Consider the following 52478-nt stretch of genomic DNA (forward strand, 5'->3'; position numbering starts at 1 on the left):
CAGCGTAGAAGCGCCGAAGACCAAGCAGGTCGCTGCCAAGCTGAAAGAGCTCAACCTTGAGAAAGTGTTGATCGTCACTGAAGAAGTCGACGAAACGCTCTATCTGGCCGCACGCAACCTTCCCCACGTTGACGTGGTGGATGTCGCTGCAGCTGATCCGGTGAGCCTGGTTGCCTTTGATAAGGTCCTGGTCACCGTCTCCGCCCTGCGTAAATTCGAGGAGAAGCTGGCATGAACCAGGAACGCGTATTCAAGGTTCTGCTTGGACCGCACGTGACCGAAAAGGCCGCGATGGCAGCCGAGCGCAACCAGTACGTTTTCAAGGTGGCAAGCGATGCTACCAAGCCCGAGATCAAGAAAGCCGTTGAAGCACTGTTCGGCAAGAAGGTCGGCAGCGTTCAGGTGCTGAACGTCAAGGGTAAAACTAAGCGTACTGCTCACGGCGTTGGCCTGCGTAAGGGTTACCGCAAAGCGTATGTGACCCTGGCTGCGGGTGAAACGCTCGAAGACTTCTCTGGCGCCGAATAAGGGCAGGAGTACGGATAATGGCAATCGTCAAGACCAAACCCACATCCGCCGGTCGTCGCCACGTCGTCAAGATCGTTGGTGAGGAACTGTACAAAGGCCGTGCTTATGCGCCGCTTTTGGAAAAACAGTCCAAGTCCGGTGGCCGTAACAACTACGGTCGCATCACCACCCGCCACGTGGGCGGTGGTCACCGTCATCACTATCGGTTGATCGACTTCAAACGCACCAAAGATGGCATCCCGGCCACCGTTGAGCGTCTGGAGCACGACCCGAACCGCAGTGCGCACATTGCACTGCTGAAGTATGCCGATGGCGAGCGTCGTTACATCATTGCACCGAAAGGTGTCAGCGCGGGTGACGTGCTGGAATCTGGTGTTAACGCGCCCATCAAGAAAGGCAATGCCTTGCCGCTGCGCAACATCCCGCTGGGTTCTACCGTTCACGGTATCGAGCTGAAGCCGGGTAAAGGCGCGCAGATTGCTCGCAGTGCCGGTACTAGCGCTCAGCTGGTTGCTCGTGAAGGTAACTACGCCACGCTACGTCTTCGCTCTGGCGAAATGCGCAAAGTGTTGGCAGAGTGCCGCGCAACGTTGGGTGAAGTGAGCAACTCCGAGCACAGCCTGCGTCAACTTGGCAAGGCCGGTGCGAAGCGCTGGAGAGGTGTGCGTCCGACTGTTCGTGGTGTCGCGATGAACCCGGTGGATCACCCGCACGGTGGTGGTGAAGGCCGCACCAGTGGTGGTCGTCACCCGGTATCCCCGTGGGGCGTACCGACTAAGGGTCACAAGACGCGTAAGAACAAGCGCACCGACAAGCTGATCGTTCGTCGTCGTAATAAGACACGTTGATCTAAATTGCCAAGACATTAAGAGGTAACGGCTGTGCCACGTTCACTAAAGAAAGGTCCCTTCATTGACCTTCATCTTTTGAAGAAGGTAGAGGCTGCAGTGGAGAAGAACGACCGTAAACCGATCAAGACTTGGTCGCGTCGTTCGATGATCCTGCCAAACATGGTAGGCCTCACAATCGCTGTCCATAACGGTCGCCAACACGTCCCGGTGCATGTTTCCGAGGAAATGGTTGGCCACAAGCTGGGCGAATTCGCTGCCACTCGCACGTATCGCGGGCATGCGGCGGACAAGAAAGCCAAACGGTAAGCCAGAGAGGATTAAGAGATGGAAGTCACAGCTAAGCTGAGTGGCGCTGCTTTATCCGCACAGAAGGCCCGTTTGGTGGCTGACCAGGTGCGCGGTAAACCGGTCGCCGAAGCGCTTGACCTGCTGACCTTCTCCCCGAAGAAGGCTGCCAAACTGGTCAAGAAAGTGCTTCAGTCCGCCATCGCGAATGCGGAAGAAAACAACGGCATGGACATCGACGAGCTGCGTGTCTCGACCATCTGCGTCGATGAGGGCATGACGCTCAAGCGTATCAAGCCGCGCGCCAAAGGCCGTGCGGATCGTATCTTGAAGCGCACCTGCCACATCACCGTCAAGGTAGCCGAGAAGTAGGAGTCGACCAGATGGGTCAGAAAGTCAATCCAACAGGCATTCGACTGGGCATCGTCAAAGACCATGCTTCTGTCTGGTATGCCGAGCGCGGCGCCTATGCCGATAAGCTCAACAACGATCTCGAAGTGCGCAGCTTCCTGGAAGAGCGTCTTAAAAACGCTTCCGTAAGCCGCATCCACATCGAGCGTCCGGCTAACAATGCCCGCATCACCATCCACACTGCCCGTCCGGGTATCGTGATTGGTAAAAAAGGTGAAGATGTCGACCGTCTGCGTCGTGATCTGACCGAGATGATGGGCGTACCGGTTCATGTGAACATCGAAGAAGTTCGCAAACCGGAGCTGGATGCCAAGCTGGTCGCTGCTAACGTAGCCGGTCAGCTTGAGCGTCGCGTGATGTTCCGTCGTGCCATGAAGCGCGCGGTACAGAACGCAATGCGTCTTGGCGCTGGCGGCATCAAGATTCAGCTGTCAGGTCGTCTGGGTGGTGCCGAAATCGCACGTACCGAATGGTACCGCGAAGGTCGCGTTCCGCTGCACACTCTGCGTGCGGACATTGACTACGCCACTTACGAAGCTCACACCACCTACGGCGTCATCGGCGTCAAAGTGTGGATCTTCAAGGGCGAAATCCTCGGCGGTATCGAGGAAGTACGTGCCAAGGCTAAGCAACAGCAGCCTGCCGGCAACGCGCCCAAGAAGAAAGGTTCCAGGTAAGGGGAGAGCGAGTCGATGTTACAGCCCAAGCGTATGAAATTCCGCAAGATGATGAAAGGCCGCAACCGTGGCCTGGCGCATCGCGGAAGCAAGATCAGCTTCGGGGAGTACGGTCTCAAAGCAACCGGTCGTGGCCGCATCACTGCGCGTCAGATCGAAGCCGGCCGTCGTGCGATCACACGTCACGTCAAACGTGGCGGTAAGATTTGGATCCGCGTATTCCCTGACAAGCCGATCTCCAAGAAGCCGCTCGAAGTTCGTATGGGTAAGGGTAAAGGTTCAGTTGAGTACTGGGTAGCCCAGATCCAGCCGGGTCGGGTCCTGTACGAAATTGAAGGTGTATCCGAAGAGCTGGCCCGTGAAGCATTTGAACTGGCCGCCCAGAAGATGCCCCTGTCCACCACCTTTGCGAAACGGACGGTGATGTGATGAAAGCCCAGGAAATTCGTGAAAAGTCCGCAGGAGAGCTCAAAGAGCAGCTCCTCGAGCTCCTCCGCGAGCAGTTTAACCTGCGCATGCAGAAGGCCACTGGCCAACTGAGCCAGACTCATCTGCTCAAGCAGGTCCGTCGGGATATCGCCCGCGTTAAGACTGTGCTCAACGAGAAGGCAGGTGATTGAGATGGCCGAAGAGAAGAAAACACGTACGCTGACCGGCAAGGTGGTCAGCGACAAGATGGATAAGTCCATCGTCGTTATGATCGAGCGTCGTGAGCGTCACCCGATCTACGGAAAATACGTTAAGCGCTCCACCAAGCTGCACGCCCATGATGAGGCGAACCAGGCAAAGGCAGGCGATACGGTTTCCATTCAGGAGTGCCGTCCGCTTTCCAAGAAGAAAGCCTGGACGCTGGTCGAGGTGGTCGAGCAGGCCAAAGGTTAACCCCTGCGTCTGTCCAACCAGTGCAGTCAGATTAGGTTTGGAGAAAACCGATGATTCAGACTCAGACAATGCTGGATGTCGCCGACAACAGCGGAGCGCGCCGGGTGCAATGCATCAAGGTGCTAGGCGGTTCACACCGTCGTTACGCCCGCGTTGGTGACGTCATTAAAGTAACGGTGAAAGAAGCGATTCCGCGCGGTAAGGTCAAAAAAGGCCAAGTGCTGAAAGCGGTAGTCGTTCGTACCCGTAGTGGCGTCCGTCGTAGTGACGGTTCGCTGATCCGTTTCGATGGAAATGCGGCAGTTTTGTTGAACAACACCAACGAACAGCCGATCGGCACGCGTATCTTCGGGCCGGTAACTCGTGAACTTCGTACTGAGAAGTTCATGAAGATCATTTCCCTAGCGCCTGAAGTGCTGTAAGGAGCGAGGCGGATATGCAAAAGATCAAACGTGACGATGAAGTCATCGTCATCGCCGGGAAGGATAAGGGCAAGCGCGGCACCGTTAAGCGGGTGTTAGACAACCGCTTCGTGGTGTCCGGTGTGAACATGATTAAACGTCACACCAAGCCCAATCCCATGGCGGGAAATCAGGGCGGTATCGTCGAGCGTGAGGCTCCGATTCACGCGTCCAACGTAGCCATCTTCAATTCGGAGACCGGTAAGGCGGATCGCGTCGGCTTCCAAGTTAAGGAAGACGGTACCAAGGTACGTATCTACAAGTCGACGCAGACGCAGATCGACGCCTAACGCGAGTCGGGTAGCAAAATGGCGAACTTGAAAGAACGTTATCAAAACGAGGTGGTGGCTCAACTCAAAGAGCAGTTCAGCTACGCCAACGTAATGCAGGTACCCCGGATCACGAAAGTGACTCTGAACATGGGTATCGGCGAAGCGGTCAGCGATAAAAAGTTGATCGACAACGCCATCGGCGACCTGGAGAAGCTCTCTGGTCAAAAGCCGCTGGTGACCAAGGCACGCAAGTCCATCGCGGGCTTCAAGGTGCGCGAAGGTTGGCCGATCGGTATCAAAGTGACACTGCGCTCTGAGCGTATGTGGGACTTCCTGGACCGCCTGGTAAACATTGCGATTCCCCGCGTGCGTGACTTCCGTGGTCTTAACCCGAAGTCTTTTGACGGTCGCGGCAATTACTCTATGGGTGTGCGTGAGCAGATCATCTTCCCGGAGATCGAGTATGATAAAATCGATCGCGTTCGGGGGCTGGACGTCACTATCACTACTACCGCCAACACCGACGAGGAAGGTCGTGCGCTGCTAGCTGCACTGAACTTCCCGTTCAAGAAATAAGGGTTGGATCATGGCTAAGAAAAGTATGGTAGAGCGTGAGCTCAAGCGTACTCAGCTAGTCGAGAAGTATGCGGCTAAGCGCGCAGAGCTCAAGAAAATCATCTCGGACGTGAACGCTTCTGAAGAAGATCGTTTCGAGGCGACGCTGAAGCTGCAGCAACTGCCGCGCGACTCAAGCCCGGTGCGTCAGCGTAACCGCTGCCGCGTGACTGGCCGTCCGCACGGTTTTTACAACAAGTTCGGTCTCGGCCGTAACAAGCTGCGTGAAGCCGCCATGCGTGGCGACGTCCCTGGTCTGAAGAAGTCCAGCTGGTAACGCCACGTAGAATCATCAGGAGCGCACATTAAATGAGCATGCAAGACACTCTGGCGGATATGTTCACCCGTATCCGCAATGCGCAGATGGCCACCAAGGAGACGGCTACCATGCCGTCCTCCAAGCTGAAAGTCGAAGTGGCCCGCGTGCTAAAGGAAGAAGGCTACATTACCGACTTTACGGTGGCTGAAGGCGTTAAACCCGAGCTGACCGTTACTCTCAAGTACTTTGAGGGTAAGCCGGTTATTGAGCACATTCAGCGGGTTTCCAAGCCGTCTCTGCGCCAGTACAAGGGCAAGGACAACCTGCCTAAGGTCGCCGATGGTCTGGGTATCGCGATTGTCACCACCTCTAATGGTGTCATGACCGATCGTGCCGCGCGCCAAGCAGGCGTCGGTGGCGAAGTCATCTGCACCGTATTCTAGGAGGCTGGAATGTCCCGCATAGCGAAATATCCGGTTAAAGTGCCTGCTGGTGTCGATATCAAAATCGACGCTGGCCAGCTGACCGCCAAAGGCGGCCAGGGCACGCTGTCTATGACCATTCACCAGGACGTGGTGATCGGTCAAGAAGATGGCCAGCTGACCTTCGCCCCGAGTGAGTCTGCCAAGAGCTGGGCAATGGCCGGTACTACCCGCGCCTTGGTTCAGAACCTGGTAACGGGCGTATCTGAGGGTTTCACAAAAACTCTCGAAATTGTTGGCGTCGGTTATCGTGCCCAAGCTAAGGGCCAGACGCTCAATCTTTCACTGGGCTTCTCGCACCCGGTCGACTACGAACTGCCTAAGGGTGTTACAGCGGAAACGCCGAAAAACACCGTGATCGTGCTGAAAAGCGCGGACAAGCAGATGCTCGGTCAGTGCGCCGCGGAAATCCGCGCCTTCCGTCCGCCTGAGCCGTACAAAGGCAAGGGTGTTCGGTACGCCGACGAGCAGGTGCGTCGCAAAGAAGCCAAGAAGAAGTAAGGCAGGGTTATGAACGCGAAGAAAGAATCTCGTCTCCGTCGTGCCCGCCGCGCTCGCGCCAAGATCCGCGAGCTGGGCGTGTATCGCCTGTGCGTCAACCGTACCCCGCGTCACATCTACGCGCAGATTATCTCGCCGGATGGTGGCAAAGTGCTAGCCAGTGCTTCTACGCTGGACAAAGCACTGCGCGAGGGTGCGACCGGCAACACAGACGCGGCCTCTAAGGTCGGTGCTCTGATTGCCGAGCGCGCTAAAGAAGCAGGCATCACCCAGGTGGCCTTCGACCGTGCTGGCTTTAAGTATCACGGTCGCGTCAAGGCTCTGGCCGACGCCGCTCGTGAAGGCGGCCTGGAATTCTAAAGGGTTTTACGATGGCGAAGAACGAACAGCAAAGCGGCGATCTGCAAGAGAAGTTAGTGCAGGTCAACCGCGTCGCCAAGGTGGTCAAAGGTGGTCGTATTTTCGGCTTCACCGCACTGACCGTCGTTGGTGATGGTAAAGGTCGTGTCGGTTTCGGTCGTGGCAAGGCGCGTGAAGTGCCGGTCGCAATCCAGAAAGCGATGGACCAAGCTCGTCGCAACATGGTCAAGGTCAACCTTGCAGGCAACACGCTGCAGTACCCGGTAAAAGCCCGTCACGGTGCTTCCAAGGTGTACATGCAGCCGGCCTCTGAAGGTACCGGTATCATCGCCGGTGGCGCCATGCGCTCTGTACTAGAGCTGGCCGGTGTCCACGATGTACTGGCCAAGTGCTACGGTTCCACCAACCCGGTTAACGTGGTACGGGCGACTGTCAAAGGTCTCTCCTCCATGCAAGCACCGGAAGACGTGGCCGCCAAGCGCGGTCTGTCTGTCGAAGCGATCACGGGGTAAGGCACCATGGCAGCAACGATCAAGGTTACCCAGATCCGCAGCACCATCGGCGTTTTGCCCAAGCACAAGGCTACTATGAAAGGCCTGGGCCTGCGTCGCATCGGTCATACGGTTGAGCTGGAAGACACCCCTGCCGTACGCGGCATGATCCACAAGGTTAACTACCTTGTGCGCGTTGAGGGAGAGTAATCCATGAAACTCAATACCCTGAGCCCGGCACCGGGCTCCAAACACGCTGAAAAGCGCGTTGGTCGTGGTATCGGTTCCGGTCTTGGTAAGACCGGTGGCCGTGGCCACAAAGGTCAGAAATCTCGCAGTGGCGGTAGCGTCAAGCCTGGTTTCGAAGGCGGTCAGATGCCGCTGCAGCGTCGTCTGCCGAAGTTCGGCTTCACATCTGCCAAGTCGCTGGTATCTGAAGAAGTCCGTCTGGCCGAGCTTGCCAAGGTAGCCGGTGACGAAGTCACCATGGAAACCCTTAAGCAAGCCAACGTGCTGAAGGATGCAACGCAACACGCGAAGATCATCCTTTCTGGCGAACTGAACAAGGCGGTTACCGTTCGTGGTATCAAGGTCACCAAAGGTGCCCGTGAAGCGATCGAAGCCGCTGGCGGCAAGGTAGAGGACTAAATGGCCAAGTCAGGAAATATGCCGGCGATGGGCAGCGGTCTGAGTGAACTGTGGGCGCGTTTGCGCTTCGTGCTCCTCGCCATCGTGGTGTACCGTATCGGTGCCCACATTCCCGTTCCCGGTATCAATCCTGACCAGCTTGCTGCCTTGTTTAGGGAGCAACAGGGCACCATCCTAGGCATGTTCAACATGTTCTCGGGTGGCGCCCTGGAGCGCATGAGCGTCCTCGCCCTGGGTATTATGCCCTATATCTCGGCGTCGATTATCATGCAGCTTATGACTGCGGTCTCCCCTCATCTTGAGCAGCTCAAGAAAGAGGGCGAGGCTGGCCGCCGCAAGATCAGCCAGTACACCCGCTACGGCACGGTGATACTGGCACTTGTCCAGGCTACCGGCATGTCCGTGGGTCTGGCTAGCCAAGGCATCGCTTACAGCGCTGACTTCAGCTTCTATTTCACTGCAATCATCACGTTTGTGTCGGGCGCGGTGTTTATGATGTGGCTAGGTGAGCAGATCACCGAGAAGGGCATTGGCAACGGTATTTCGCTGCTGATCTTCGCGGGGATCGTCGCTGGGCTGCCCAGTGCCGTGGGGCAAGCGTTCGAGCTTGCTCGCAATGAAGGGGCCTGGAATGTTCTTCCGCTGTTAGCGCTGTCAGTGCTAGGTATTGCCACCGTTGCGTTTGTGGTGTTCATCGAGCGCGGCCAACGCCGCCTCAAAGTGAACTATCCGCGACGCCAGGTCGGCAATAAGATGTATGCAGGCCAAAGCAGCTACTTGCCTTTGAAGGTGAACATGGCCGGTGTTATTCCAGCCATCTTTGCTTCCAGCATCCTCCTCTTTCCGGCTTCGATCGGTCAGTGGGTAGGAGCTGGCGAAGGAATGGAGTGGTTGCAGCGTGCATCGCAAGCGTTAGGCCCTGGCCAACCGCTTTACATCTTGCTTTTCGCGGCGGCAGTGGTATTCTTCTGCTTCTTTTACACAGCGCTGGTCTTCAACCCCAAGGATGTGGCTGACAATTTGAAAAAGTCAGGCGCCTTCCTGCCGGGCATTCGCCCCGGCGAGCAGACCGCTCGCTATATCGACAAAGTGATGACTCGTCTCACTCTGTTCGGTGCCTTGTATATCACTGCGGTTTCCCTGATGCCCCAGTTCTTGATCGTAGCGTGGAACGTTCCGTTCTTCTTTGGCGGTACGTCGCTTCTGATCGTGGTGGTGGTCATCATGGACTTCATGGCCCAGGTGCAGTCGCATCTCATGTCGCATCAATATGACTCAGTGATGAAGAAGTCCAACCTGAAAGGCTACGGTAGCGGCGGCATCACGCGCTGAGGCGCGCCGTTGCGAATTGGAGAGAACGATGAAAGTTCGAGCTTCCGTAAAGAAGATGTGCCGTAACTGCAAGATCATTCGTCGCAATGGCGCTGTTCGCGTCATTTGCATCGAACCGCGGCACAAACAGCGCCAGGGCTAAACCTGGGCTGTATTAAGCGGGTGCCGGCATACCCCTTGCCTTAGGGCTTATAAAGGGGTATGCTGTTGCGCCTTTTGTAGATGAATAAACGAGCAAGCCGCTCAAATTTCGGAGTAAGCTGATGGCCCGTATTGCAGGCGTCAATATCCCGGACAACAAGCATGCGGCGATCTCGCTGACCTATATCTTCGGGATTGGCCGTACTCGCGCTCAGCACATCTGTGCTGCTGCCGGTATCGCGCCGACTGCCAAGATCCAGGACCTGTCTAGCGACGAGCTGGATACCCTGCGTTCTGAAGTTGGTAAGTTCACCGTAGAAGGCGACCTTCGTCGTGATGTCACGCTTAACATCAAGCGTCTCATGGACTTAGGCTGCTACCGTGGTCTGCGTCATCGTCGTAGTCTTCCGCTGCGTGGTCAGCGGACCAAGACTAACGCGCGTACCCGTAAGGGCCCGCGTAAGCCGATCCGCAAATAACACGCACGTTCTGGCGTAAAGACAGGAATAGACATCAACATGGCTAACCCGCGTAGTAACCGTAAAAAGGTTAAAAAGCAGGTAGTGGACGCCGTTGCGCATATCCACGCCTCTTTTAACAACACGATCGTGACGATCACAGACCGCCAGGGCAATGCTCTCTCTTGGGCAACTGCCGGTGGTTCGGGTTTTCGTGGTTCTCGTAAGAGCACCCCGTTCGCTGCGCAAGTTGCAAGCGAACGTGCAGCGACTGCTGCAGCCGAGTATGGTGTGAAAAACGTAGACGTGCTGGTCAAAGGCCCCGGTCCCGGCCGTGAATCCGCCGTGCGCGCACTGAATGCCGCCGGCTTCCGCGTGCAAAGCATCGTAGACGCGACGCCCATTCCCCATAATGGCTGCCGTCCGCCTAAGAAACGCCGCGTTTAAGGAGACAGATTCATGGCTCGTTATATTGGACCTAAGTGCAAATTGTCTCGTCGTGAAGGCACCGACCTCTTCCTGAAGAGTGGCGTGACTCCCTTCGAGAAAAAGTGTAAATCCGAGCAAATCCCGGGTGTACACGGCCAGCGTCGTCAGCGTCTTTCCGACTACGGCTTGCAGCTTCGTGAGAAGCAGAAAGTACGCCGTATGTATGGCGTACTCGAAAAGCAGTTCCGCAACTACTACAAAGAAGCCGCTCGCCTGAAAGGTGCGACCGGTGAAGTGTTGTTGCAGCTGCTCGAATCCCGACTGGACAACGTCGTCTACCGCATGGGCTTCGGCTCGACTCGCTCTGAAGCGCGTCAGCTGGTCAGCCACAAGGCGATTTCCGTGAATGGCCGTACCGTTAACGTTGCTTCCTACCAAGTGAAGCCCGGTGACGTAGTGGCTATCCGTGAAAAGGCGAAGAACCAAGCCCGTATTCAAAACGCGTTGACCATTGCGGCCAACCGTGGCGACATCGCTTGGATCGAAATCGACGCCAAGAAGATGGAAGGCACTTTCAAGGCTCTGCCTGAACGCGGTGACCTGACTGCCGACATCAACGAAAACCTGATCGTCGAGCTGTACTCCAAGTAAGCAGTTTGATTTACGTTTCTGCTTCTTGAGGCCTGGGCGGGATAGCAAAGCTAACCGCCCAGATGCTCTTGAGTATTGTGCTTTAGAGTACTCAGTATCCGTTTGGCAGCCTGAAAGGTGTTCATATGCAGCGTTCAGTGACAGAGTTTCTTCGTCCTCGCGACATCAAGGTCGAAGAAATCAGCGCACATCATGCCAAAATCGTCCTCGAACCGTTCGAGCGCGGCTTTGGTCACACCCTGGGGAATGCACTTCGTCGCATTCTGCTTTCATCCATGCCCGGCGCAGCCGTGGTAGAGGCTGAAATTGCCGGTGTAGAGCACGAATACAGTGCGCTCGAAGGGGTGCAGGAAGATGTCATCGAAATCCTCCTGAACTTGAAAGATGTTGCGATCAAGATGCACAGCCGCGATGAGGCGGTGCTCTCGCTGAACAAGCAGGGCCCAGCCGTCGTCACCGCTGGCGACATTGCGCTTGATCATAGCGTCGAAATCGTCAACCCGGACCACGTCATTGCACACGTCAATGAAGGTGCCGAGCTGAAAATTCAGCTTAAGGTCGCGCTGGGTCGTGGTTACGAACCGGCTGACGCTCGTGGCTCTGATGAAGAGACCCGTGCTATTGGCCGCCTGCAGCTGGATGCCACCTTCAGCCCTGTTCGCCGCGTTTCCTACTCGGTCGAAGCCGCTCGTGTCGAGCAGCGTACCGACCTCGATAAGCTGATTATCGATCTGGAAACTGACGGTACCCTGGATCCGGAAGAGGCTATCCGTCGCAGTGCGACCATTCTGCAAGAGCAGCTGGCCGCCTTCGTCGACCTGGAAGCTGACAAAGAGCAGGAAGTCGAAGAGGAAGAGGATCACGTTGATCCGATCCTATTGCGCCCCGTAGACGATCTTGAGTTGACCGTACGCAGCGCGAACTGCCTAAAAGCCGAGAATATTTACTACATCGGTGATCTGATTCAGCGCACAGAAGTGGAGCTGTTGAAGACCCCGAACCTCGGTAAGAAGTCTTTGAATGAAATCAAAGACGTATTGGCAGCGCGTGGCTTGTCTCTCGGTATGCGGTTGGAAAATTGGCCACCCGCTAGCCTGAAGGACGACAAGGCCTCCGCGTGAGTGTCGACTCGAGTCCCAGTTTGGTAAGGAATCACAACCATGCGTCATCGTAAGAGTGGTCGTCATCTGAATCGTACCAGCTCGCACCGTCAGGCCATGTTCAAGAACATGTCTGTCTCGCTGGTCGAACATGAAGTCATCAAGACAACCCTGCCTAAGGCCAAGGAACTGCGTCGCGTCATCGAGCCGCTGATCACCCTGGCCAAGCAGGACAGCGTTGCAAACCGCCGTTTGGCGTTTGCCCGCACGCGCTCCAAAGAAGCCGTCGGCAAACTGTTCAACGAGCTGGGTCCGCGTTACGCAGAGCGTCCGGGTGGTTACATCCGTATTCTCAAGTGCGGTTACCGCACAGGCGACAACGCGCCCATGGCATACGTTGAGCTCGTAGACCGTCCGGTTGCCGAAGAAGAAGCCGTCGCTGAGTAAGCGCTGCTCCTTCTGATAGGCACAATGAAAACCGACCTCAAGGGGTCGGTTTTTTTATGCGCGTATGGTGCTGCGCTGGATTATCGTATGAATACACCGAGGGAAGATCAATTTATCGACAAGGCATGCTAGGCTAATGCAGCGGTCGTGAGAGCGGCCGAGCGTCGGTGCGTGATCAATCAGCGAGAGGTCGGTATGGCAACAACTCGGGGAGTAGGCTCTGCGGTGTGGGTGGCGAATTGGCTGTGGGTGGCACTGCTCTTGATGCTGCTCGGCAGTGCCGCTGCCCAGGCGAACCCTCGCTATGCAGGCATCGTGGTGGACCTGGAAAACGGTGAAGTACTGTATGCCGAGAATGCCGATGAACCTCGCTATCCAGCCTCGCTGACCAAGATGATGACGCTCTATCTCACATTCGAAGCGCTGGAAAACGGCACGTTGAGCCTCGATCAGCCGCTGCCCGTGTCTGCGCAGGCAGCGGCCATGCCGGCGACCAAGCTGTGGCTCTCGGCGGGAAGTTCTATTCCGGTGGATACGGCGATTCGCGCCCTGGCCGTCCGCTCGGCCAACGATGTTGCCGTCGTCGTCGCCGAAGCCTTGGGAGGGAGCGAGCAGCGCTTTGCCAATCTAATGACCGTGAAAGCTCGCGAGCTGGGCATGAACGCCACCACCTTTCGAAACGCCTCTGGTTTGCCCGATGACCAGCAGATGACGACCGCGCGCGACATGCTGACGCTTTCGGTACGGGTGATGCAGGATTTTCCGCAGTACTACCACTATTTTGGACTGCAGGAGTTTACCTATCGCGGCACACGGCACACCAGCCATAATCGTCTCGTGCGCGACTACCCCGGTGCCGATGGGTTGAAAACCGGGTTTATCCGAGCCTCGGGATTCAACGTGGCGACGACCGCCGTGCACGACGGTCGACGCATGGTCGCCGTCGTCATGGGGGGATTTAGCTCCTCCTCCCGCGATACGCACATGGCCGATCTGTTGGATCGCAGCTTTATGCGGGCATCGCTCAGGGATCAGCGCACGTGGTTGGCCAGTACTCGCTTTTCCAGTGAATTCATGGGTTTCACCGGATCCGCTCAGCCGTTGAGACAGCCAGCGCCGACGCGTCCCATGACGCAGCCGATGGTGGCCAGCGTCTCGGCGACGTCACTATCCCCCACGCCGCCCGCTGCGCGCAGCACGCCTGCACAAACGGTCGAGGCCCAGCTCGTCGAAGCAGAGGCGGCCCGTGGGGATGCTCCTGCCTCTCCAGATCCGCTACAGGCATTCATCGAGCGAGAGCGGGTCTTGGCTGACGCCTCGCCGGGCGCGCAATCAGCCTCGGCGGGATGGGGCATTCAGGTGGGCGCGTTCAGCCAAGCCGCGCAGGCAGAGCAGCTGGCCCGCCAGGCCGTGCAGCGCCTGCCGAACAGCGTGGGGGGGCGTGTCGCCATTGACCCGCTTCAGGGGGCAACCACGGTATTTCGAGCACGTGTCGTTTCGTTGAACGAGTCCCAGGCACGACAAGCGTGTCAAACGCTCCAGGCGCAGGGGATGGACTGCATGGTGGTCAACGCGAGTCTTTGAAAGCATGACATAGCTGCCCCGCCAATCGCAGGTTGGCGGGGCTTTTTTATGCAGTGCTACCGGTGCTGTGAAGACAATAATAATCGTCGTAGGAGGTGACGGATGACACCCTCGCTAAAAGGCATTTTATGCATGTGTTTAGGCGTGCTGTTTTTGGCCCTGGGTGATGCAGTGTCCAAATGGTTGGGCGTCGTGCACTCCCCGCTACAGATCATCTTTTTCCGCACCTTGGTATCGCTGCCGTTGATTGCTCTACTGGCTCATTTTAGTGGCGGATTGCGCAAGCTGCGTACCCGGCGTCCAGGCGTGCATCTGCTGCGGGGGGTGATTTACACCGCCACGATGGTCTGTTTCGTATGGGGCCTGACCCTGCTGCCGTTGGCCGAGGCCACGGCGATTGCCTTCGTAGCGCCGCTGTTCGTGACGCTACTCTCCGTACCGCTGCTGGGTGAGCGTATCGACCCGCCGGTGCTGGTGGCGTCGCTTTTAGGCTTTGTGGGGGTGCTGATCGTCGTGCGTCCCGGCGGCGATGCGTTTCAACTGGGCGCGATGATCGTTCTCGCAGCGGCGGTGTTCTATGCTCTGATGATGGTGACGGCGCGACGTTATGGTGCCAACGAGCATCTGTGGGCGATGGTGTTCTATATGACCATGGTGCCGCTGGCAGTCACCGCGGTGAGCCTGCCGTGGGTATGGCAAACGCCACAGCCATGGCATTGGCTCGGATTTTTGGTATCGGGCGTGTTGGGAGTGGGGGCGACGGCGTTTATTACCTTGGCTTTTCGCTATGCGCCTGCCGCCATTGCCGCGCCCTTTGATTACACCGCCATGCTGTGGGCGGTGCTGTTGGGCTGGTGGTTCTGGGGAGAATTGCCGGACCTTTGGGTCTGGGTAGGCAGTGCGCTGATTATGCTAAGCGGTTTGGCCATTGCTTATCATGACCGACGCACCACCTTGAAACGCCGCCCCACGGCGTAGACGTTAGGCAAACTGATAGGCATCCATCGCTAGCACGCCGTGCTCGACGCTATGGTGTCGTTGTGTTGCGCGGCCGCCCGCCCCCATCGCCACCAACAGCGGCTGAAAGTGCTCCGGTGTGGGGTGATTGCGCTGGGCATCGGGCGCGTTTTGCCAGTGGACGAGCGCGTCGCGATCATCCTCTCGCAGCCGTGCATGCACCCACTCGGCGAAACGGTCGACCCAGGTCGGCACCTGTCTACCTTGAGGCTGTAGCTCGTAGAGGTTATGGGTCAAGCTGCCCGAACCGATCACCAGTATCCCTTCTTGGCGCAGCGGCGCTAGCTGTTCACCTAACGTTAGCAACGCCTCAGCTCCCCAGCGGCTGGGTAGTGAGAGCGATACCACTGGTACGTCGGCGTCAGGATACATCAGTGACAGCGGCACCCAGGCCCCATGATCCAGACCGCGCTCCACCTCTGTGGCCCCTAGTTGCTCGGCCAGTCGGCTTGCCAAGGCGGGGTCACCGGGCGCTGGGTACTGCACGGCAAACAGCGCGTCGGGAAAACCGCCAAAATCATGGAGGGTCGCAGGCGCGGCGCTGCGGCTGACCTGTAGGTGGTCCGTCTCCCAATGTGCAGAGACCACCAAAACGGCTTTGGGGCGAAGGTGGCGGCCCAGTGCCCGTAAGAAGTGATGGGCAGGGGTGGGGGTGAGGGCCAGCATGGGAGAGCCGTGGGAGATGAAGAGACTCGGTAACATGGAACGCACTCCAGTCGATTGGCCTGCCGAGACGAGGGGCTCGGCAGGCCATTGGATCATGCCAGTCGGCGGCTGATGACGAGGCTACCGCTGCCTAGGCCTGCCTGTACCAGGAGAGCCACGGCCCAGAACACTGGGAACTCCCAGCCGCCGCCGGGGTTGGAGAATACCCAGCCGTTACCCAGGTGTACCCAGGCGGCGCCGAGCAGCACCGGCACTAGCGCAAGGCTCACCCAGCGGGTGTATAGGCCCAGTACCAAAGCCAGGCCGCCGCCGACTTCGGCCGCAATGGTCAAGTAAGCCATGAAACCGGGCAGGCCGAGCGATTCGAAGTAGCCCACCGTGCCAGGAAGCGTAAACACGAACACTTTCATTAAGCCGTGGGCCAGGGCCATCACGCCCAGGCTAATGCGCAGTAAGGCGGTGGCATGGAGGGTTGCAGCAGGGGTCGTTAAGGTTGTCATAGCTCTCTCTCTCGCTGTGTGTGTGCATCACCGTGGATGCGATGAGACAACTGTACGTCAGCAGAGCGAGATGATAATCCCGCCGATTGGCACTTCACTGTTGCGAAATGCGCGACAATCCTAGTCCCTGTTCCCATACCGGTGGGTCTCCCCAGGCATCGGCCAACTGGTCGATGAAGCGCGTCACCTTGGCGGGCAGAAAGCGCCGCGCGGGGTAGATGGCGTGTATGTCTAGGTAGGTCGGCGGAAGGTCTAACAGAAGCGGCACCAAGTGCCCCCGTTGGATGCTCTCATGAATCAGAAAGCTGGGCTGCTGGGCAATGCCTAACCCCGCTTCGGCGGCATACGTCAGCATGTCGCCATTATTGCTCTCTAGTGGCCCCGTGACGCTGACGTGCTGCTGATTGAAGCGCCAGTCGCCGCTGTTCTGCCCGCTGCGATAGCGCAGGCAGTGGTGCTGGGTCAGATCCTCGATGCGCTGAGGGGTGCCATGCTGTGCCAAGTAGCCGGGGGACGCGCACAGCACCAGCTGGCAGCGGGTCAGACGCTTGGCGATCAGGCTGGAATCCGGCAGGCTGCCGATGCGAATCGCGACATCGTAGCCCTCTTCCAGCAAATCCACGCGACGGTCGTTCAGGTCCAAGCGTACGTCTAACGCCGGGTGTGCCTGCATGAAGTGCGCTACCTGTGGGGCAAGGTAGCGGGTACCAAAACTCATCGGACCATTGATGCGCAGGCGTCCACTGACGGTGCTGGTGCCGCTACCGACATCGGCAGCGGCCTCGTCCAAGGCCAGCAGAATGGCTTGAGCGCGAGCCAGATAGCGCTCTCCGGCATCGGTGAGATGCAGCCGCCGAGTCGTTCGCTGAATCAAGCGAGCGCCCAGCGTCTCCTCCAGCGCCATGACCTGCCGCGAGACGCGTGTGCGTGAGAGGTCCAAGGCCTCGGCGGCACGGGTGTAGTTGCCGAGCTCGGCCACTTTGACGAAGGCGGCGAGCTGATCGAGCTGGCTCATGGGGCGCGAAACGCCAGCGCCGCCTGATAAGGGTCAGGCTGGCCGCAGATGGCGGAAATCACCGCTAAACCGTTGGCACCGGCGGCCCTGACTTGGGCGGCGTGCTGCGCCTTCAAGCCGCCGATCGCCACGTTGGGCAGCGGGCAGGCGCGGACGAGTTCGGCCAAACCATCGAAGCCTATCGGCTGAGCGTGATCCTGCTTGCTGGCGGTGGCGAAAATGGGGCCTAGCCCGACATAGTCCAACAGCGCGATGGGCGCGTTACGAAGCTGCGCGACGGTGTTGATCGACAGCCCCAAAATGGCGTGCGGTCCCAGCACCTCACGCGCCTCTTGTACGGCGGTATCGCTTTGCCCCACGTGCAGGCCATCGGCGCCGCTGGCGATGGCCACGGCTAGCCGGTCGTTGATGATCAGCGGCACGCTGGTGCCCTCCAGCAGCGCTTTGAGCCGCTTGGCTTGGGCGACCATCGCCGCGTCGCTGGCGTGTTTGTCGCGCAGCTGTACCACGGTGACACCGCCTTTGACGGCGGCCTCCACCGTCGCCTCAAGGCCAGCGTCCGCGCACAGGATGGCATCGGTGACTAGATAGAGCGAGAGATCACACTGCATGGAGCGCCTCCACCTGGCTGAGCGACGAGAGATCATCCGGGGTGAGCTGGTACAGAGCATCCAAGAGGGCAACCTGAAAGCTGCCCGGCCCATCGGCCCGTTGGCCAGCACGATGCCCGGCGATGCTAAAGCACGCCAGGGCGGCCAGCGTTGCCGTCAGCGGGTGCTCGCGGTTAGCGGCGACGAACCCGGCCACCAGCGCACTCAATCCACAGCCCAGCGTCGTGACACGGGGCATCAACGGGTGGCCCCCGGTCAGCCGGAAATGGTGGGTACCGTCGGTCAAAAAGTCGGTCTCGCCGGTCATGGCGACGATGCAGTGCTGCCGTTGCGCGAGCGATATGGCTGCGTGAGCGGCGTCATCGGTGGATGCCGTTGCATCGACTCCGCGTCCTTGGCTTGCCAAGCCGGTGAGCGCCATCACTTCAGAGGCATTGGCGCGAATGACGCTGGGCCAGTGGGGCAGCAGCGCCTGGCACACCTGCTGGCGAAAGGCGGTTGCCCCGACCGCCACTGGGTCTAGCACCCACGGCGTTTGGCTTGCGTTGGCCGTGCGAGCCGCCAGCTGCATCGATTCGGCCCAGGGCGTAGAGAGCGTGCCGATATTGATAGAAAGCGCACCTGCCAGCGCGGTAAATTCGGCGACCTCTTCGGGGGCGTGCAGCATCGCGGGCGATGCCCCCGTGGCCAGCAGCAGGTTGGCCGTGCTGTTCATGGCCACGTAATTGGTCATGCAGTGGACGAGCGGCGTGGTTTCGCGCAGAGCGGCGAGCATATCGCCAAGCGGGGGGTAGGCCATAGTATCCTCCCGGCCAGGGAGGTGGTGAGAGGCACCACGACTCCCTACGCCGGCGTTATCCGGTTCAGGTTCGAAGGGTGCTTCTCAGCCGCTGGGCGGCGCCCCTGTCGTTGGTGGCTACTATCCTAGCCTTGGACGGAGCTGTAAAGCCCCGCCGGAAGAGACTTAACGAAACGCGATGCGCGTGCCGTAGGTAAGCATTTCATCAGGGGTGATGGCACGGCCCGACACGCCAATCATCTCATCGCCGCACTGGTCGGCGAAAGTCAGCACGCCGTGGGTCAGACCGAGCTGGCCCAGGGTGTCACGGATTTCACCGGTTCCCAAAAAGGTACTGACGCGGCCTTCGGCGTCGCTCAGGTCCGATACACCGTTGGCATGGTGAAAGCGCACCTTGTAGATACCGTCCATGGACTCGACTTCGACAATGGGGGAAAAGCCGTTTTGAATCGCATGGCTCAGCTGCTTCAGAGTCAGGCGATCGCCAAGGGTCATATCGATGGCTGTCATGACGCTCTCCTATCTGACGCCATTCGCAGGGCATCACGGTTGAATTTGTAAAACTGTCGAGATAGAAGTGTAGAAGGTCTGCATCGTTTTTCCAGGCGCATTCGATCAGAGCGCGTGCCGAGAGGTCAGTGCACGGCATCCAGCGCGTGTTGCTGAAGTTTGGTCAGAGGGATGATCTCTAGCGTGCGCTCGTTCGTGCCCGAGAGAATCACCGGTGGTGCAAGCCCCACTTGGGCTGCTTCGGCCCAGCGGTGGGCGCACAGGCACCAGCGGTCGCCGGGCTTCAAGCCGGGAAAGCCGAAGGCCGGGCGCGGGGTCACTAGGTCGTTACCTTGAGCCTTGGAGAAAGCCAGAAACTCCTCGGTCACCATGGCGCACACCGAATGGATGCCGACATCGTCAGGCCCAACGCGACAAAAACCGTCGCGGTAGAAGCCGGTTTTTGGGGCATGGCAGCAGGGCGTGAGCGGCTCACCCAGTACGTTTCGATCACGGGACATAGAGACTCCTTCGGGCCGGGCTGGAATTCCTAGCGCCTTGCCCTCATAACTAGACATTAAACGCGCCATCGCACGTTATGACCGATGCGCTGGAGCGATGGTCAAATGGCGGGCGCTTAGCAGCCTAAGCCTTGTACAAAGTACTACGTTCGTCAAAGAATTTGCACCGTATCCACGAAAGCGTCACCCCCCATAAGGAGAGTCTCATGTCGTATCAAGGTGAACAGCATCCAGGCGTTGCCCCAGCCGCCCCGCAAACACAGGGTTTTCGCTTGAACCACACCATGCTGCGGGTCAAAGACCCCAAGCGCGCGCTGGCGTTCTACTCCAAGGTGTTTGGAATGCAGGTACTGCGGCGCTTGGACTTCGAGGAGATGCAGTTCTCGCTCTACTTCCTGGCTAACGTAGAGGCCGGTGATAGCGTGCCGGAAGAGACCCAAGCGCGGACCGCGTGGACCTTTAGTCAGAAAGGTCTATTGGAGCTGACCCACAACTGGGGTACCGAAAACGAGCAGGACTTTGCCTACCATGACGGCAATGCAGAGCCGCAGGGCTTCGGGCATATCTGTTTTAGCGTACCGGATTTGGAAGCCGCGCAGGCGTGGTTCGATGAGCATGACGTGACCTTCGTCAAGCGCGCCGACCAGGGCAAGATGAAGGACGTAATCTTCGTCAAAGACGCCGACGGCTACTGGATCGAAGTGATTCAAGCAGACCGTATGGCCGCCATGGGCGATTGATATGGCGCATCTGCTGTTTCGGTTGCGTCACGTGACCGACGAAGAGGCCATGGAGGTTCGCCAGCTGCTGGAGGCGCATGGCTTCGATGTGTACGAAACCCAGGCGGGCTTTTTTCGCCTGGGAGTCGATGCCATTTGGCTGCGCAACCCTGCCCAGCGAGACGATGCCGAAACGGTGCTGGCGCACTATCAGGCCGAGCGGCAAGCAAAGGCGCGCAAAGCGCATGAAAACGCGTTGGCCCGCGATGAGGCGCCGACGTTGTGGCGACGTTTCGTGGCGCACCCGCTGCAGGTCACGCTAGTGATCGTTGCGGTGCTCATGATCGCTCTGCTCACCCTGCTGCCGTTTATTGGGCTAGCTCGCTAGTCGTCAGAAGCGTCAGACAGATGCCCGCGCTTGACGTACATCATTACCCCGGCCTGGCCTGCGCGAAGCCGTGGCGCAGCCCCCGGCGGGTAGCGGCACCAGCTACCTTCCGGGTACTCGGTGTCCGCATCGCACAGCGACCCTTCCAGCACGAACAGCTCTAATCCGCCCGGTAGGGCAGGATAGTCGGTGACGATGTCACGCTCCCAGCGCTCCAGGCTGATACGCTCGCTTTGATAGGTATGCAGCATTTTGTACGTGATGCCGGGCCGACGATCAGGCTGCCAGGGCAAACGGTGGGCGGGAATGGCGAGTTGGAGCAGGTCGTTCTCATCGAACTGGTGGAGCTTCACGAGAATCAGCGCGCCCTCATCGCCAATGTGGGGCGTATGGCCCGTGCCGATGGGGTTGCGCAGGTAGCTGCCCGCCGGGTAGCGGCCATGTTCGTCGGCAAACACGCCCTCGAGCACGAGAATCTCTTCACCGCCGCCGTGGGTGTGGCGGCTGAACTGACTATTGGGCGCATAGCGTACCAGGCTCGTGGCGCGGGCCACCTCATCGCCAATGCGGTCCAGCATCATTCGTTCTACGCCTGCGCTGGGCGAGGCGACCCAGCGATACTGCTCCGGCGTGACACAGGCAAAGTGGCTAAAGTCGGCGTTTAGGCGCATGGTAGTGGCTCTTTGCAGGGGTTTAAACAACGTTAGCGGCGCATGGTGGAGCCAGTCTCCCCATCCTCACGACAAAATGCAACGCAAAAAAATACCGCCTGGCGCAGGCGGTATTCGATTCTTTACGGCACGTCTTTACGACATGGCTCAGTGATCATGACCATGATCGTCGTGGTCGTGGTCGTGGTCGTGGTCGTCATCGTCATGACCAGGATCATTATGGCCCGGCGCTGCCAGAGCATCGTGGAGCACCTGGGCGTTGTGGCGCATCATGCCCAGGTAGGTGTTGGCATCGCCTTCACTGGCCAGCGCATCCGCGTACAGCGTGCCGGCGATGGGAAGGCCAGTCTCTTCTGCCAACTGCGTAATGATTGCCTGGTTGGTCATGTTCTCGTGAAACAGCGCCTGTACGTTCTCTTGCTCGATCACATCGATCAGGGCGGCCATGCTGGCACCGCTGGGATCCGCTTCGGTCGAAAGGCCGACCGGCGAGAGGAAATTTACGCCGTAGGCGCTGGAGAAGTAGCCAAACGAATCGTGCCCGGTGATCACGCTGGCCGACGCAGGAATCTCGCTGAGCAGCTCACGAATCTCGGCATCAACGCTATCCAGCTCTGCCAGGTAGCGCTCGGCATTGGCTTGGTAGCTCTGCGCGTTGGCACCATCGGCCTCGATCAGGCCATCACGAATATTGGTGACGTAGACCCTCGCCTGCTGCAGATCTTGCCATGCATGAGGGTCGTCATCGCCATGGGCGTGCTCGCTGTGATCGTCCTCTGCATGCTCGTCGTGATGCGCGTCATCACCATGCTTGTCATGATGCGCCTCATGAGCGTGCGCGTCGTGGTCGTGTTCATCGTGCGCTTCATGATCGTCGTGGTCACCATGCCCGTGCTCGTCATGCGCTGCGAACGCACGTGGGGCGATGCCATCCGTCGCCGTCACCAGCGCCCCGCGGTAGTCGCTGGAGTCGATCAGTCGCTCCATCCAGCCTTCGAACAGCAGGCCATTGAAAACCACCAAATCGGCGCCGGCCAGCGCGCGGGCATCACCAGGGCTCGGGGAGTAAACGTGGGCATCGCCATTCGGGCCGACCAGGGAGCTGACGTCCACATGCTCTCCACCGACGTTCTCGACCATATCCGCCAAGATGGAGAAACTGGTGACGACCTGAACCCGCTCGTTCGCCATGGCCGCGGGCAGTGCCAACATGGCCGAGACGCCGACTAACCAGCGCGATGAAGAGATAAGCGACATAACATGCTCCTGATGATGAAATAAACGTGAGACGATCATCCGCTAGTGCGACTGCTCCATCGCCAGCGGCGTGGTTTTACGCCGTAACTTCGCGGCTAAGCTGTGGTAGCGGCCAAACAGCGCCGAGAACAAGTACGCTCCCCCGGCCAGTAAGATAATGCTCGGGCCAGATGGCGTGTCCAAATGGAACGACAGCAGCAGCCCGCCGGTACTGGCCAGCATCGCTAACACCACGGCGATGCCCATCAAGCCCTCTAACCGCTTGCTCCAAAACCGCGCTGCCGTAGCGGGCAGCATCATTAAGCCAACGGCCATCAGCGTGCCCAGGGTTTGGAAGCCCGCCGTCAAGTTGAGCACCAGCAGCCCTAAAAAGACGCTATGTACCCAACCGCTGCGGCGGTTTTGGCCGCGTAGAAACAGCGGGTCTAAACACTCCACCACCAAGGAGCGGAAAATAACCGCCAGGGTGATGACGATCAGCGTGCTGATCGAGGCGATCAGCAGCAGCGCCGTGGAGTTAATCGCCAAAATGGAGCCAAACAGCACGTGGGTAAGATCCACACTGCTGCCACCCATGGAAATCAGCATGACCCCGGCGGCCAACGAAATGATAAAAAAGCTCGCCATGGCCGCATCTTCACGCTGGCCGCCCATCTTCGAGACCGCCCCCGCCAGCAACGCCACCATGACCCCAAACAGCACGCCACCGACACTCATCACCGGCAGCGAAAAGCCCGCCAGCAAAAAGCCCAGCGCCACGCCGGGTAAGATCGCGTGGGCCATGGCATCGCCAATCAGGCTCATGCCGCGCAGCACCAAAAACACCCCAAGGGGCGGAGCGGCTAGTGAAAGCGCTAGCCCGCCGACCACGGCACGGCGCATAAAGCCGTAATCGAACGGCGCGATCAGCCACGCATCAAGCAGTGCCAGCATGGCGGCCTCCTAAGGTAAACGGCACCACTTGAGCAGGCGCGTGCTGCTGGTTCAGCGCGCTGGGCGCGACCCAACGGCCATGACCACCGCTTAGCATCAGCACTTCGTCGGCCAAGCGGCGCAGGTGATCCATGTCATGCAGCACGATGATGATCGTCACGCCCTCATCGGCCATTTGGCGAAAAATACGAATCAAAATATCGACGGTGTCGCTGTCCACGTTGGCAAACGGCTCATCCAGTAGCAGCAGCTCGGCCTCTTGCATCAACGTTCGGCCAATTAGCGCCCGCTGGCGCTGGCCCCCGGACAGCTCGCCCAGCGGGCGGTGGGCCAAGTGAGAAATGCCCAGGCGTGCCATGATGTCACGGCCTTTGCGGTAGTGGGCCGCACAGTAACCTTTCATGGCCCCGTGGCTAGGCCAGCTGCCGGTCATCACCAGCTCTTCCACGCTCATCGGGAAGGTCAGGTCGAGCGCCAGCTGCTGAGGCAGCCAAGCGCGGCGGGCGTTATCTACCGTGCATATCACCTTGCCACTAATAGGCCTGAGTTCGCCCATGATGGCCTGAATCAGCGTGCTCTTACCGGCGCCATTCGCGCCGATGAGTGCGGTAATCGCGCCGGATTTGATATCGCCATCCACATGTTCGAGCACCGTGCGGCGACCCTGCGCCAGGTGCAGATCGTGGAGCTGCAAGCGCGAAGAGGAACGTTCGCTCATAGTGGCCACCCGCCAGCGCCAGCCCACACCACAAGGCCCCATAGCGCAAACAGCGGCAGTGCCACCAATCCCAGCCGCTTACGGGCCGACAGCGACATCAGCGAAAAATGACAAGGACCTTCCTTGTTATGGCGATGCATGTGCTCACTCATCGAGCGACCTCGCTAACGGATAAATAAGTTATAACATAACATTCGGTAAAACCAAAAAAGTGGCGGATATTTTACGCGCTCACAGCGCGCTGACAACGGTGAGCGCGCTAATCTTTGAGCTGCGTAATAAGCGCTCTTCCCAACGCTATCACTAGCGAGTGAGGAGAAGGGCGGGCAAACGAAGAGGCGAGGGCTGGTGGGCGCCATCAGTCGCGTTGGGACGTTTCCCTCCGAGAGACCCCTTGCGCGCCTCATCTCCGGCGCTTTCACTCGGCTTGGGTCTGCCACCCATTCGACTGGTTCAGCAGCAACATTGCTGCTGCCGCTGATATTGCTTAAAGGGAACGATGTAGTGGCGTGGAGAGATGCGAACACTCACTGGAGAAGGCATAGTCATCTGCGATTTTTAAAAAGTAGTTCGCCGCACGGTGATTACTCCTTCTCCTCATCCTCTTCCCAGCGTTCCATGGCGCGTTTGTCGTCAGGTAGGCGGACCATGTCGCCGACAGTGAGCTTGTGTTGCGATTTAAAGCGGTGGCCGTGCTGGTCGAGAATGGCGGCGACGCTGCCGATGCTCACGGCGTCTTCTTCCCGGTAGGCTTCGACCTTGACCCGTACGATACGGCCTTGATAACGGGCAGAGAGTATAGCGCCGGGGTAAGGGGGCGTGTGGTCGGGGTCGTTTTTGAAGAAGGCGGCGACGCTGGCGCTGCCGGGGTCGTCCCATTCGACGTGTTGATGCATGGTCAGTGTCCTTACATAAGTCGTTAGAAAACAAGCAGACGCTTTCAGTGTAGTGTGCGTTGGCGGCACTCGGCCAATGTGCATAGACAGCTGTGGCCTATGCGCTTAACTTACGAGTTTAAGGGAACCTGGGGGAGAGGCCGCGATGCATCCGTACCGAGCGCTATTCGAGCAGTCGGGCACACCGCTTTTCGTCGTCGAGCGTTCAGCCCCTGATGCAATGAACGTGTACGCGAACGCAGCCTTTCGGCGCGTGGTGGGGTGGGCCGCCGATAACAGCGAGATGGCGCTGGCCAACTGCTTTCCCCTCGACGTAACTAACGTGCTGGCCGCCGTACAGGCTTGTGACCAGCAGCAGGCCGTTCAGGAACTGATGGTGACCTGGGCAGACGCCTCACGGCGTTGGCAACTGCAGCTCTCGCCCGTGGTGGACGGCGAGTATCGCGCCGTGTATGGGGCGTTGCATCAGCCCGCGCTGCCGTTTGGCGAGTCGTTGGATGCGTTGCTCTCGCAGCTACCGGGCTTCATTTACCAGTTGCACTACTCGCGCACGGGCACCTGGCGTTACACCTATGTGGGGCAGCGGGTCGAGGAGATGTTTGGGGTGAGCGTGGAAGAGGCGCTGGCCGATGCGCAGACGCTGCTAGCCAACATTCACCCTGGGGATCGCGATGCGGTCATCGAAAGTTCGCTGGAGAGCGCACGCACGATGACGCCGTGGAAACAGGAATTTCGAATGTTCCACCGTCGTGGCGAAATGCTGTGGGTGGAAGCCAGTGACCAACCCCGACGCGAGCCGGATGGCAGCGTGCTGTGGACGGGGTACGCCAACGATATTACCCAGCGCAAAGCGCTGGAATCGGCACTGAAATCCAGCGAGCAGCGTTTTCGCCAGTTGGTGGAGCAGGCGAACGATATCATCTACACGCTCAGCGCGGACGGCACGATGACCTATATCTCTCCTAACTGGCAGCGCATTTTAGGCCACGAAGTGAGCGATGTGCTCGGCCGTAATATGAGTGCCGTGCTGCACCCGGAGGATTTGGAAGCGTGCCGCCGCTATATCGAGAAAGTGTTCGTGACGGCCGAGCCGCAGGGGCTGATCGAGTACCGCGTACAGCATGCCAATGGCGAGTGGCGTTGGCACTTCACCAACGGTGCGCCACTGTTGGATGACCAGGGCAATGTGACCAGCTTTCTAGGTATTTCCCACGATATTACCCCGCGGCGCGAGATGGAGCAGCGAGTACTGCATCTCGCCCAGCACGACACCCTGACCGACCTGCCCAACCGGGCGATGTTCTTTGATGAGCTGGGGCAGGCGCTGGCCAAGGCGCTGCGCTCGGATGGTCAGTTGGCGTTCTTGTTCATCGACTTGGATAACTTCAAGCCGGTGAATGACCGCTGGGGACACGGTGTGGGGGATCAATTGCTGAAAGACGTTGCCCAGCGTATGCGATGTCGGCTGCGCGGCACGGATATGGTGGGGCGGATTGGCGGTGATGAGTTTGTGGCGCTGTTGGGCGGCCCGGTCATGGAAGAGGAGGCGCTGGCCGTTGCCAACCAGCTCTGCCGTGCGCTGGCCGAGCCGTTTGCTCTGACGGTGGGCGACGTGCGCGTCTCCGCCAGTATCGGCGTAGCGCTCTTTCCGCAGCATGCCCGGGATGAAGCCTCCTTGATTCACTGTGCGGATCAGGCGATGTACCACGCCAAAGCCCAAGGTCGCAATCGCGCGGTTCTCTACTCCGCTGGCGCCTCGGATAGGGCCGTTTGCGGCGAGCCGACGTACTGAAACATGAACGTCAGTGCTGCGGGCAGGCTGGCTCGCCAAACACGCCAGGTATGGCCACCGGGATACAGGTCGAGCCGCACCGCGCCGGGCTGTATACGCTCCATGGCCTGACGAAGCTGGCGGGCATGGAACTCGGCATCGTACACATCGCTGCGACCAGCGCTGATATAGAGCGGCACCGGGGGTGTGTCGCTTCGTTCGGCTTCCGGGCGCGGCGTCACGCGCAGTCGGTAGCTTTCCAAATGGGCAGTGTAATTGAGCCGCTCCCAGAGCGTCTGATCGAACGCCCCTTGCGCGTTCAAAAACGCCGGATGCCGGTGGGCTGACGAATTCTCAGGCGGGGCGGGAACGTAGCTGGCAGGGCTGAGGGCGGCCGCAGCGGCGAACAGCTCCGGCCGTTCGAGGGCGAAGTTGACGGCTCCATACCCTCCGGCCGAGAGTCCGGCGACGCCGCGCTGCTGGCGTGTCGTGCCGACATGATAGGTTGCCTCGATATGCGGCATCAGGTCGTTGAAAAAGGCGCTGCGGGCGGCTTCGTTATATCCGTCGACCCACCAGCTGCGGCTGCCGGGCATCACGAATACGGCCGGGGGCACATGTCCCGCGTCGATCAACCGGTCGGCGGTGTTGGGAAGGTTCCCCTTGGTGGCCCAGTCGAGCTCGTTACCAAACGAGCCATGCAGTAGATACACCACCGGATAGGGCATCGAGGCGTGTGGATCATAATCGTCCGGTAAATAGACCGTGTACGGATAGTCGTACCCTAGGGTGGGCGAGAAGAACTGTTCACGGGACACGTCGCCAGCCAGGGTCGCGCCGCTGAGCATCAGCCCGCTCATCACGCCGATCGTCGTGCTCATCCAGCGGATAAAGCGAGCGAGGGAAAAGTGTCTGCGCACGAAGCCTCCAGGAATTTACCGTCGGTTAAAGGGTCGGACAGCGGTGTAACCCGGCCTGTTCATTGCCGTAAGCCCATACATCAGCTTAGCAGCGGTGGTTTGGTGGAGGTTCGATGCAAAAAATCGAGGAGATCTATTGGCTGCGCGCTTACGGCTGTGTCGCCGTCTTTCTATTCCATTGGCTTGATCATATCAACCAGCGTGTGGATAACGTCGCCACGGACCTGATGCGCATACCGCTGGTGCTGGGCACACCGGTCTTCCTGTTCATTTCGGTCTTCGTCTTTGCCGTTCGATACGATCAACAGGTGCCGCCAGGCTTTCTGCTGCAGCGGGTGAAGTACGTCATGTTGCCCTATGTGGTGTACGGAAGTATCTACTCCACGGCCCAGTGGTGGCAGCTGGCGGGAAGCGAGAACGCCGTGGGGTTTTGGGAAAATGCCAAAGTCTATTTTCTTTACGCCGAGTGGCATGGCTACTTTTTGATTATCGCCATGCAGTTCTATGCGGCGTACTGGGCGTACACGCGCTGGCGGCTATGGCGCTATCACCCGGTACCGTGGCTGGTGGCTGCCTGCTGGGTGAGCATGGCGTATTGGGGCTTGGCCTATGCCTTCGAGATCGAGCCGCCGGGCTACTTGCTTTGGGTGGCACCGCTGGGCTGGGTGTATCTGTTTTTTTTGGCCCTGGTTCTGGTGCGTTACTACCCGTTAACGCCCTCGGCTACGCTGGTCGAGCGGCCCGTATGGCTGCAACTCCTTTCCCAACCGCGTTGGCTTTTCCTGTTCGTCGGCGTAATCGTGCTGGCCACGTTCGAGCATTGGCTGGCGTTCTCGTCGAAGGAAGTCTGGGTCATTCCCTTCTTCGTGCTGTTCACCCTGGCGCTGATGCGTGGCTTGAAAGGACGCAGAGCGCCTGGCTGGGTGCGCTATATCAATGCTTACTCGTTTGGTATTTATCTGGCGCATCCGATGTTTTTCACGCTCACCGATACGTTCGTGGGCGTGACGACACTGCCGCTGGTGGTTTACGCGGTGCTGCTCATCGTCGTAGGCAGCGTTGGCTCTATTTTGCTCAACAAAGCGGCCAATACCACGACGATGGGGGCCATGCTGTTGGGTAAGCGGTTGAAGGTATGAGTGCAGGGTAAGGTAGGTGACAGGGTGGGCATCGATGCGCGGAACCAGAAAAGGCTAGGGCGAGGTGGATGACTGGCTGTTTGGTGAGCCACGGGCCAACCCCAACGATTCGCCGCTCAAGGTTTTAAGCCGGGTCGGGCAAGCGTAAAGGCGCTGTAAAAAATCGAGCAGGGCTGGCTCATCCAGCTCGGGATCGAAGCCACCAATGCGCTCCAACCAGGCGCGCCGAATGGCAATGTAGGGCGGTACGGACACGGCCGTACTGAGAAAGTGCAGCAGCAATCGCTCCGAAAACCGGGGCGTAGCCGCGTTGATGAGCAGTGCATCCATCGCCGTGTTGAGCTGCGGATAGAGCAGGTACCAAAACTGTGCCGCCATGGGTTCTTTATGCAGCGCAATCAGCAGCCACTCTGCTTGACTGATATAAGCCGCTTGATTGAGGCGCGCGCCGAGCATTTGCGAGGGGGTTACCAGACAGTGGGCATGATAACGCTGTTCGAGGGCGGTGAGCCGCTCGTCCGCCTGCGCGCAGGTGACGATGATCGGCATCACATGATCGGCCAGGCCGGACTGGCGAATGGAGCGCAAGTGGCGCGGTAGCAAAGCTCCTGTCACTGAAGCGTCTACGATAAAGCAAACCGTACCCATGCACGCGGCTTCCTTTTGTTATGAAGCATCTCCGATTGTAATTTATTGTAGATGTGGGTTTCTTTGCGTAGCAAGAGAAACTTTTTTAACAACAGGGAGGTGCAATTTCCTCTCATCTAACCAATTTGGTGCGTTCTTTGGCTTGTGTGCACTATTTTTGTGCATATGAGACGCGAGATGCCCTTTCCGTACGAAGCGTGACGATGTGTTGCCACATTAAGACGCAGACGTTTAGTGATTTTTCGTATTTAAAAACAATGGCTTGTTATTTTTTATGGCCATTATGGTGCAGGATTGGCATGCTCTGTGCTTATGAATCATAGATAGTTTCATCAGCGGCTATTGAAGCGTAGGCAGACGCCTCCAGGCGTGCTACAACGATAGCCGGTCTGAAATGATCGCTGGGCGGTTTGTTATCCATCGTCAGACAAACGTTAAGCGAACAAAAAAGACAAACGCGCCACATGCAATTGCGTGTTGAACGATTTGTTGAATAACACTTTTATCGATAGCTTACAGTTACACGCTTTAAGCCACGCTCATACCGGAGGACACTATGTCAGCCAAGACTCTCGCGCTAATCGAAGAACATGATGTTAAGTGGGTAGACCTGCGTTTCACCGACACGCGCGGTAAAGAGCAGCACGTCACCGTACCGGCACGTGACGTGAACGAAGAGTTTTTTGAAAATGGCCAGATGTTCGATGGCTCTTCCATCAACGGTTGGAAGGGCATCAACGAGTCTGACATGATCCTGCGTCCGGAAGACGGCACCGGTTTCTTGGACCCCTTCACCGAAGACGCTACCCTGATTCTGCGTTGCGACATCATCGAGCCGGCGACCATGCAGGGCTACGATCGCGACCCGCGCTCCATCGCTAAGCGTGCCGAAGCGTACCTGCAGTCTACCGGTCTGGGCGACACGGCCTTCTTCGGTCCGGAGCCGGAATTCTTCATCTTCGACGAAGTACACTGGAAAGCCGACATCCAAGGCGCCATGTACAAAATCACCTCTGATGAAGGTGCATGGGCGACCAGCAACCAAGTCGAAGGTGGCAATCTGGGCCACCGTCCGCGCGTGAAAGGCGGCTACTTCCCGGTTCCCCCGGTCGATAGCTTCCACGATATCCGTGGCGCGATGTGTAATACCCTGGAAGCGATTGGCCAAACCGTGGAAGTACACCACCACGAAGTAGCTAACGCGGGTCAGAACGAAATCGGCGTTAAATTCAACACGCTGGTGAAGAAAGCTGACGAAGTTCAGGAAATGAAGTACGTGATCCACAACGTGGCACACGCTTACGGCAAAACCGCTACCTTCATGCCGAAGCCGCTGGTAGGCGACAACGGTTCGGGTATGCACGTACACCAGTCGTTCTGGAAAGATGGCCAGAACCAGTTCGCGGGTGACGAGTACGCGGGCCTGTCTGAAATGGCGCTGTACTACATCGGCGGTATCATCAAGCACGCTCGTGCCCTGAACGCCTTCACCAACGCTTCTACCAACTCGTACAAGCGTCTGGTGCCGGGCTTCGAAGCACCGGTCATGCTGGCCTACAGTGCCCGTAACCGTTCTGCTTCTATCCGTATTCCGTACACCGCTAGCCCGAAAGGCAAGCGTGTCGAGACTCGCTTCCCGGATCCGACCGCCAACCCCTACTTGGCGTTTGCAGCGATGCTGATGGCGGGTATCGACGGTATCAAGAACAAGATCCACCCTGGCGATGCCATGGATAAGAACCTGTACGACCTGCCGCCGGAAGAAGGCAAGTCCGTACCGACCGTTGCCAACAGCCTGGATCAAGCACTGGAAGCACTCGATGCTGACCGTGCGTTCCTGACCGAAGGTGGCGTGTTCACCGACGACATGATCGATGCCTACATCGAACTGAAGATGGAAGACGTCGAGCGTATCCGCATGACGACTCACCCGATTGAGTTCGACATGTACTACTCTTGCTAAGAACGGTCTTTAATGACGGTGCTAAAATCACCCTTGCGGTGTGATTAGCCAGAAAACCCCGCCTCGGCGGGGTTTTTTTATGGAAGCGAAATACGCAGGGGCTAGTAATGATAAGCAGACGACGTTTGCAAAACAGAATAGGTTTATCCACAGCGGCGGTGCTTCTACTGTGCCTGTGGGTAAGCGTGGCCCAGTCGCAAACGGTGTATCGCGTGGTGGATGAGCAGGGCAACGTGACGTTTACCGATAACCCTGAGCGGGGTGGGGATGCCATTACGCTGGCACCGCTGCCCAGCATGCCATCGGCGTCGCGCCCTTCTACAGCGGCACCGCGAAGCCTGGGTAGGCCGGGTCAGCCGTTTATGCCTTATGACCGTTTTACGATTGCTAATCCCGCTAGCGGTGCTTCCGTGCGGGGCGGTATGACGCCAGTGGAAGTGCAGGTGGTGCCACCGCTGCGAGACGACCATCAGATTCAACTGCTGGTGAATGGCGAACTCAGCCAGTCGGCCCTGCATAGTGACGCTTTCTGGTTGGCAGGCTTGCCTGCAGGGGCGCACCAAGTGTACGCCGAGCTGCTGGATAGCCAGGGCCGTGTGCAGCACCGCACCGATCCGGTGACTATTTTTATCGCTGAATAGTCTTGTGCACTATAATGGTGCATTAGGGCGGCGAGGGCGACAGCGCATTGCGCTATAAAGGCTCGCCATGCGCCCGTCATCTGCCCACAAGCCGTGCAAGCCGCGGTTTGCGCTGAATTGGCGCGCTTTTTGCAGCTCCTCCCCTAACACCCCTCTTTAATGGATCAGTGCCCATGAGTATTGGTCGGAGCGACGCTTCAGGACACGCCATGTATCAGCGCTTACTCGAACACCTCACCACCGCAGTTCTGCTGCTCGACGGTGAACTCCGCGTGCGCTGGATGAACCCGGCCGCGGAAGCGCTGCTGGCGGTGAGCTTCAGCCGCGTGCAGGGCATCAGTTTGGATACGTTGCTCGGCGGTGATGAAAGCATCGATGAAGTGCTGGCCAAAGCGCGCGATGCGTTCCATCCCTACACACAGCGCGAGGCGCGTATTACGCCGCTCAATAGCGACCCGCTGACCGTCGATTATACGGTCACGCCACTCTCTGCCGATGAACTGCTGTTGGAGGTCGAGCCGCGGGATCGCTTGATGCAGATCTCCCGGGAAGAGGCGCTCACCACTCGCCAAGAGACCATCAAGGTGCTGGCGCGGGGCTTGGCTCACGAGGTGAAGAACCCTTTAGGAGGCATTCGCGGCGCCGCACAGCTGCTGGAGCGGGATTTGGACGACCCGGCCCTACGCGAGTTTACCCATATTATCGTGGAGGAGGTCGACCGCCTGCGGGATTTGGTCGACTCCATGCTGGGCCCCAATCGCATTATCAAACACGAGCCCGTCAACATTCATAAAGTGTTGGAGCGCGTGCGGGCTCTGCTGATTGCCGAGCATCCGCAGGTCACCATCAGTCGCGACTATGATCCTAGCCTACCGGACCTGTCCGGTGACGAATCACAAATGATCCAAGCGGTGCTCAACGTAGCGCGCAACGCCGTTCAGGCCATGAGCGATGCGGGCACGTCCGCTCCCGAACTGACGCTTCGGACCCGTGCGCGCCGTCAGTTTACCCTGGGGGCCGAACGGCATCGCTTGGTGAGTGAAGTGGGCGTGATCGATAACGGCCCTGGTATTCCCGAGGCGCTGCGCGACACGCTTTTTTACCCGATGGTCTCTGGCCGCGCGGAAGGCAGCGGCCTAGGGCTATCGATTGCCCAGTCAATATTGCACCAACATCAAGGATTGATCGAATGCGACTCACGACCCGGACATACCGAATTTCGTTTACTGATTCCATTGGTTATTAATTGCACCGGAGAAGCGTCATGACTGAGGCGACACGTACCGATGTTGCACGAGTGGTTATTGTCGATGATGACCGCGCTATCCGCTGGGTGTTGGAGCGCGCGCTGGCGCAACCCGACTTGGAGGTCGAGTGTATCGAGCGAGCGGATACGGCGCTTGCGCGACTGTTGGACAATCCGCCGGATGTGCTGGTCACTGATATCCGTATGCCGGGCATCGACGGGCTGGATTTGATGTCGCGGGTGCGTGACGCCCATCCGGACCTGCCGGTCATCGTCATGACCGCACACTCCGACCTGGACAGCGCCGTGGCCTCTTATCAGGGTGGGGCGTTCGAGTACTTGCCCAAGCCGTTCGATGTGGACGAAGCGCTCGCGCTGGTGCGCCGTGCGGTCGCCCACGCCCGTGAACGCCAGCGCCCGGTGAGCGTGCCAGAGGGGTTGAGCGCCGAAATCATCGGTGAAGCGCCTGCCATGCAGGAAGTCTTTCGCGCCATTGGTCGGCTCTCCCACTCGCATATTACGGTACTGATCAACGGCGAGTCGGGCACGGGTAAAGAGCGAGTGGCTCAGGCGCTGCACCAGCACAGCCCCCGGTCTGGCAAGCCGTTTATTGCACTGAATATGGCGGCGATTCCGCGCGACTTGATCGAATCCGAGCTGTTTGGGCACGAAAAAGGGGCCTTTACCGGTGCGGCCCAGCAGCGCCAAGGCCGCTTCGAGCAGGCCAACGGCGGCACGCTGTTTCTGGATGAGATCGGCGATATGCCGGCCGAAACGCAAACGCGTCTGCTGCGCGTGCTGGCCGACGGCGAGTTTTACCGGGTGGGCGGTCACACGCCGGTGAAAGTCGATGTGCGGATCATCGCGGCAACGCATCAAAATCTCGAATCGCTCGTCGACGATGGGCGCTTCCGGGAGGATCTGTTCCACCGCCTGAACGTGATTCGCGTTCATCTTCCGCGTTTAGCCGAACGGCGCGAAGACATTCCTCGGCTCACCCGCCACTTCCTGGCCGAAGCCGCCAAAGAGTTGTCTACCGACATCAAAGTGTTGACCCCCGAAGCAGAAGCGCATTTAACGCGTCTGCCCTGGCCAGGGAACGTCCGTCAATTGGAAAATATCTGCCGCTGGCTGACGGTGATGGCTTCCGGTCGGGAAATCCTGGTCGAAGACCTGCCGCCCGAACTACGGACGGTAGGAGCCTCCGAGAGCAGCGTATACGGCGATTGGCGTACGGCATTTCGAGACTGGGCCGATCATGCGTTGGCCGAAGGGCATACGCATCTGCTGGAAGAAGCGGTGCCCGATTTCGAGCGTATTCTGATCGAAACGGCGCTCAAGCATACCGGTGGACGTAAGGGCGAAGCCGCCGAGCTGCTGGGCTGGGGGCGCAACACCTTGACCCGTAAGCTTAAAACGCTGCTGCCTGCGCTGGCGGATGACGCCTAATTCGTGGGCTCGCGGGTAAGGGATGGGGGGAGAACAAAGACGGCATCGGCAAGCGCTGGGTCTGGGACACGGCACTCCGCCTGTTCCCAGGGCAGCAGGCTGAGGGTGTGCTGGATCCCCATCCCTTCGAGCTGATGCTCTACGCCGTGGCCGTAGATGACGTGGCCAAGGCCCATTAAGCCAACGGCTAACGCGCCCTCTTTGACGGCTTCTGCCAGGCCGTGCGCCATGGCGGTGTCCCAGGCGAGCTGCGCTTGGGTGAAGCGGGACAACATCGCAGGGTTCTCTTGCCCCATGCCATGCTGCTCGAATACCTGGGTCAAACGCTGCTGATAGGCTGCATGGGCGGGTAGCGGGGCAGGAATTCCGTAGCGCTGGTCAGCGGGTAACTGATCAAAGCCCTCTTGGACGAGCCGTTGGCGCAGTTCTGGCGTGATGTTGAGGGCGACGAGCGGAATCGCTTGTAGTCGCGCGAAGTGAAAAATGGGCATGTAAAGCGCAGCATCGAACCCCCACGCCTCTTCCCAGTGGCTTTCGGCCAGCAGCGCTGTCTCGGTCAGCTCGCCCGCTACCCAGCGGTCCAACACTGGCTGAGCGCTTCTAGGCAGCATCTCCAAGCCAATCACCATGTCGGCACGGTGCGCGTAGAGTCCCGCTAAGGTGTGTAGCTGCCAGCGGTGGTGGTCTTCGGCGTCGTGCTGTTCACCCAGCAGTACGACTTGCTGCTGAGCGGCCTGGGCAAGCAGCGTTGGTGCGTCCACGGCACCGCCTGCCTGCCACCACTGCCCGGTTGACGGGCAATTCCCATATGCGTGACCCGTGGCAAGCGCTAGCGTCAGCAGAATCCGCGGCCACCTTGGGCGCATCGTGTTAGCCCTTCTGCGCTTTGAGCCGGTTGATCTCGGCCAGAAGCTCTTCTGCTTCTTCGGTCAGCGTGGCATTGGCCCGCATATCGCCGTTACGGGAAGCCTCCATCGCTGCCTGGAGTTTGCGTTCATAGGCCTGCTGGAGCTTCTTTTGGGGATCGCGATTGAATAGTCCAAACATGAGCACTCTCCTTTTTCGTGTATATCCTTTGTATAGATATGAGGTGGCAATGTCGACTATTTGTCGTATTTTTTTATGTCGCCCCTCGCTGACCGTCAGCGCACTGCGCTAGAAAGCGTCTGAAATCCGCTAGAATCGTGTCCAGGCTGCCGTGCAAACGGTGGTCGTCATCGATCATTCGTAGCGAGAGTCGCTGTACACGGGCGCGTTCGATCACGGGCCCTGGGGGAACGACATCGTCCTGCCAGCCATGAATGATATGCGTGTACTGCGCTTGGATCGTGGGGGACGTTTCAGGATACTCGGGCAACCCCAGCGCAGGGGCGAGTAGAAAACAGCCCAATACGGGCGTTTGGGCACTGACCGCCGCACTCAACCAGCCTCCCAGGCTAGAGCCTGCCAAAACGCAGCGGGCGGGATCGTCGCCGCGCGACTGTAGCGTTCTGGTGAGGTGTGCCAGCCGGTCGGTTGGCTCGTCCATGCCGCGGTAATCCATGATGACCGGCTCACAGTCATCCAACTGTTCGGCGACCCCTTTGAGTGCCTGCATTTTCAGGGCGCCGGGGCCACTTTCCAGCCCGTGTGAAAGGTAGACGGTCATCATCATGGTCAGTCCGCCGAGCGCTGAATGGCTTCGCCGCCCTGTTCGATATCTTGCCCCATACCGCGAACGGTATTGCAGCCACTCATTACCAATAGCATTGCCAACAGTAGGATGCCTAGTGCGATGGTACGTTTCATCGGTCTTTCCTCATGCCTCAGTATGCCCATGCGAGCGTCTTGGTGTGATGAGTAACATAAGCGTTGTGGCATTCGGCCGCCACTCGGAAACGCGGGTTTTGGTCACGTTGTGCCAACGACGGGGGCAAGGAGGCGACGTGCCGTGCGGTTTTGTCGCATGTGCCAGTTTGCTACATGAAAATTAGCTATCGGTGGCATGGCGCGACCGCCTCGTGAGCTTGAGTTATTTTTTAAGTTTTTGTTTTTAATAGGTTTATTTTTTATTTTTCACGATTGGCCCAAAGCCTGCATTATTCTAGATAGATATGAAGACCTGCAGTCGCCACTACATCAGTATCAGTATGACAGGAACGTTTAACAGCGTGAGCAGGCTGACAAGCAACTCAGGAAGGCAGGATGCCTAGTATGTAACAGGGAGGTGAAGGACGCTCAGCCTGCTCACTCTTATCGACATAGGACGTGTCGATCATCGATGCCAAGGAGCGGCCGCGATGCAAAACAGCCATCTCGCTTTTGTGAGGTGGTTTTTTTGCGTCGATATGTATACGTAAGTCCCTGATATAGATGGTTGTCATGTGCTCATGGCGTGACTTGCACAGCATTTGTACAGATGAAGGTTCGGTTTTGGTCTATCCTTTCGTTTACACCAAAATTGAGCGGTTAGAAGACGTCAACGTCGCAGCCGTGTACTTTCAGGGACAAACGCTATGGCGATGGTATTGATGTTGGGCATGTTCGTCCTGTTTTTGGGGTTTTCAGGGGTCGGTGTGTACATGATGTTCAAGACATCATTGATGACCGTCGCCGATGATCGAGACGATAGGCCGCCCGATATGTAGTGCTGGCACGTGTCTGTCCGTGAAAAAAGCTACGCGCTCCATCGACAAATGGAGCGCGTAGCTTTTTACGTTCAAGAGCGCTGTGGTAGGTGAACAGCGGTTTAGAGGATGTGGGGCTTAGCTACCCCATCCAGTACAGGCTCAGTAACGCGAAGCCGTAACCCATCACACCGCCGACCAGTACATCGCTGACATAGTGCAGCCCAAGCCCCACACGAGAGATGGCAATCAGCAGGCTCAGTGGCAGAACGATGGGTAGCAGCCAGGGGGTATGTGCGGCTACCAGGACGCTAAACATGACGGCGTGCATGGTGTGTCCGCTGGGGAAGCTGTAACGGTCTCGTGCAGGTTCGCCACAGTGCACGCCGCCCAGATAGGTAATGAAGGGGCGCTCGCGACATAGCTTGGTTTTGACCAGTTTGTAAACCGTGACGGCCACGAGGGCAATCAGCGAGTATTGCAGCATGCGCCATACGCCGTCCGGTTGTAGCCAGGGCTGCGCCGCAATCAACAGCACCCACACCGGCCAATCACCCAGTTTGCTGGCGGTTTGTAAGGCCAAGCGCCAGGGGCGATAAAGCGAGAGATGCGTCACTCGCTGGCAAAACCGCCACTCCCAGAGATCAAGACGATCGAATACGACAAGCGGACGAGCTCGCATGATTAGCCTCCTGGGCGTAGTTGAGGTAGCGCAGAAATTGCTCCGCGATGCCCGACCAGCTCTGTTCCAGGGCGCGTAAACGGGCAATTCTTCCTATTCGTGCGTATTCGGCGGGATGTTGGCAAAGCGCAACGGCGGCTTGCTGAAACGCCATGGCGTCGTTGGGTTCGACCGTAATCCCGTTATGACCGCTCTGGATCAGTTCGGCGCTAGCAGCGTGGCGATACGCCACCACCGCGAGTCCGCTCGCCATGGCCTCGGTGACCACATTACCCCAGGTTTCCGACAGCGAGGGAAACACAAACATATCGGCGCTGGCGTAGTGTCGAGCCAGCGCCTGTTTATCGACGAATCCCGTAAAATGCGCGTCAGGGAGCGCTTTCTCTAATTGTGCTCGCCCGGGGCCGTCGCCGACGACCACGAGGGCCATGTCGGGACGTACGTCACGCATGGCCTGGAAGGTTTCTTGCAGCAACGCGAGATTCTTCTCTGGCGCTAGCCGACCCACGTAAAGCGCGACTGGCTGATGTTCGCTGACGCCCCACGCTTTTCTCAGCGCATCATCGCGGTGGGCGGGCGAAAATTTATCGCCGTCGATCCCCCGCGACAAAACTTGTACGTCGTGGATACCCTGCTGGCGCAGCAGCGCGGCCTGTTGCTGGGTAGGCACCAGAGTGAGCGCGCAACCGTTGTGGAAGTAGCGCAAGTAGCGGCGTGTGGCAGATGATAGCCAGGAGACACCGTAATCATGGCAATAGTGATCGAAATTGGTATGCCAACCCGCTACCAGTGGAAGTTCGAGCTGTGTGGCCGCCTGCCGAGCCGCCCAACCAAGCGGCCCTTGGGTCGCTAGATAAACCACGTCAGGCCGATGCTGCTGCCAAAAACGACGCAGCGTGGCGGGGCGAGCAAAGCCCACCTGTACATCACGGTAGCCTGGGATCGAGCAGCGATTGACCTGTAGTTCTTGCTCGACACCCTGGGCGGTGCCAGCCACTCTTGGCGTTGGACGAATCACATCCACTGTGACTCCCAGACGCTGTAACTCACGGCACACCCGGTTAAGCGTGTGGGCGACGCCGTTGATTTCTGGTGACCATGTTTCGCTAACGATACAAAGTCGCATGAGCGATGCATCCCTTTATCACGTTTTCGAACATGATGCGCAGTCACAATGACACTGCCGAGTCAGGTAAGTGAACAAGCGATGACAGGCGGTGAGACGTCGCTGCCATTGGCAACTTTTTTAACGTTAATGAATATGGCGTCGACTCTTTCCATAACAAACAAATGTTAATGTTTAGAGTCATTTTTGTTTAATTTATTTTTTATAAAAGATAAACAAATAAAATAAAACTTTAAGAAGAATGACATATATCTTCTCTAAGGTAGCCAGTGACGAGGCAGCCAACGCCTCCATTGTGCCTTCGCAACGCGCAATCATAACGACTTAACGTTCTACTCTAGCTCAAGAAGTGCTGATAACAAGCACTGGCGACTCTAAAGGGATCCATCATGTTTAAGAAAACGACACTTGCTCTGGCCGTTAGTGGTTTATTGGGTGCCTCTGCGGCCCAAGCGGCGATGGTTTACGATCAGGATGGCACTACGCTGGATATCTATGGCCGTATTGCCATGGGTATCGAAGGCGGCGGTGCGGAAGAAAATAACGTCGATAATGGCGAAGAGTTCCGTAACTTTGGTTCTCGTCTTCGCGTAACTGCTGGCCATCAGATTACGTCCGACCTGCGCGCATTTGCTCGTGTCGAGTGGCGTTTTACGGGTGACGAGCGTAACCAGGCGTCTGGCTTCGATGAAGTTCGCAACAGCTACATCGGTCTGGATAGTGAGCAATACGGTACGTTCACTGCTGGTAACTTCGACAGCTTCTACGATGGCGAAGTCATGGGAGTGTTCGACGTTTACGTCGAGCGTGGATATGAGTTTGCCGGTGGTGGTTTGCAAGCGCGTGGTGACTCTCTGGCCTACATGACGCCGGATTTCAATGGTTTCCAAGCATTCGTTGCTGCTAAGCACTTCTCAGAGCGTGGATTAGCTGAGTCTGCTCAAACTAGCGAAGGTAGCGTGATTGCGACCCAAGGTGGCATCACTTACGCAACTGGTCCGCTGCGTCTGGCGCTGGGTTACGTTGAAGACACCGTTCGTGGTGGTGGTAACGGCGAGACTCGCGTGGGCACGACCGCTGAATACGCCATCAACGACGCGTTCGCGGCACGTTTGGGTTACGAAACTCGCGGCGACAGCGACACCCTGGGTGGCGGCTTTGACACCGTTGGTCTGGGTGGCACCTTCGCTACTGGCGCATGGACGTTCTACCTCGATTACTACAACATCGAGCTGGACAACGTTTCCGACAGCCGTGATGCATGGGCCGCTGCCGCGCATTACGACCTGTCCAACAACTTCGATGTCTTCGTTGAGTTGAACGATGCCAACGAAGATGCAGTGAATAACTACGAAGATGACCTGTACTACGCGGTAGGTGCGCGTTATCACTTCTAAGTGAGCGTTTGGGGCTAATTCATGCCCTAGGTTCCTTAATGTTTTAAGCTTTGTAAGATCGTTTTTGCCGATGTGTCAATGACACATCGGCTTTTTGCGTTATGCTGTTTTATTATTTAATCGCGTGTTTAAGGAGAGAGGATGTCGTCCATCGTTGTAATTACAGGCGCAAATCGTGGCGTAGGATTAGCACTTGCTGAGCATTATCAACAGGAGGGATGGAAAGTCATCGGCGTGTGTCGCCAAACGTCTGATGAGCTAGCGCGTGTCGCTGACAACGTGATAGAAGGCATTGATGTGACCCAGGACGACGATATCGCGCGCCTTTCTGCGGCGTTAGCCGAGCACACCATTGACCTTTTGATCAATAATGCGGGCCTGCTGCGCGATGATGTGTTGGGAGATATCGAGATCGACAGCCTACGCCAGCAGATGGAAATCAATGCCTATGCGCCGCTGCGAGTCTCCGAAGCGCTGCTGCCGATGATGAAAAAGGGCAGTAAAATCGCCAATATTACTAGCCGGATGGGCTCTTTGGCCGATAACGACTCAGGTGGCCGCTACGGCTACCGTGCGTCAAAAGCGGCGCTTAACGCCTTTGGTAAATCGTTAGCCATCGACCTCAAGCCTCGCGGCATCGCCGTGGCGCAGCTGCATCCGGGCTATGTGAAAACCCGCATGGTTAACTTTGGTGGCCACATCAGCCCGCAGGAGTCAGCGACGGGCATTGCCGCCTGTATCAAAGCGCTCAACTTAGAGAATAGCGGCGGCTTCTGGCACTCCAATGGCGAGCAGTTGCCTTGGTAACGCACCAGATAACCGCCTATCGGTAGCTTAGATCACACGCTTGCGGATTTGCGACGAGAGCTGTTCAAAACCAATGACCACGACCAGAATCACTAAAATAATGGTTAGCGCGCGGTCATAGTTAAATAGCCGCATGGCGGCGGCGAGTTCGACGCCAATGCCGCCTGCGCCCACCAGCCCTAGCGTAACCGCTGAACGCAGCGCTTTTTCGACGCTGTATAAGCTGGTGGCCGTCATCGATGCGAGGGTTTCTGGCAAAACCGCACCGCCAATGACGGATAGCCTCCCCGCGCCGGTAGCGGCTAGCGCATCGGAAGGACCAGGGTGGACTTCCTCGATCCGCTCTGAGAAAAAGCGGGCGGCGGCAAAACCAATCGTATCCATCACGATGGCTAGCACGCCCGCCATCGGGCCTAACCCGACCGCCACGACAAAAATCAGCGCCCAGATAAGGTCTGGAATAGTGCGCATGGTGGCAATCATCAGCCGTGTCATGGAGCGCACCCACGGCGCGGGGGAGGTATTGCGTGCCGCCAGTAGTGCAAACGGCACGCTGAGAATAACGCCCAGCGTCACACCGACAATGGCAATGTTGAGGGTTTCATACATCGACCATGCCAGTACGTCTAAATTGCTGAGATCCGGTGGGAAAGCCCGTCCTATAAAGTGACCTAGGTTCGTCGCCCCGCGTATCAAACGCTCGAGTGTGACATTGGTGGCCATGACGCCCTGAATAAACAGCGCTAAAAAGCCAAGGCTGATGCCCCAAACAAACAGGGAAGGGCGGCGAAACCGGGGAGGTAGACCGGTGGTGGGAAGTTTCGACGGCATATTAGATCGCCCTAAGCGGTTGGCTGGTTGTGGGAGAAGAGGGCGTTTGTTCGACGCGGGTGTCACCTTGATAGAGCGCCTGCATATCGCTCAGCGTGGCCGTCTCACGAGGCGTATCGAGCACTACGGTACCCGCTTTCATGCCCACAATGCGGTCGCCGTACTGTTGCGCTAGCTCTAGCTGGTGCAGCGTACACAGCACGGTGAGTCCACGTTCGCTCACTACCTCTAGCAGCAGGTCCATAATCTCGCGTCCCGCTTTTGGGTCCAGGCTGGCGATGGGTTCATCCGCAATGATGATTTGAGCGTCCTGCATTAGCGTTCTGGCAATGGCGACGCGCTGCTGCTGACCGCCAGACAGTTCACGACAGCTGGCCTGGGCCTTATGGGCCAACCCCACTCGGTCGAGTGACTGCATGGCGCGCTCGCGAAGCTCGTGACTTGCGGTGCAAGAGAGTGTGGACAGTAAGCCAAGACGCTGCTGGCCCAGTGCGCCATACAGCACGTTTTGAAACACGCTGACGTTCTGGACTAAGTTGAACTGCTGAAACACCACACCGATTTTTTGGCGTAGCGTGCGCAAACGCGGTTTGGAAAGCTGCGAAAGCGATTCGTTGAAAATGCGAATATCGCCCTGATCGTGAGGGGCTAAGCCGTTGATACAGCGCATCAGCGTGGATTTACCACAGCCGTTAGCCCCCAGCAAAATGACACACTCCCCTTTGGGGATGCTGAGCGTTAGCCCACGCAGGACATGTAAGCTGCCGTAATGTTTGTGAACATTAGCAATATCGATGGCATTCATACAAAAACCTCCTGCGCGGATGCCAGGAGGGAGAGTGAAACAACAGACATGAGAGACCTACCGTGTCTTGGTACTAACAGAGCCTTCGCTCGTTCAACGCACGTCCCTGTGCGATCACGATAAAGGGAACGGTGGAAAACGAATTAAAGGGCTATGCCCGCCGCTTCGTAGGCCTGACGCACGACATCGTAATCTTCATTGGTGCGGTCAAAGCCCAGCGAGGAGTCGCGGTTCAAAAACTTATCTTCGTTGCGGTCGGTGGCAATCAGCGCGTTCCACAGGGTGTCGCGGTTCTCTTCCAGGGTGCTGCGTAGCGCTGTTTTACAAGCGTCGTCTAGCGAGCCGCGCATCACCACCGGGTCACCGGGTAAAACATCGCTGGTGGCAATCACACGGTATTCGCCGTCCGGGTCCATCGCCTGGATCTCTTCGATATCGCGGTTACCGCCACCCATGGCATCCACATCGCCGTTAACCAGCGCGGCGATACGGGCATCGCCCGCCATAATGATCTCAAGGTCGCGATCAATATCCAGGCCCGCATCAACCAGCATTTGGCTTGGGAAAATATGGCCGCTGGTGGAGCCCACATCTTTCAAAGCAACGCGATGGCCTGCCAGGTCTTCCAGCGACTGAATATCGCTATCGGCGGGAACATAAAAGCTGCTGCCGTAGTGGGGGCGCTCAATCGCAAACAGAATTTCAATATCGCTTTCGCGGTCGAACAGGACGAACTCAGACGGCCCCGCAAACACAAGGTCCACGTCATCATACTGCAGCGCGGTGCCTGCCGCCGTGCGGTTGCTCAGGCTAAACATCTCAAGCGTGAGGCCGGTGGTCTCTTCAAACGCTTCAGCAAAGGGGCCAAACGCCTCTTCGAGTGGGCCCATGCCCTCGATACCCGTATCGGCCATGCGGATAGGGTTAGGGCAAACGTTGCTGAGATCGCTATTGGCTTGGGCTGTGGAGACCGTGAAAGTGGTGGCCGCTACCGCCAGTGCTATTAGAGTTTTCATCATGGAGCGTTTCCTGAAACGTTGAAGGTGCTGCCTGGCGAATGGAAACAAGCAGCAGGTTAAAGTGTGTTTCAGGTTGTCAGCCCTCTGTGACATTCGAGTGTCGTCCATATGACGTTATGATCACGTGACGATGACAGGCTGCTGGTAAGGAAGCCGCTACGCCTCAGGCGAGTCTCTCCCAAGGCGTAGAGGTTAGTGCGAGGTACGTTTACCAGTGGTGCTGTTGAACGGGTGAAGTGCATCGCTGGTGACGTACACCTGCAGCGTTTCACCTTCGCTGACCGGCGGCTGGCCTGCGGTACGCACCACCGTGGGTTGGTCGCTGCCTGCCAAGTTCAGGTAAAGATGGCTCTCTGCCCCGGCGGCTTCAAACAGCATCAAGGTAGCGTTCAGCGTTATATAGGGCGCGGCTGGCGGGGCGAGCAGCATATCGTCCGGGCGGATGCCGACGGTATCAGTCTCTTTCGGCAACTGACTCAGCACGCCCTGGGTATCCTGCTGAGCAAGATAATCCAGCGGCAGCATGTTCATGGCCGGGGAGCCAATAAACTCCGCTACAAACATGGTAGCTGGGCGGGCGTAGATCTCCATCGGGGTGCCTACCTGCTCGATTTGCCCGGCATTCAGCACCACGAGCCGGTCGCCCAGCGTCATCGCTTCGAGCTGGTCGTGGGTCACGTAGAGGCTGGTGGTTTTTAACCGCCGCTGAAGCTGCTTGATCTCGACACGCATCTGCACGCGCAGCTTGGCATCCAGGTTAGAGAGTGGCTCGTCGAACAGAAACGCAGCGGGCTCGCGTACTAACGCACGGCCCATCGCCACCCGCTGGCGCTGGCCGCCGGAGAGCTTGCGCGGTTTGCGCTCCAAAAAGTCCTCAATCTCCAGCATCTTAGCCGCCGTGCGCACCCGCTGGTCGATGTCGTCTTTCTTGAAGCCGCGATTCTTCAGGCCATATGCCAAGTTGTTGTACACCGTCATATGCGGGTAGAGGGCGTAGTTTTGGAACACCATGGCGATATCCCGCTCGGCGGGCTCTAGCTGGTTCACTACACGCTCGCCGATTTTCAGGGTGCCCTCGGTGATGGTCTCCAGACCTGCCACCATGCGCAGCAAGGTGGATTTACCGCAGCCGGAAGGCCCGACCAGCACCACAAACTCGCCGTCCTGAATGTGTAAATCGACCCCTTTGACCGCTGTTACGTTGCCCGCGTAGGTTTTTTTTAGCCCTTCCAAGGTAATGCTGGCCATGGTTATTTCTCCGTCTCGGTCAGGCCTTTCACAAACAGGCGTTGCATAAACAGAATCACTAATACCGGTGGCAGAGCCGCCATCACCACGGCGGCCATAATGAGGTGCCACTGGGGGTTCTCTTCAGAGGTCATGCGCTGAATGCCCATCACAATGGTGTAGTAGTCCGGGTCGGTGGTGATCAACAGCGGCCACAGATACTGGTTCCAGCCGTAAATAAACATGATCACGAACAGCGCGGCGATATTGGTGATGGAGAGCGGCATCAAAATGTCTTTGAAGAATTTCAGCGGGCCTGCGCCATCCACCCGGGCCGCTTCCAGCATCTCTTCGGGGATGGTCATAAAAAACTGCCGAAACAGAAACGTCGCGGTGGCGGAAGCAATGAGCGGTATCGATAGCCCGGCAAAGCTATTGAGCATGTTGAGATCCGCGACCACCTGGAAGGTAGGAATAATGCGTACCTCCACCGGCAGCATCAGGGTAAGAAAGATGAGCCAGAAGAAGAACATCCGAAAGCGGAAGCGGAAGTACACAATCGCAAAGGCGGAGAGCAGCGAGATCGACAGCTTACCCACGGTAATCGCCATGGCCATGATAAAGCTGTTCCATAGCATGGTGCCGGCAGGCGGTGCGCCCGCGTTAGACACACCGGATTGCCACATGCGGGTAAAGTTTTCTATGCCGTGGGCACCGGGCAGCATCGGCAGCGTGCCGCGCAGCAGGTCGCCCGGCGCTTGGGTCGAGGCCACCAGCGCCACGTAGACGGGAAACACCACCACCGCGACGCCGACCATCAGCGTTAAGTGGGCAAAAAAGTTCGCCCAGGGACGATTTTCAACCATGACAAGACTCCAACAGTCAGCCTGCGGCTAGTAGTTCACCCGGCGCTCGATAAAGCGGAACTGCACCACCGTGAGTGCGACCACAATCACCATCAAAATCACCGACTGCGCGGCGGATGACCCCAGGTTCAGGCCGACAAAGCCATCGGCGTACACTTTGTACACCAGTGTGTTGGTGGCCTGGGCGGGGCCGCCCTGGGTAGTGGCGTGAATAATCCCGAAGGTATCGAACATCGCGTACACCACGTTCACCACCATCAGGAAGAAGGTGGTGGGAGACAGTAGGGGAAACACAATGGTCCAGAAGCGCTTCATGGGGCTGGCGCCATCAATGGCGGCGGCTTCGATAAGCGATTGGGGAATCGACTGCAGCCCTGCCAGGAAGAACAGAAAGTTATAAGAGATCTGTTTCCAGGCGGCGGCAAAAATCACCAGCAGCATGGCGTCCGCCCCTGAGGTGCGGTGGTTCCACTGATAGCCCACCATATCCAGCATGTAAGGCACGATGCCGATGGAGGGGTTGAAGATAAACCACCACAGCACCCCGGCGATGGCGGGGGCAATGGCATAGGGCCACACCAGCAGTGTGGTGTAGGTGCTGCGCGAGCGAATCATGCGATTCACCGTGCAGGCCAGCAGCAGCGCCACTGCCATGGAGAGCAGCGTCGTGCCAATGGCGAAAACTGCCGTCACCGAGAGCGAGTTGAGGTAGTTGCCGTCACGGAACAGCCGGGCAAAGTTGTCCAACCCGACAAAGGTGGTGCGTAGGCCAAACGCATCTTCACGGAGCAGCGATTGGTAGAGCGCTTGACCGGCAGGCCAGATAAAGAAAATCAGCGTGATAATGACCTGAGGGGCGAGTAGCGCATAGGGCAGAAAGCGCCCTGGGAAGGTCATGCGTTTGGTTTGCATAAGCGACGAAACCTGCGATTAACAGACGGCACTAATAACGACATCGCCGCCTGCCTAAAAGGCAGGCGGCGAAGCAGGTGCTTACTTACTGATTCGCGGATTCAAAATCGCGTAGTAGTTGGTTGCCGCGCTCTACTGCCGCATCAGCCGCTTCTTGGCCCGACTTGTTGCCGGTCATCACTGCTTCCATCTCCTCAGAGATGATGTCGCGGATCTGTACGAAGTTACCAAAGCGCAGGCCTTTGGAGTTCTCGGTGGGCTCGTTCAGCGTCATCTGCTTCAGCGAGGTATCCGCACCGGGGTTCTCATCGTAGTAGCCCTGCTCTTGGCTCAAGTCCCAAGCGGCTTGAGTAATCGGCAGGTAGCCGGTTTGCTGGTGCCATTCGGCCTGTACTTCCGGCTGAGAGAGGTACTCGAAAAACGCTGCGACGGCGGCGTATTCGTCATCAGTGTGGCCCTGCAAGGCCCAAAGTGTTGCCCCACCAATGATAGAGTTCTGCGGTGCGCCTTCTACGTCAGCGTAGTAGGGCTGCATGCCAAAACCCACTTCAAAGTCGGCGTTGGCAGCCACATCGGCACGGGAGGCGGACGAACCGAAGAAGATCGCGCACTCTTGGGAGTAGAACAGCGGTTCGGCATCTGGGCCAGGGCCGGGGCCGCCCCATTTGAAGGCACCGGCATCTTGCCAGGTTTTCAGGTTATCCCAGTGGCGGGCGACCAGCTCGTTGTTGAAGTTCAGCTCGGTCTCCAACCCACCAAAGCCGTTTTCCAGCGTGCCCAGCGGGGAGTTATGCATAGCGGAGAAGTTCTCCAGCATCACCCAGCTCGGCCACGAGGTGGTAAAGCCGCAGTTAGCAGCACCCGATTCGGTAATTTGGGTAGCGTATTCAGCCACCTCTTCCCAGGTTTGTGGCGGCTGTTCTGGGTCTAGGCCGGCTTCCTCGAACACATCGCGGTTGTAGTACATGATGGGCGTAGAGGAGTTGAACGGGAACGACAGCATGTTGCCGTTGGTATCGGTGTAGTAGCCCACTACGGCGGGCAGGAAGGCGTCACGGTCAAATGCGCGGCCATGGTCTTCCATTAGCTCATACACCGGATAAATCGCCCCGTCGGCGTTCATCATGGTGCCGGTGCCGACCTCGAACACCTGCAGGATGTGCGGCTGCTCGCCTGCGCGGAACGCTGCAATGGCGCCGGTCATGGTTTCGGTATAGTTGCCGCGATAGCTGGGGGTCACGCGGTACTCATCTTGAGAAGCGTTGAACTCTTCGGTCATGCCTTCCAGGATCTCACCCAGCTGGCCGCCCATGGCATGCCACCAGGTCACTTCGGTGGCGGCAGTGGCGGAGAGGCTGAACGAGGCGGTGGCAACACCGAGGGCAAGCGCGTGCAACGTGAAACGAGACATAACGGCTCCTTGTAGGTCTTGCGCAGTACGTTTATTGAGTTGTTGGGTGCACTGAACAGTAGGAAGTGTAGATGACGCTTTCGTGAATGCACGGTGAACTTGCCGTGACGGCCAACGTTTAGTGAGACGCTTGCAGTGCCCAGTAGGCAAAGGACAGGCGGGGTGCTAGGGTGGCTGAAAAGCCTAACGAACGAGATCAACATGACCGATGCGACTGCGCTGCTGGCCCAATTGGTGGCGTTCGACACGACCTCCAGCGAATCGAATTTGGCACTTATCGAATTCGTCGAGGGCTATCTAGCCGATTACGGTGTGACCGCCGAACGGGTGATGAGCCCCTGCGGCACCAAAGCCAACCTGATTGCCCGCATTGGCCCGGATGCCCCCGGCGGCGTGATGCTGTCAGGCCATACCGATGTAGTGCCCGTGGCTGGCCAGCCCTGGAGCAGCGACCCGTTCACCCTGCGCGATGGCGGCGATGGCCGTTTATATGGGCGCGGCACTTGCGATATGAAAGGCTTTATTGCCTGTGCGCTCGCCATGGTGCCCACCTGGGCGAGGGCACCGCTGAAGCAGCCGATTTACTTCGGCTTCTCTTATGACGAAGAGATCGGCTGCGTGGGCGCCCCCAGCTTGATAAAGCGCTTTTGTGAGCACTACTCCACCACGGCTCATGTGATTGTCGGCGAGCCCACCAGCATGCAGCCGGTGGTGGCGCAAAAGGGCGCGACCAACCTGCGCACCACCGTGATTGGCCGTGAAGCGCACAGTAGCCAAGTGAATCAAGGCACCTCCGCGATCCACGTGGCCGCAAGGCTAGTGACGTTCATCGAGGACACTATGGCCGCACTGGTGGAAGAGGGACGCGTGGATGAGGCTTTTAACGTGCCGCATACCAGTTTGCATGTGGGTAAAATCAAAGGCGGCACGGCCATCAATATCATGGCGCGGGAGTGCCAGTTCGAGTGGGAGATTCGCCACCTACCCACAGAAACCTTTGAAGAGGTGTACGGGCGCTTTAGCGACTACTGCGCAACGCTCAGTGAGGCGTTAAGTGCTCAGGGCAAAACCGTGGAAATCATCACTGAGCCGTTGAATGTCACGGTGCCAGGGCTGGCCGACCGTGACAATCAGCAAGTATTGCGGCTGGCGCAAGATCACCTTCCTAACGGCTGCTGCCAGCATGCGGTTGCCTATGCGACCGAAGCGGGGCAGTTTCAGGGGCAAGGTCTCCAGGCGATTATTTTAGGGCCGGGCAGTATTGCCCAGGCGCATCAGCCCGACGAGTACATTGACACGGCGCAGCTAGACGAGTGCAGTGCCTTCATGCAGCGTTTGGGCCGCGCCATGGAAGCGCCTTTCGCGGGCTAATGGCCGGCTGCTTGCGCCCAATAAAAACACCCGCCGGTGTCATCGGGCGGGTGTTTTTGTGAGACGCTTACGGTCTGGCTATTAATGCTGATGCTGCTCTTCGTAAAGCTCGGCTTTCGCATGGCGCATCACATCTTCGCACGCCTGCTGCTGGGCCAGCTGGGTGAGAAGCCGTTGTGTGACCTCAAACCCTTTCCCCAAGCAGGTATCCACTTCGTCACGGCTCACCTGGGGCGAGACGCTGCAGTCGATTTTGATCGTGCGGCCGCCGCCTTCCAGCCGGTCGGCGAGTTCTCTAAGCCGCCACGCGATTCGCTCTTTCCAGTTTGCTGATTCTTCCGCGCCTTCGTTTACGCTAAACGTGCACTGCCATTCCGGTTTGTAAACCTTCATAGGAGAACCTCCACTGCGTTTGGAAAGAATGATCGATCGTGTTGTCGTACTCCGTCTGTCTAGGGATCTTGCTCTGTTACTATACCCAACTCGGGGCCAATACCGAAACAAAACATCTACAGCGCCCGCAAAATGCATAAGCCAGAGCCACAGCTATGACTCACTCACAGCCTGAAAGTTGCCCCTGCGGTAGCGGTCTTCCGTTTAATGGCTGCTGCCAGCCCTACCACCAAGGGGCACTGCCACCCACGCCAGAAGCGCTGATGCGTTCACGTTACGCGGCGTTCGCGTTGAATCAGCGTGACTATCTGCTGGCAACGTGGCACGCCACGACGCGTCCTCATCAGCTACCGCCCGACCCCGATACACAGTGGCTGTCGCTGGTGATTGTCGAGGCGCCTAGCGCACAAGATGACCAGGGAACGGTGCACTTTCGCGCCACGTTTCGCGAGCCCAGTGGCTGGCATGTGTTAGAGGAGGTCTCGCGCTTCGTGAAGGAAGCGGGGCGCTGGTGGTACGTCGACGGTACGCCCAGCGTGGCGCGTTTAAAGCCGGGTCGCAATGCGCCTTGCCCCTGTGGTAGCGGGCGTAAATTAAAGGTATGTTGCAAAGCATAAGCACATCACTGCTAAGTCGTGTGAGGCATGAAACGCCATGATCGTTGGGTCGACTAACGCACTGAAAACCGTACGGCGGCACATGGGCGTTCATCGCCACACGGTCACGTCGCTATTCCTCATGGGGACACTACTGCTGGCCGCCCTTGTTGGAGTGCCTCAAGCCACCGCCGAGGAGACGCCCCGCACGAACGCTTTCTCAGCATCGGACATCAACTTGGTGGTGCCCTTTGGGCAGGGCGGCGCGACCGATATTCTATTTCGGGTCATTGCCGAGCAAGCGCAGACCTATTTGGGGACGTCGATCATCACGATGAACATGCCGGGCAACGGTGCCACGCTCGGCTCGCAGTTCGTGAAGCAAGCCGCTCCGAACGGCCTCACGCTGTTGGGCAGCCATCAAACCATCGACTTGGCCTATATCGCCGGACTGTCCGACTACTCCCACGATGCGTTTTCCCCCATTGCCCTGCTGACTCGCACCGTGAACATTCCCGCCACCGTGTCCGGCCATACGCTCACCACGGCCAGCGAGATCGCAGCGTTCGTCGAGCAGCATCCCGGTGAGCTGTTGGTGGGCATCATTCCCAACTCGACCGATCACTTCTTTTGGTTGCACTTTTTCGAGCAGACGGACATCTCGCCGGACGACATCCAGTTCGTGCGCTACCCCGATACGGGGGCTCAGGTCGTGGCGCTACTGGGCGGCGAATTGGACGTGGCCATGCTGAACCTGCCCTCCGCCGGGGGGCTGTTCGCGAGTGGTGCGCTGGTGCCGCTGGGCGTGGCCAGTGACACGCGGCTCGCGGCGCTGCCGGAGGTGCCGACATTGATCGAGCAGGGTATCGCGCTGGTCAATACGACGGATCGCGGCCTTTTTGCGCCGCTGAATACGCCGCCGGAGCGTCTGGAGCGTTTGGCCCAGGCCTTCGAGGAAGCCCTTCAACAGCCTGCGCTGGTGGAATCGCTGCAGCATACCCACGGCTCCCACGTCGATTTCATGCCCCGCGAAGCGTATGGCCGCTATCTCGATGCCCAGTACGACCAGCTGCAGCGATTGGCCGATACCATGGCGTTTGAGCGCTAGCCTTGAGGCCACAGAACGCAGAGGAGAGGCCGCGTGCCGCTAAATACCCGTGATCTTGCAGCCGAAACGCTGCTCTTAATCGTCTCGGCCACGCTGCTGCTGATGGGAAGTGCTGGCCTGCTAGTCGGGCTGGTGCTGCCTGAAACACTGCTCGGCCCTCTGCTGGTCCCCGATGCGTCGCTGGCCACGTTTCTGATAGGGGTGAGTTTGCTGGCAACGCTCTGTCAGTTGGCTTGGCTGCGACAACTGAGCGCCGCCGTGCTGGCTGTGCTGCTGCTCTATACGCTGCTACATAACGTGGTGGATGGTGGCGTCGCAACGTCACTGGTGACTCAGGACGAGCGCATGACCACCCTAGCGGTGCTGATGCTCGGCTGGATGACCGCGTGTCTGTGGGTCGGCGTGGGCAGCCACTGGCGCCGAGTCTGCTGGCGAGCGTCTGGGGTCGGGCTACTGCTGTTCGGCGGTTGGGTGGTGGC

General features: G+C 58.3%; 72 protein-coding genes and 1 riboswitch (2 of these 73 only partly in view). Of the genes, 43 read left to right on the forward strand and 29 right to left on the reverse strand.

What is annotated here, in order from left to right:
• The 28 genes from rplD to QIT27_RS14070 form a co-directional block, all read left to right on the forward strand.
• On the forward strand, positions 1–235 hold the 3' end of the coding sequence (gene rplD, locus QIT27_RS13935) for a 50S ribosomal protein L4 (RefSeq protein WP_139527871.1). The gene continues 371 nt to the left of window position 1, outside the view; 235 of the gene's 606 nt are visible here — the last part of the coding sequence; its start codon lies beyond the left edge, outside the window; its stop codon occupies positions 233–235.
• On the forward strand, positions 232–528 hold the full coding sequence (gene rplW / locus QIT27_RS13940; RefSeq protein ID WP_009723902.1) for a 50S ribosomal protein L23: 297 nt from the start codon (positions 232–234) through the stop codon (positions 526–528). Before rplD ends, rplW begins: the two co-directional genes overlap by 4 nt.
• Positions 529–545: 17 nt before the next feature.
• A complete protein-coding gene (rplB, locus tag QIT27_RS13945; protein ID WP_044628832.1) occupies positions 546–1376 on the forward strand; it encodes a 50S ribosomal protein L2 in 831 nt (276 codons plus the stop codon).
• A 33-nt stretch (positions 1377–1409) separates the two neighbouring features.
• Positions 1410–1685 carry a 30S ribosomal protein S19 gene (rpsS, locus tag QIT27_RS13950; protein WP_009098993.1) on the forward strand — a complete coding sequence of 92 codons (276 nt, stop codon included), beginning with the start codon at positions 1410–1412 and terminating at the stop codon, positions 1683–1685.
• 18 nt (positions 1686–1703) lie between these two features.
• Positions 1704–2036: a 50S ribosomal protein L22 gene (gene rplV, locus QIT27_RS13955; protein WP_044628831.1), complete on the forward strand. Its 333-nt coding sequence runs from the start codon at positions 1704–1706 to the stop codon at positions 2034–2036.
• A gap of 11 nt (positions 2037–2047) precedes the next feature.
• Positions 2048–2752: a 30S ribosomal protein S3 gene (gene rpsC, locus QIT27_RS13960; protein WP_018917731.1), complete on the forward strand. Its 705-nt coding sequence runs from the start codon at positions 2048–2050 to the stop codon at positions 2750–2752.
• 15 nt (positions 2753–2767) lie between these two features.
• Positions 2768–3181, forward strand: coding sequence for a 50S ribosomal protein L16 (rplP, locus tag QIT27_RS13965; RefSeq protein WP_007112000.1), 414 nt, complete (start codon positions 2768–2770; stop codon positions 3179–3181).
• The gene (gene rpmC / locus QIT27_RS13970) at positions 3181–3372 is read left to right on the forward strand and encodes a 50S ribosomal protein L29 (RefSeq protein ID WP_027337514.1); all 192 of its coding nucleotides are present in this window, start codon (positions 3181–3183) and stop codon (positions 3370–3372) included. Before rplP ends, rpmC begins: the two co-directional genes overlap by 1 nt.
• Position 3373: 1 nt before the next feature.
• Positions 3374–3634 carry a 30S ribosomal protein S17 gene (rpsQ, locus tag QIT27_RS13975; protein WP_009723897.1) on the forward strand — a complete coding sequence of 87 codons (261 nt, stop codon included), beginning with the start codon at positions 3374–3376 and terminating at the stop codon, positions 3632–3634.
• 50 nt (positions 3635–3684) lie between these two features.
• Complete coding sequence (rplN, locus tag QIT27_RS13980) at positions 3685–4056, forward strand: 50S ribosomal protein L14 (protein ID WP_146803726.1); 372 nt, start codon at positions 3685–3687, stop codon at positions 4054–4056.
• Between the two features lie 14 nt (positions 4057–4070).
• Complete coding sequence (gene rplX / locus QIT27_RS13985; protein ID WP_054640903.1) at positions 4071–4385, forward strand: 50S ribosomal protein L24; 315 nt, start codon at positions 4071–4073, stop codon at positions 4383–4385.
• A gap of 18 nt (positions 4386–4403) precedes the next feature.
• Positions 4404–4943 (forward strand): 50S ribosomal protein L5, encoded by a 540-nt coding sequence (rplE, locus tag QIT27_RS13990; RefSeq protein WP_044628828.1) that lies wholly within the window; start codon positions 4404–4406, stop codon positions 4941–4943.
• A gap of 10 nt (positions 4944–4953) precedes the next feature.
• A complete protein-coding gene (rpsN, locus tag QIT27_RS13995) occupies positions 4954–5259 on the forward strand; it encodes a 30S ribosomal protein S14 (protein WP_044628827.1) in 306 nt (101 codons plus the stop codon).
• A gap of 32 nt (positions 5260–5291) precedes the next feature.
• Positions 5292–5684 carry a 30S ribosomal protein S8 gene (rpsH, locus tag QIT27_RS14000; protein ID WP_009723892.1) on the forward strand — a complete coding sequence of 131 codons (393 nt, stop codon included), beginning with the start codon at positions 5292–5294 and terminating at the stop codon, positions 5682–5684.
• Positions 5685–5693: 9 nt separating this feature from the next.
• On the forward strand, positions 5694–6224 hold the full coding sequence (rplF, locus tag QIT27_RS14005; RefSeq protein WP_159340662.1) for a 50S ribosomal protein L6: 531 nt from the start codon (positions 5694–5696) through the stop codon (positions 6222–6224).
• Between the two features lie 9 nt (positions 6225–6233).
• Positions 6234–6584, forward strand: a complete 351-nt coding sequence (gene rplR, locus QIT27_RS14010) for a 50S ribosomal protein L18 (protein ID WP_044628825.1) — start codon at positions 6234–6236, stop codon at positions 6582–6584.
• An 11-nt stretch (positions 6585–6595) separates the two neighbouring features.
• Positions 6596–7096, forward strand: a complete 501-nt coding sequence (gene rpsE, locus QIT27_RS14015; protein WP_044628824.1) for a 30S ribosomal protein S5 — start codon at positions 6596–6598, stop codon at positions 7094–7096.
• Positions 7097–7102: 6 nt separating this feature from the next.
• Positions 7103–7285: a 50S ribosomal protein L30 gene (gene rpmD, locus QIT27_RS14020; protein ID WP_009723888.1), complete on the forward strand. Its 183-nt coding sequence runs from the start codon at positions 7103–7105 to the stop codon at positions 7283–7285.
• Between the two features lie 3 nt (positions 7286–7288).
• Positions 7289–7723: a 50S ribosomal protein L15 gene (gene rplO / locus QIT27_RS14025; RefSeq protein WP_089674586.1), complete on the forward strand. Its 435-nt coding sequence runs from the start codon at positions 7289–7291 to the stop codon at positions 7721–7723.
• Positions 7724–9055, forward strand: a complete 1332-nt coding sequence (gene secY / locus QIT27_RS14030) for a preprotein translocase subunit SecY (RefSeq protein ID WP_159340663.1) — start codon at positions 7724–7726, stop codon at positions 9053–9055. It abuts the gene before it with no gap.
• A gap of 28 nt (positions 9056–9083) precedes the next feature.
• Positions 9084–9197, forward strand: a complete 114-nt coding sequence (rpmJ, locus tag QIT27_RS14035) for a 50S ribosomal protein L36 (RefSeq protein WP_009099023.1) — start codon at positions 9084–9086, stop codon at positions 9195–9197.
• A gap of 121 nt (positions 9198–9318) precedes the next feature.
• Positions 9319–9675 carry a 30S ribosomal protein S13 gene (gene rpsM, locus QIT27_RS14040; protein WP_159340664.1) on the forward strand — a complete coding sequence of 119 codons (357 nt, stop codon included), beginning with the start codon at positions 9319–9321 and terminating at the stop codon, positions 9673–9675.
• A gap of 39 nt (positions 9676–9714) precedes the next feature.
• Positions 9715–10101, forward strand: a complete 387-nt coding sequence (rpsK, locus tag QIT27_RS14045; RefSeq protein ID WP_009099028.1) for a 30S ribosomal protein S11 — start codon at positions 9715–9717, stop codon at positions 10099–10101.
• A gap of 12 nt (positions 10102–10113) precedes the next feature.
• On the forward strand, positions 10114–10734 hold the full coding sequence (gene rpsD / locus QIT27_RS14050; protein ID WP_058579838.1) for a 30S ribosomal protein S4: 621 nt from the start codon (positions 10114–10116) through the stop codon (positions 10732–10734).
• Positions 10735–10859: 125 nt separating this feature from the next.
• Entirely contained in the window at positions 10860–11855 is a 996-nt protein-coding gene (locus QIT27_RS14055) for a DNA-directed RNA polymerase subunit alpha (protein WP_016915790.1), read from the forward strand.
• A 39-nt stretch (positions 11856–11894) separates the two neighbouring features.
• A complete protein-coding gene (gene rplQ / locus QIT27_RS14060) occupies positions 11895–12281 on the forward strand; it encodes a 50S ribosomal protein L17 (protein ID WP_044628819.1) in 387 nt (128 codons plus the stop codon).
• Positions 12282–12476: 195 nt separating this feature from the next.
• Positions 12477–13865, forward strand: a complete 1389-nt coding sequence (locus QIT27_RS14065; RefSeq protein WP_285264170.1) for a serine hydrolase — start codon at positions 12477–12479, stop codon at positions 13863–13865.
• Positions 13866–13967: 102 nt separating this feature from the next.
• Positions 13968–14843: a DMT family transporter gene (locus tag QIT27_RS14070; protein WP_285264171.1), complete on the forward strand. Its 876-nt coding sequence runs from the start codon at positions 13968–13970 to the stop codon at positions 14841–14843.
• A 3-nt stretch (positions 14844–14846) separates the two neighbouring features.
• On the opposite strand, the gene QIT27_RS14075 is transcribed toward QIT27_RS14070, so the two are convergent.
• The 7 genes from QIT27_RS14075 to QIT27_RS14105 form a co-directional block, all read right to left on the reverse strand.
• Complete coding sequence (locus QIT27_RS14075; protein ID WP_285264172.1) at positions 14847–15584, reverse strand: DODA-type extradiol aromatic ring-opening family dioxygenase; 738 nt, start codon at positions 15582–15584, stop codon at positions 14847–14849.
• Positions 15585–15640: 56 nt separating this feature from the next.
• Positions 15641–16048: a DoxX family protein gene (locus QIT27_RS14080; RefSeq protein ID WP_159340668.1), complete on the reverse strand. Its 408-nt coding sequence runs from the start codon at positions 16046–16048 to the stop codon at positions 15641–15643.
• A gap of 94 nt (positions 16049–16142) precedes the next feature.
• Complete coding sequence (locus QIT27_RS14085) at positions 16143–17063, reverse strand: LysR family transcriptional regulator (protein WP_285264173.1); 921 nt, start codon at positions 17061–17063, stop codon at positions 16143–16145.
• A complete protein-coding gene (thiE, locus tag QIT27_RS14090) occupies positions 17060–17674 on the reverse strand; it encodes a thiamine phosphate synthase (protein ID WP_285264174.1) in 615 nt (204 codons plus the stop codon). Before thiE ends, QIT27_RS14085 begins: the two co-directional genes overlap by 4 nt.
• The gene (gene thiM, locus QIT27_RS14095) at positions 17664–18473 is read right to left on the reverse strand and encodes a hydroxyethylthiazole kinase (RefSeq protein ID WP_285264175.1); all 810 of its coding nucleotides are present in this window, start codon (positions 18471–18473) and stop codon (positions 17664–17666) included. The genes thiE and thiM overlap by 11 nt, the downstream gene beginning before the upstream one ends.
• A 24-nt stretch (positions 18474–18497) precedes the next feature.
• A riboswitch (TPP riboswitch) is annotated at positions 18498–18589 on the reverse strand.
• 49 nt (positions 18590–18638) lie between these two features.
• Positions 18639–18983, reverse strand: coding sequence for a hypothetical protein (locus QIT27_RS14100; protein ID WP_159340672.1), 345 nt, complete (start codon positions 18981–18983; stop codon positions 18639–18641).
• Between the two features lie 125 nt (positions 18984–19108).
• The gene (locus tag QIT27_RS14105; RefSeq protein ID WP_159340673.1) at positions 19109–19483 is read right to left on the reverse strand and encodes a DUF2237 family protein; all 375 of its coding nucleotides are present in this window, start codon (positions 19481–19483) and stop codon (positions 19109–19111) included.
• A 206-nt stretch (positions 19484–19689) separates the two neighbouring features.
• On the opposite strand from QIT27_RS14105, the gene gloA reads away from it, so the two are divergent.
• Both gloA and QIT27_RS14115 read left to right on the forward strand, forming a co-directional pair.
• On the forward strand, positions 19690–20223 hold the full coding sequence (gene gloA / locus QIT27_RS14110; protein WP_285264176.1) for a lactoylglutathione lyase: 534 nt from the start codon (positions 19690–19692) through the stop codon (positions 20221–20223).
• A 1-nt stretch (position 20224) separates the two neighbouring features.
• Positions 20225–20590 (forward strand): DUF6164 family protein, encoded by a 366-nt coding sequence (locus QIT27_RS14115; RefSeq protein ID WP_159340675.1) that lies wholly within the window; start codon positions 20225–20227, stop codon positions 20588–20590.
• Here QIT27_RS14115 and QIT27_RS14120 read toward each other — a convergent pair.
• The 6 genes from QIT27_RS14120 to QIT27_RS14145 form a co-directional block, all read right to left on the reverse strand.
• Positions 20587–21261 (reverse strand): cupin domain-containing protein, encoded by a 675-nt coding sequence (locus QIT27_RS14120; RefSeq protein WP_285264177.1) that lies wholly within the window; start codon positions 21259–21261, stop codon positions 20587–20589. The two genes, QIT27_RS14115 and QIT27_RS14120, sit on opposite strands and share 4 nt — an antisense overlap.
• A 147-nt stretch (positions 21262–21408) precedes the next feature.
• Entirely contained in the window at positions 21409–22518 is a 1110-nt protein-coding gene (locus QIT27_RS14125) for a metal ABC transporter solute-binding protein, Zn/Mn family (protein WP_285264178.1), read from the reverse strand.
• 42 nt (positions 22519–22560) lie between these two features.
• Positions 22561–23451: a metal ABC transporter permease gene (locus QIT27_RS14130; protein ID WP_285264179.1), complete on the reverse strand. Its 891-nt coding sequence runs from the start codon at positions 23449–23451 to the stop codon at positions 22561–22563.
• A complete protein-coding gene (locus QIT27_RS14135) occupies positions 23435–24169 on the reverse strand; it encodes a metal ABC transporter ATP-binding protein (protein WP_159340679.1) in 735 nt (244 codons plus the stop codon). The genes QIT27_RS14130 and QIT27_RS14135 overlap by 17 nt, the downstream gene beginning before the upstream one ends.
• The gene (locus tag QIT27_RS14140; protein WP_159340680.1) at positions 24166–24321 is read right to left on the reverse strand and encodes a hypothetical protein; all 156 of its coding nucleotides are present in this window, start codon (positions 24319–24321) and stop codon (positions 24166–24168) included. The genes QIT27_RS14135 and QIT27_RS14140 overlap by 4 nt, the downstream gene beginning before the upstream one ends.
• Positions 24322–24753: 432 nt before the next feature.
• Entirely contained in the window at positions 24754–25065 is a 312-nt protein-coding gene (locus tag QIT27_RS14145) for a hypothetical protein (RefSeq protein WP_285264180.1), read from the reverse strand.
• Positions 25066–25210: 145 nt separating this feature from the next.
• Between QIT27_RS14145 and QIT27_RS14150 the strand changes: the two genes are divergently transcribed.
• Positions 25211–26857: a sensor domain-containing protein gene (locus QIT27_RS14150; protein WP_285264181.1), complete on the forward strand. Its 1647-nt coding sequence runs from the start codon at positions 25211–25213 to the stop codon at positions 26855–26857.
• Here the strand turns inward: QIT27_RS14150 and QIT27_RS14155 are convergent.
• A complete protein-coding gene (locus QIT27_RS14155) occupies positions 26806–27717 on the reverse strand; it encodes an alpha/beta hydrolase (RefSeq protein ID WP_285264240.1) in 912 nt (303 codons plus the stop codon). The genes QIT27_RS14150 and QIT27_RS14155 overlap by 52 nt on opposite strands.
• Before the next feature lie 152 nt (positions 27718–27869).
• Here QIT27_RS14155 and QIT27_RS14160 point away from each other — a divergent pair, with 152 nt between their 5' ends.
• Positions 27870–28895 (forward strand): acyltransferase family protein, encoded by a 1026-nt coding sequence (locus tag QIT27_RS14160; protein ID WP_253019217.1) that lies wholly within the window; start codon positions 27870–27872, stop codon positions 28893–28895.
• 54 nt (positions 28896–28949) lie between these two features.
• Here the strand turns inward: QIT27_RS14160 and QIT27_RS14165 are convergent, their stop codons facing one another.
• Positions 28950–29543, reverse strand: a complete 594-nt coding sequence (locus QIT27_RS14165) for a glycosyltransferase family protein (RefSeq protein WP_285264182.1) — start codon at positions 29541–29543, stop codon at positions 28950–28952.
• A gap of 556 nt (positions 29544–30099) precedes the next feature.
• Between QIT27_RS14165 and glnA the strand changes: the two genes are divergently transcribed.
• From glnA to ntrC, 4 genes are all read left to right on the forward strand, one after another.
• Positions 30100–31506: a glutamate--ammonia ligase gene (glnA, locus tag QIT27_RS14170; RefSeq protein ID WP_159340685.1), complete on the forward strand. Its 1407-nt coding sequence runs from the start codon at positions 30100–30102 to the stop codon at positions 31504–31506.
• 125 nt (positions 31507–31631) lie between these two features.
• Entirely contained in the window at positions 31632–32147 is a 516-nt protein-coding gene (locus QIT27_RS14175) for a DUF4124 domain-containing protein (RefSeq protein ID WP_350338774.1), read from the forward strand.
• A 209-nt stretch (positions 32148–32356) separates the two neighbouring features.
• Positions 32357–33415 carry a nitrogen regulation protein NR(II) gene (gene glnL / locus QIT27_RS14180; RefSeq protein WP_285264241.1) on the forward strand — a complete coding sequence of 353 codons (1059 nt, stop codon included), beginning with the start codon at positions 32357–32359 and terminating at the stop codon, positions 33413–33415.
• Positions 33412–34842 (forward strand): nitrogen regulation protein NR(I), encoded by a 1431-nt coding sequence (ntrC, locus tag QIT27_RS14185; protein WP_285264183.1) that lies wholly within the window; start codon positions 33412–33414, stop codon positions 34840–34842. The genes glnL and ntrC overlap by 4 nt, the downstream gene beginning before the upstream one ends.
• Here the strand turns inward: ntrC and QIT27_RS14190 are convergent.
• The 4 genes from QIT27_RS14190 to QIT27_RS14205 all read right to left on the reverse strand — a co-directional run bounded on the left by QIT27_RS14190 (position 34839) and on the right by QIT27_RS14205 (position 36630).
• On the reverse strand, positions 34839–35603 hold the full coding sequence (locus tag QIT27_RS14190; protein ID WP_285264184.1) for a ChaN family lipoprotein: 765 nt from the start codon (positions 35601–35603) through the stop codon (positions 34839–34841). The genes ntrC and QIT27_RS14190 overlap by 4 nt on opposite strands.
• A gap of 109 nt (positions 35604–35712) precedes the next feature.
• The gene (locus QIT27_RS14195) at positions 35713–35889 is read right to left on the reverse strand and encodes a DUF6435 family protein (protein ID WP_159340689.1); all 177 of its coding nucleotides are present in this window, start codon (positions 35887–35889) and stop codon (positions 35713–35715) included.
• 73 nt (positions 35890–35962) lie between these two features.
• On the reverse strand, positions 35963–36493 hold the full coding sequence (locus tag QIT27_RS14200) for a YqiA/YcfP family alpha/beta fold hydrolase (RefSeq protein WP_285264242.1): 531 nt from the start codon (positions 36491–36493) through the stop codon (positions 35963–35965).
• 5 nt (positions 36494–36498) lie between these two features.
• Positions 36499–36630 (reverse strand): entericidin A/B family lipoprotein, encoded by a 132-nt coding sequence (locus QIT27_RS14205; protein WP_285264185.1) that lies wholly within the window; start codon positions 36628–36630, stop codon positions 36499–36501.
• A gap of 707 nt (positions 36631–37337) precedes the next feature.
• On the opposite strand from QIT27_RS14205, the gene QIT27_RS14210 reads away from it, so the two are divergent.
• Entirely contained in the window at positions 37338–37469 is a 132-nt protein-coding gene (locus tag QIT27_RS14210) for a hypothetical protein (RefSeq protein ID WP_285264186.1), read from the forward strand.
• Positions 37470–37590: 121 nt separating this feature from the next.
• On the opposite strand, the gene QIT27_RS14215 is transcribed toward QIT27_RS14210, so the two are convergent.
• Together QIT27_RS14215 and QIT27_RS14220 are read right to left on the reverse strand one after the other, a co-directional pair.
• Positions 37591–38130: a phosphatase PAP2 family protein gene (locus QIT27_RS14215; RefSeq protein ID WP_159340691.1), complete on the reverse strand. Its 540-nt coding sequence runs from the start codon at positions 38128–38130 to the stop codon at positions 37591–37593.
• On the reverse strand, positions 38093–39256 hold the full coding sequence (locus QIT27_RS14220; protein WP_285264187.1) for a glycosyltransferase family 4 protein: 1164 nt from the start codon (positions 39254–39256) through the stop codon (positions 38093–38095). The genes QIT27_RS14215 and QIT27_RS14220 overlap by 38 nt, the downstream gene beginning before the upstream one ends.
• 389 nt (positions 39257–39645) lie before the next feature.
• Here QIT27_RS14220 and QIT27_RS14225 point away from each other — a divergent pair, with 389 nt between their 5' ends.
• Both QIT27_RS14225 and QIT27_RS14230 read left to right on the forward strand, forming a co-directional pair.
• Positions 39646–40653: a porin gene (locus QIT27_RS14225; RefSeq protein WP_253019212.1), complete on the forward strand. Its 1008-nt coding sequence runs from the start codon at positions 39646–39648 to the stop codon at positions 40651–40653.
• 141 nt (positions 40654–40794) lie between these two features.
• A complete protein-coding gene (locus QIT27_RS14230; RefSeq protein WP_285264188.1) occupies positions 40795–41460 on the forward strand; it encodes an SDR family oxidoreductase in 666 nt (221 codons plus the stop codon).
• 27 nt (positions 41461–41487) lie between these two features.
• Here QIT27_RS14230 and phnE read toward each other — a convergent pair whose 3' ends face one another.
• The 7 genes from phnE to ugpB all read right to left on the reverse strand — a co-directional run bounded on the left by phnE (position 41488) and on the right by ugpB (position 48531).
• Positions 41488–42291, reverse strand: a complete 804-nt coding sequence (phnE, locus tag QIT27_RS14235) for a phosphonate ABC transporter, permease protein PhnE (protein WP_285264189.1) — start codon at positions 42289–42291, stop codon at positions 41488–41490.
• A gap of 1 nt (position 42292) precedes the next feature.
• Positions 42293–43096 carry a phosphonate ABC transporter ATP-binding protein gene (gene phnC / locus QIT27_RS14240; protein WP_253019209.1) on the reverse strand — a complete coding sequence of 268 codons (804 nt, stop codon included), beginning with the start codon at positions 43094–43096 and terminating at the stop codon, positions 42293–42295.
• A gap of 143 nt (positions 43097–43239) precedes the next feature.
• A complete protein-coding gene (gene phnD / locus QIT27_RS14245) occupies positions 43240–44115 on the reverse strand; it encodes a phosphate/phosphite/phosphonate ABC transporter substrate-binding protein (RefSeq protein WP_253019208.1) in 876 nt (291 codons plus the stop codon).
• Positions 44116–44307: 192 nt separating this feature from the next.
• Complete coding sequence (locus QIT27_RS14250) at positions 44308–45363, reverse strand: sn-glycerol-3-phosphate import ATP-binding protein UgpC (protein WP_285264190.1); 1056 nt, start codon at positions 45361–45363, stop codon at positions 44308–44310.
• Positions 45364–45365: 2 nt separating this feature from the next.
• The gene (ugpE, locus tag QIT27_RS14255; RefSeq protein ID WP_159340695.1) at positions 45366–46208 is read right to left on the reverse strand and encodes a sn-glycerol-3-phosphate ABC transporter permease UgpE; all 843 of its coding nucleotides are present in this window, start codon (positions 46206–46208) and stop codon (positions 45366–45368) included.
• 27 nt (positions 46209–46235) lie between these two features.
• Positions 46236–47120 (reverse strand): sn-glycerol-3-phosphate ABC transporter permease UgpA, encoded by an 885-nt coding sequence (ugpA, locus tag QIT27_RS14260; RefSeq protein WP_285264191.1) that lies wholly within the window; start codon positions 47118–47120, stop codon positions 46236–46238.
• 85 nt (positions 47121–47205) lie between these two features.
• Positions 47206–48531 (reverse strand): sn-glycerol-3-phosphate ABC transporter substrate-binding protein UgpB, encoded by a 1326-nt coding sequence (ugpB, locus tag QIT27_RS14265; protein WP_285264192.1) that lies wholly within the window; start codon positions 48529–48531, stop codon positions 47206–47208.
• 201 nt (positions 48532–48732) lie between these two features.
• Between ugpB and argE the strand changes: the two genes are divergently transcribed.
• The gene (gene argE, locus QIT27_RS14270; RefSeq protein ID WP_285264193.1) at positions 48733–49902 is read left to right on the forward strand and encodes an acetylornithine deacetylase; all 1170 of its coding nucleotides are present in this window, start codon (positions 48733–48735) and stop codon (positions 49900–49902) included.
• Positions 49903–49983: 81 nt separating this feature from the next.
• Here argE and QIT27_RS14275 read toward each other — a convergent pair whose 3' ends face one another.
• Complete coding sequence (locus QIT27_RS14275; RefSeq protein WP_159340699.1) at positions 49984–50295, reverse strand: hypothetical protein; 312 nt, start codon at positions 50293–50295, stop codon at positions 49984–49986.
• 155 nt (positions 50296–50450) lie between these two features.
• On the opposite strand from QIT27_RS14275, the gene QIT27_RS14280 reads away from it, so the two are divergent.
• The 3 genes in view from QIT27_RS14280 to QIT27_RS14290 are tightly spaced (at most 37 nt apart) and all read left to right on the forward strand, a layout consistent with a single transcriptional unit that may run on beyond the window.
• The gene (locus tag QIT27_RS14280) at positions 50451–50912 is read left to right on the forward strand and encodes a YchJ family protein (RefSeq protein ID WP_159340700.1); all 462 of its coding nucleotides are present in this window, start codon (positions 50451–50453) and stop codon (positions 50910–50912) included.
• Between the two features lie 37 nt (positions 50913–50949).
• Positions 50950–51999: a Bug family tripartite tricarboxylate transporter substrate binding protein gene (locus tag QIT27_RS14285; protein ID WP_285264194.1), complete on the forward strand. Its 1050-nt coding sequence runs from the start codon at positions 50950–50952 to the stop codon at positions 51997–51999.
• 33 nt (positions 52000–52032) lie between these two features.
• On the forward strand, positions 52033–52478 hold the 5' end (the start) of the coding sequence (locus QIT27_RS14290) for a putative bifunctional diguanylate cyclase/phosphodiesterase (RefSeq protein WP_285264195.1). It continues 3046 nt past the right edge of the window; the window shows 446 of its 3492 coding nt (coding positions 1–446); its start codon is at positions 52033–52035; its stop codon lies off the right edge, out of view.

The organism is Halomonas sp. LC1 (genome assembly GCF_030247125.1).
GTDB lineage: Bacteria > Pseudomonadota > Gammaproteobacteria > Pseudomonadales > Halomonadaceae > Vreelandella.

Coding starts and splice junctions, on each gene's coding strand:
- rplW (WP_009723902.1), top strand. CDS start 232: ATGAACCAGGAACGCGTATTCAAGGTTCTGCTTGGACCGCACGTGACC.
- rplB (WP_044628832.1), top strand. CDS start 546: ATGGCAATCGTCAAGACCAAACCCACATCCGCCGGTCGTCGCCACGTC.
- rplV (WP_044628831.1), top strand. CDS start 1,704: ATGGAAGTCACAGCTAAGCTGAGTGGCGCTGCTTTATCCGCACAGAAG.
- rpsC (WP_018917731.1), top strand. CDS start 2,048: ATGGGTCAGAAAGTCAATCCAACAGGCATTCGACTGGGCATCGTCAAA.
- rplP (WP_007112000.1), top strand. CDS start 2,768: ATGTTACAGCCCAAGCGTATGAAATTCCGCAAGATGATGAAAGGCCGC.
- rpmC (WP_027337514.1), top strand. CDS start 3,181: ATGAAAGCCCAGGAAATTCGTGAAAAGTCCGCAGGAGAGCTCAAAGAG.
- rpsQ (WP_009723897.1), top strand. CDS start 3,374: ATGGCCGAAGAGAAGAAAACACGTACGCTGACCGGCAAGGTGGTCAGC.
- rplN (WP_146803726.1), top strand. CDS start 3,685: ATGATTCAGACTCAGACAATGCTGGATGTCGCCGACAACAGCGGAGCG.
- rplX (WP_054640903.1), top strand. CDS start 4,071: ATGCAAAAGATCAAACGTGACGATGAAGTCATCGTCATCGCCGGGAAG.
- rplE (WP_044628828.1), top strand. CDS start 4,404: ATGGCGAACTTGAAAGAACGTTATCAAAACGAGGTGGTGGCTCAACTC.
- rpsN (WP_044628827.1), top strand. CDS start 4,954: ATGGCTAAGAAAAGTATGGTAGAGCGTGAGCTCAAGCGTACTCAGCTA.
- rpsH (WP_009723892.1), top strand. CDS start 5,292: ATGAGCATGCAAGACACTCTGGCGGATATGTTCACCCGTATCCGCAAT.
- rplF (WP_159340662.1), top strand. CDS start 5,694: ATGTCCCGCATAGCGAAATATCCGGTTAAAGTGCCTGCTGGTGTCGAT.
- rplR (WP_044628825.1), top strand. CDS start 6,234: ATGAACGCGAAGAAAGAATCTCGTCTCCGTCGTGCCCGCCGCGCTCGC.
- rpsE (WP_044628824.1), top strand. CDS start 6,596: ATGGCGAAGAACGAACAGCAAAGCGGCGATCTGCAAGAGAAGTTAGTG.
- rpmD (WP_009723888.1), top strand. CDS start 7,103: ATGGCAGCAACGATCAAGGTTACCCAGATCCGCAGCACCATCGGCGTT.
- rplO (WP_089674586.1), top strand. CDS start 7,289: ATGAAACTCAATACCCTGAGCCCGGCACCGGGCTCCAAACACGCTGAA.
- secY (WP_159340663.1), top strand. CDS start 7,724: ATGGCCAAGTCAGGAAATATGCCGGCGATGGGCAGCGGTCTGAGTGAA.
- rpmJ (WP_009099023.1), top strand. CDS start 9,084: ATGAAAGTTCGAGCTTCCGTAAAGAAGATGTGCCGTAACTGCAAGATC.
- rpsM (WP_159340664.1), top strand. CDS start 9,319: ATGGCCCGTATTGCAGGCGTCAATATCCCGGACAACAAGCATGCGGCG.
- rpsK (WP_009099028.1), top strand. CDS start 9,715: ATGGCTAACCCGCGTAGTAACCGTAAAAAGGTTAAAAAGCAGGTAGTG.
- rpsD (WP_058579838.1), top strand. CDS start 10,114: ATGGCTCGTTATATTGGACCTAAGTGCAAATTGTCTCGTCGTGAAGGC.
- QIT27_RS14055 (WP_016915790.1), top strand. CDS start 10,860: ATGCAGCGTTCAGTGACAGAGTTTCTTCGTCCTCGCGACATCAAGGTC.
- rplQ (WP_044628819.1), top strand. CDS start 11,895: ATGCGTCATCGTAAGAGTGGTCGTCATCTGAATCGTACCAGCTCGCAC.
- QIT27_RS14065 (WP_285264170.1), top strand. CDS start 12,477: ATGGCAACAACTCGGGGAGTAGGCTCTGCGGTGTGGGTGGCGAATTGG.
- QIT27_RS14070 (WP_285264171.1), top strand. CDS start 13,968: ATGACACCCTCGCTAAAAGGCATTTTATGCATGTGTTTAGGCGTGCTG.
- QIT27_RS14075 (WP_285264172.1), bottom strand. CDS start 15,584: ATGTTACCGAGTCTCTTCATCTCCCACGGCTCTCCCATGCTGGCCCTC.
- QIT27_RS14080 (WP_159340668.1), bottom strand. CDS start 16,048: ATGACAACCTTAACGACCCCTGCTGCAACCCTCCATGCCACCGCCTTA.
- QIT27_RS14085 (WP_285264173.1), bottom strand. CDS start 17,063: ATGAGCCAGCTCGATCAGCTCGCCGCCTTCGTCAAAGTGGCCGAGCTC.
- thiE (WP_285264174.1), bottom strand. CDS start 17,674: ATGCAGTGTGATCTCTCGCTCTATCTAGTCACCGATGCCATCCTGTGC.
- thiM (WP_285264175.1), bottom strand. CDS start 18,473: ATGGCCTACCCCCCGCTTGGCGATATGCTCGCCGCTCTGCGCGAAACC.
- QIT27_RS14100 (WP_159340672.1), bottom strand. CDS start 18,983: ATGACAGCCATCGATATGACCCTTGGCGATCGCCTGACTCTGAAGCAG.
- QIT27_RS14105 (WP_159340673.1), bottom strand. CDS start 19,483: ATGTCCCGTGATCGAAACGTACTGGGTGAGCCGCTCACGCCCTGCTGC.
- gloA (WP_285264176.1), top strand. CDS start 19,690: ATGTCGTATCAAGGTGAACAGCATCCAGGCGTTGCCCCAGCCGCCCCG.
- QIT27_RS14115 (WP_159340675.1), top strand. CDS start 20,225: ATGGCGCATCTGCTGTTTCGGTTGCGTCACGTGACCGACGAAGAGGCC.
- QIT27_RS14120 (WP_285264177.1), bottom strand. CDS start 21,261: ATGCGCCTAAACGCCGACTTTAGCCACTTTGCCTGTGTCACGCCGGAG.
- QIT27_RS14125 (WP_285264178.1), bottom strand. CDS start 22,518: ATGTCGCTTATCTCTTCATCGCGCTGGTTAGTCGGCGTCTCGGCCATG.
- QIT27_RS14130 (WP_285264179.1), bottom strand. CDS start 23,451: ATGCTGGCACTGCTTGATGCGTGGCTGATCGCGCCGTTCGATTACGGC.
- QIT27_RS14135 (WP_159340679.1), bottom strand. CDS start 24,169: ATGAGCGAACGTTCCTCTTCGCGCTTGCAGCTCCACGATCTGCACCTG.
- QIT27_RS14140 (WP_159340680.1), bottom strand. CDS start 24,321: ATGAGTGAGCACATGCATCGCCATAACAAGGAAGGTCCTTGTCATTTT.
- QIT27_RS14145 (WP_285264180.1), bottom strand. CDS start 25,065: ATGCATCAACACGTCGAATGGGACGACCCCGGCAGCGCCAGCGTCGCC.
- QIT27_RS14150 (WP_285264181.1), top strand. CDS start 25,211: ATGCATCCGTACCGAGCGCTATTCGAGCAGTCGGGCACACCGCTTTTC.
- QIT27_RS14155 (WP_285264240.1), bottom strand. CDS start 27,717: ATGAGCACGACGATCGGCGTGATGAGCGGGCTGATGCTCAGCGGCGCG.
- QIT27_RS14160 (WP_253019217.1), top strand. CDS start 27,870: ATGCAAAAAATCGAGGAGATCTATTGGCTGCGCGCTTACGGCTGTGTC.
- QIT27_RS14165 (WP_285264182.1), bottom strand. CDS start 29,543: ATGGGTACGGTTTGCTTTATCGTAGACGCTTCAGTGACAGGAGCTTTG.
- glnA (WP_159340685.1), top strand. CDS start 30,100: ATGTCAGCCAAGACTCTCGCGCTAATCGAAGAACATGATGTTAAGTGG.
- glnL (WP_285264241.1), top strand. CDS start 32,357: ATGTATCAGCGCTTACTCGAACACCTCACCACCGCAGTTCTGCTGCTC.
- ntrC (WP_285264183.1), top strand. CDS start 33,412: ATGACTGAGGCGACACGTACCGATGTTGCACGAGTGGTTATTGTCGAT.
- QIT27_RS14195 (WP_159340689.1), bottom strand. CDS start 35,889: ATGTTTGGACTATTCAATCGCGATCCCCAAAAGAAGCTCCAGCAGGCC.
- QIT27_RS14200 (WP_285264242.1), bottom strand. CDS start 36,493: ATGATGACCGTCTACCTTTCACACGGGCTGGAAAGTGGCCCCGGCGCC.
- QIT27_RS14205 (WP_285264185.1), bottom strand. CDS start 36,630: ATGAAACGTACCATCGCACTAGGCATCCTACTGTTGGCAATGCTATTG.
- QIT27_RS14210 (WP_285264186.1), top strand. CDS start 37,338: ATGGCGATGGTATTGATGTTGGGCATGTTCGTCCTGTTTTTGGGGTTT.
- QIT27_RS14215 (WP_159340691.1), bottom strand. CDS start 38,130: ATGCGAGCTCGTCCGCTTGTCGTATTCGATCGTCTTGATCTCTGGGAG.
- QIT27_RS14220 (WP_285264187.1), bottom strand. CDS start 39,256: ATGCGACTTTGTATCGTTAGCGAAACATGGTCACCAGAAATCAACGGC.
- QIT27_RS14225 (WP_253019212.1), top strand. CDS start 39,646: ATGTTTAAGAAAACGACACTTGCTCTGGCCGTTAGTGGTTTATTGGGT.
- QIT27_RS14230 (WP_285264188.1), top strand. CDS start 40,795: ATGTCGTCCATCGTTGTAATTACAGGCGCAAATCGTGGCGTAGGATTA.
- phnE (WP_285264189.1), bottom strand. CDS start 42,291: ATGCCGTCGAAACTTCCCACCACCGGTCTACCTCCCCGGTTTCGCCGC.
- phnC (WP_253019209.1), bottom strand. CDS start 43,096: ATGAATGCCATCGATATTGCTAATGTTCACAAACATTACGGCAGCTTA.
- phnD (WP_253019208.1), bottom strand. CDS start 44,115: ATGATGAAAACTCTAATAGCACTGGCGGTAGCGGCCACCACTTTCACG.
- QIT27_RS14250 (WP_285264190.1), bottom strand. CDS start 45,363: ATGGCCAGCATTACCTTGGAAGGGCTAAAAAAAACCTACGCGGGCAAC.
- ugpE (WP_159340695.1), bottom strand. CDS start 46,208: ATGGTTGAAAATCGTCCCTGGGCGAACTTTTTTGCCCACTTAACGCTG.
- ugpA (WP_285264191.1), bottom strand. CDS start 47,120: ATGCAAACCAAACGCATGACCTTCCCAGGGCGCTTTCTGCCCTATGCG.
- ugpB (WP_285264192.1), bottom strand. CDS start 48,531: ATGTCTCGTTTCACGTTGCACGCGCTTGCCCTCGGTGTTGCCACCGCC.
- argE (WP_285264193.1), top strand. CDS start 48,733: ATGACCGATGCGACTGCGCTGCTGGCCCAATTGGTGGCGTTCGACACG.
- QIT27_RS14275 (WP_159340699.1), bottom strand. CDS start 50,295: ATGAAGGTTTACAAACCGGAATGGCAGTGCACGTTTAGCGTAAACGAA.
- QIT27_RS14280 (WP_159340700.1), top strand. CDS start 50,451: ATGACTCACTCACAGCCTGAAAGTTGCCCCTGCGGTAGCGGTCTTCCG.
- QIT27_RS14285 (WP_285264194.1), top strand. CDS start 50,950: ATGATCGTTGGGTCGACTAACGCACTGAAAACCGTACGGCGGCACATG.